The organism is Apibacter sp. ESL0404, assembly GCF_019469245.1.
GTDB lineage: Bacteria > Bacteroidota > Bacteroidia > Flavobacteriales > Weeksellaceae > Apibacter.
This window is the reverse complement of sequence record NZ_CP048267.1, coordinates 57,672-115,342: the sequence shown is the minus strand read 5'-3', so window position 1 is coordinate 115,342 and position 57,671 is coordinate 57,672. Positions and strand designations below refer to the sequence as shown.

The window sequence follows — 57,671 nt, the reverse complement described above, 5'->3', positions numbered from 1 at the left end:
TACCACATCTTTAGCATCTCTTATTCTACCGAATCCTAAAACAACTACTTCTTCAATTTCCTTTTCGTCTTTTTTCTCGATTTTTTTAGAAAATTTAAATGCTAAATCATCTTTTGCTATTACTTCTTCAGATTCTTCTTCTAAATTCGTAATTACTAAAACATCCCCAACTTTTCCTGCTGATAATTCAAAATTACCGTCATCATCGGTTCTTGTAAAAGTATTCGTTCCCTTAATTTCGACCTTTGCTCCTATGGCAGGTTCACCATCAGCCTCTTGTACATTTCCTTTAATTTGCCCAAAAGCAAATTGACCGGATAAGCACAATCCTAGCACACTTAAAATTTTAAGTTCTTTCCTCATACAATAATATATACTTAGTTAAACAACAAAATTCTAACATTTTTTTAATATATCCAAAAATAATATTAAATTATCTTAAAATAATAGCTTTTTGTTATAAATATAGTTAAATTATTATGTAAATATTAAATAATAAAAAAATTAGACGTAATTCATTGAAAGAACACTATAATATAAGATGGTTGGAAATAAAAAAAGCTGTATGAAATTTCATACAGCTTTTATATTAGTTATGTATAATTTTAAAATTTAAATCTTCAATTTTTTCTTAACTTCTACTTCTTCGTATACTTCCAATAAATCTCCTATCTGAATATCATTATAATTCTTAATATTCAATCCACATTCGTATCCTTTGCTTACTTCTTTTACATCATCTTTAAATCTTTTTAAGCTTTCAAGCTCACCGGTATATACTACTATGCCTTCTCTAATGATACGTATTTTAGAGTTTCTGTTAATAGTTCCATCTAAAACCATACATCCTGCAATAGTACCCACTTTGGAAATTTTAAAGGTTTCTCTAATTTCAACATTTCCAATAATTTGTTCTCTGATTTCAGGAGAAAGCATACCTTCCATAGCTTCTTTAACATCGTTAATTACGTCGTAGATAATGGAATAGGTTCTAATTTCGATTTCTTCTCTTTCTGCTAATTCTCTGGCACTTTGGTTTGGACGAATGTTAAATCCAATTAATATGGCATCTGAAGCTGCTGCTAATAAGATATCAGACTCTGTAATCTGTCCAACTCCTTTATGGATGATATTGATTTGTATCTGATCATTAGATAATTTTTGTAAAGAATCTGTTAGTGCTTCTACTGAACCATCTACATCTCCTTTTAGGATAATGTTTAATTCTTTAAAATCACCTAACGCAATTCTTCTTCCAATTTCATCTAAGGTGATATGTTTTTGAGTTCTTATGGATTGTTCTCTGATTAATTGCTCTCGTTTGTTAGCAATTTGTTTTGCTTCTTTCTCATCCTCAAATACCCTAAATTTATCCCCAGCAGTTGGCGCTCCATCTAAACCTAAAACCGTAACGGGAACTGATGGACCGGCTTCTTTCATCGGTTTTCCTCTTTCATCCATCATAGCTCTAACTTTACCGTGATTTTTTCCCGCCAAAATGTAGTCTCCAACTCGTAAAGTCCCATTTTGTACTAATATGGTTGATACATAACCTCTTCCTTTATCTAAGGCTGCTTCAATAACCACTCCATTAGATAAACGGTTAGGATTGGCTTTTAAATCCAATATTTCAGCTTCTAATAATACTTTTTCAAGTAGAATATCAACATTGGTTCCAAACTTAGCGGAAATTTCTTGGGATTGAATATTACCTCCCCAATCTTCTACTAATAAGTTCATTTGCGATAATTCTTCCTTGATTTTATCAGGGTTGGAATTAGGCTTATCAATTTTATTAATTGCAAATATCATAGGAACTCCCGCTGCTTGAGCGTGACTGATCGCTTCTTTGGTTTGAGGCATCACATTATCATCTGCTGCAACTACGATAATTGCTAAATCGGTTACTTGAGCACCCCTTGCACGCATGGCGGTAAAGGCTTCGTGTCCGGGTGTATCTAAAAATGTGATTTTTTGCCCATTGGAAAGCTTAACATTATAAGCCCCTATATGTTGTGTAATCCCTCCGGATTCACCGGCAATTACATTGGTATTTCTTATATAATCCAGCAAAGAAGTTTTTCCGTGGTCCACGTGTCCCATCACTGTAACGATTGGAGCTCTGGTAACCAAATCTTCTTCTTTATCTTGTTCTTCTTCAATAGCAGAATCATCTACTTCAGAATCGGTAAATTCAATTTTATAACCAAACTCATCGGCTACCAATACCATGGTATCAGCATCTAACCGTTGATTCATGGTTACCATAACACCCAAGGAAAAACATGCAGAAATAATTTCAGTTGCTGCAACATTCATTAGACTCGCCAACTCGTTAACTGTGATAAATTCAGTTACTTTTAGGGTGTTATCTTTTCTTTCTTGTTCGTGTAATTCAGCTTCTTGCTCTCTTCTTTGAATTCTTTTATCTCTTCTGAATTTTGAACTCTTAGATTTTCCTCCTTTGGATGTTAATTTTTCTAAGGTTTCTTTTATTTGATTTTTTACTTGTTCATCTGTTAATTCTGCAGGACGAACATTTCTGTTTCCTCCGCCTGAATTTGGACGTCTGTTTCCTCCGCCTTTTTTAAAGTTTTTATTTTGTCCTTGACCTGATCCGCCTTTTTTATCTCCGTTGTTGTTTATTGATTTAGCAACCGCATTTACATCAACTTTAGAGTCTTTAACAATTCTTTTTCTTTTCTTTTTCTCAGAATTTGAATTTTCTTTATTGACTTTTTTAGGTTTTTGAAATTGTGTTAAATCAATCTTTTGACCTGTAATTTTAGGTCCGTCCAACTTTTGGTATTGGGTTTCTAACTTTTCAGGTTCGTCGTCTTGTGATTTTTTTTCATTCTCCTCAACTACCGGTGAAGAAGAAACGACCTGTGGTTTTTCTGATTTTTTTTCTTCTTTGATTTCCTGTTTCGGCTGCTCTTCTGCATTTTTCTCTTTCTGTTTTTTAACCGGATGTGTAGGTTCCTTAGCTCTTTGTAGGTCTTCAGGAGATATTTTTCCAACTATTTTAATACCCGATTTTTTTTCTTCTACAGGTTTAGTTTCTTTTTGCTCAACATTTTGAGAGGAAGTTACTTTTTCTTCTTCTTTTTCTTTCTCTTTTCTAAAATCTTTTTTAGTCTTTCTATGAGCATCTAGGTCTATTTTACCTATTGTTTTAGGTGCAGCTATTTCATCGGCTTTAACCTTAAATATTTCCGGTTGCTCCACCTTCTCTTCCTTTCTTCTTTCCGGAATTTTGTTTATGACCACATCTAAAGACGCATCTTTTTTCATTTTATCTTCTGAGAATTCAGTAACTAAGAGCTGATACGCTTTTTGATCTAACTTTACGTTAGGGTTTTTCTCAATCCCGACATTTTGAGAATGTAAATATTCTACTGCTCTGTCAAGAGAGATATTAAGGTCTTTTAATACTTTACTTAATCGAATACCCGACATATTATACTTTGTTGTTATTCTATTTTTTTTACAAATATGATAATTTATTGAAAGAAATTTACATTATTCTTCAAATTCTTCTTTTAAAATACGGATCACATCTATAATGGTTTCTTCTTCTAAATCCGTAAGTTCTAATAAATCATTTACATCTTTTTCTAATACAGATCGTGCTGTATCTAATCCTACTTTTTTCAATTCTTCAATAACCCAGCTTTCTATTTCATCGGAAAATTCTGTCAATTCAATATCTTCTTCTTCCGGCTCATCTCTTCGGACATCAATCTCATATCCTGTTAACCAACTAGCCAATTTAATATTTTGTCCACCTTTACCTATCGCTTTAGACACTTCTTCCGGTCTTAAGAAAACTACTGCATGTTTGTTTTCTTCGTCTAATTCCATAGAAGATACTTTTGCGGGACTTAAAGCTCTTTGGATAAATAATTGCTGATTGTTGGTATAACTGATTACATCTATATTTTCATTTCTCAATTCTCTTACAATTGAATGAATTCTAGATCCTTTCATACCGACACATGCTCCTACCGGATCTATTCTGTCATCATAGGATTCTACTGCTACTTTGGCTTTTTCTCCCGGTATACGAACAGTTTTCTTAATGGTAATTAATCCATCATATATTTCAGGAATCTCAAATTCAAACAGTTTTTCCAAAAATTTAGGTGAAGTTCTTGAAAGGATAATTAATGGTTTTCCTCCTTTAAAGCCTACTTCTTCTACCACGGCTTTTACGGTTTCTCCTTTTCTGAAGAAATCGGATGGTATTTGATTTTCTTTGGGAAGTATCATGTCATTTTGATCTTCATCCATTAAGATAACCTGCTTATGACGAATATAATGGACTTCACCGCTTACAATTTCTCCTTCTATTGATTTGAATTTTTCATATAAATTAGAGTTATCGTATTCGGCTATTTTTGTGTTCAATACTTGTTTGAATGCAAGAATATTTCTTCTTCCTAATTCGTTTAATTCAATCTTTTGGGTATATTCTTCTCCTACTTCAAAACTTGGATCAATTTTTCTAACTTCACTGATTTCTATTTCTAACAAATCATCTTCAGACATTTCATCTTCAACGATTTTTCTATTTAAATATATCTCCAAGTCCCCTTTATCCGGGTTAACAATAACATCAAAATGATCATCTGAACCATATCTCTTTCTTAAAACGGTTTTCATTGATTCTTCAACGATTGCCATTAAAGTAATTCTATCTATATTTTTCTCGTCTTTAAAATCTGCAAATGATTCTATTAACTCTATACTATCCATCGGTCCGTTCTAATTTAAATTAAAATTTTATATTAATTGTTGCTCTTTTTATATTGCTGTAAAATATTTCTTCGTTGACTTCTATAGTTACTTTTCCTTTACCTACTTCTTTAGCCCTTCTTTCCTTCCATGTAAGAACTACTTTTTCTTCGTCTGCATCAACTATAGTTCCATTTAGCTCTCTATTTTCTATAGTAATAATCTGTAGATCCCTTCCCTTATTTTTCACATACTGTCTTGGATATAATAAAGGATTGGTTATACCGTAAGAATAGACTGACAATTCAAAATCTTCTTCTTCTCTGTCTAAGTTATTTTCAATTGCTCTACTGCAATCTAAACAATCTTGCACAGAAACTCCTTCGTCTCCGTCTATGGTAACTTCAATTTTATTAGTTTGAGAAACTTTACAAGATATTAAAAACAAATCTGCTCTAGTTTGAAGAAATTCTTCTAATAATACATTTACTTTCTCTTCCAATGCCATAATAACACCCTCTAATAAACAACTAAATCTTAACAATAATTTACTATACTATTTTTTCTAAGAATAAAGTACAAAAAAAAGCCCTTGTAGATAGGCTTTTAATAATCTTTTAAATCCCAAAAACTTTACAAATGTAATACTTATTTTCTAAATAATAAAATTATACTCTCTATGTATAAGATAATTACAGTTTTATATTTTATAAGATTATTTAATAAACTCAGCCATATCGATTTTAACTGAAAATATATTAGAATATAATGCGACTGAAGAATTTCCGATATTAGTAAGTGCATAATCTACCGTTACTCCTTTATAACGAAACCCTATACCTGCATTGGGCTGAATTGTTAATTTTCTTGAATCGTCAAAACGGGTTTCATATTGCATATTATTTAAACCCGCTCGTAAAAAAACTACATGATCATAATCTAATTCTATCCCTAAAGATGGGGACATACTCAGCGCTTCTGATGAAAGCCAATCATTATTTTTATCAAATTCAAAATTTAAATCTAACTCAGCCAACAATCCGAATTTATCATTTAAATCGAATTTTTTGGCTGCGCCTAATTTTAATTTAGGCATGGTTAACTCTATTTTATCTTTAGGCGCTTCATTAAGTGTTTCTCCGTCTAATTCTAATTTATTTAATTTTTTTTCATTTACGGACCATGCATTAAAAGTGGTTGTTATATCTCTGGCCATAATTCCAAAATAAAATTGATCTTGGGTTCGATATTGCAATCCCGCGTCTAATCCAAAACCGAATGCATTAGCAAATTTACCGATATGCCTATATACTATTTTTGCATTTGCTCCTATCGAAAGATTAGGGTCATTGAATAAATTACCGGCATAGGAGGCCATAAAAGCATAATCTGCCGTTGAAAATCGACTTATTTTATTGTAATCTATATTCCCTTGATTATCGATCAATTGAGTAGTATTCATAATATCATCAACCGCAAATCGGTAGAGTGAAAAACCAATCGTTCCTTCCGTTCCACTGTTTAAAGGAATTGCTGCCGCAGCATATTCATATTTGGCGATGGATTGAAAATATTCTGCATGCATCAAAGCTCCTTGCCAAGCATCTCTGACTTCCGTCAACCCTGCCGGATTCCAATATCCTGCATTTACATCCGATACACTAGCTATCACTGAATTACCCATCCCAAATGCACGAGCATCTGCTCCTATATTTAGAAATTCATTTGAATACTTTCTAAATGCTTGCGCATGAAGATTTATATTAAAATGAACAGCCCAAATGATGAAGCTTAAAGTAATTTTTTTTAGAATTTTCCCTTTCAACAAATAGTATTTTTTTGTATAAACAAACTATCGTATAAACGTTGAAAACCGTTTTTTATTACTTGAGCTACCCCGGATTTTTAAAAATAATTATTACTTTTATAACTTAATTTGCTTTGTATTTAACAATACATTATTCATAAATACCTGAGAAAATGAAATATCTTCCTAATACACTAACTCTTGCTAATTTACTTTGTGGTAGCATTGCGTGTATTTTAACTATAATAAAAGCTCCCATTGAATATATTTTAATCCTGCTTTTATGTTCTTTGATTTTTGATTTTTTCGATGGTTTTGCCGCCCGTCTTGCAAAGGTTTCCGGTCCTTTTGGTAAGGAACTTGATAGTTTGGCAGATATTGTTACGTTTGGCGTATTGCCCGGTTTATTTATGTTTACCATGTTGGGAGGAGATGATTTTTATTCTCGTATAAGTACGTTTTCAAACGGATTTATACATAATAAATACATCGTTTTATTTCCATTTTTTGGATTGTTGATTACTTTGTTTTCTGCTCTGCGTCTTGCTAAATTTAATTTAGATGAGGAACAAAGTTATTATTTTAAAGGATTGCCTACTCCTGCAAATACTATCTTGATATTTTCATTATACTATTTACATCAAAATCATACGTATTTATTATTGGATAATTCTTGGTTTTTGTTATTCATTACTGCCTTATCAAGCTATTTACTGGTTGCCAATATTCCCTTATTGGCTTTTAAATTTAAAAACTTAACCTGGAAAGATAATTCTCTTGTATACTCTTTCCTTATAATTTGCATAGTATTATTAATTTTCCTTAAAATATCAGCTATACCAATACTTATATTAATTTACTTAATTTTATCAATTATATTTCGAAAAAAAATTATTTCAAATGGAACTAAAACTACATAAATCAATCTGCTTTTTCGATCTTGAAACTACCGGAATAAATATCAGCAAAGACCGGATAGTTGAAATTAGTATATTTAAAGTAAACCCTGACCAATCAAAAGAGAGTAAAACTTGGAGAGTTAATCCTGAAATTCCAATTCCAAAAGAATCGTCTTTAATTCATGGAATTTATGATAAAGATATTGTCGATGCTCCTACTTTTAAAGAAATTGCTCCTCAGGTTCTCGAAATGATTAAAGATTCTGATCTTTCAGGATATAATTCCAACCGATTCGATATCCCATTACTTGCGGAAGAACTTTTGCGAAACGGGTTTGAATTTGACATAAAAAAACACCGCCCGATTGATGTTCAAGTAATCTTTCATAAAATGGAACCCAGAAATCTTTCCGCAGCTTACAAATTTTATTGCGATAAGAATTTAGAAAATGCTCATTCTGCTTCTGCAGATACTTATGCTACGTATGAAATATTAAAAGCTCAACTTGAAAAATATGAGGATATTCAAAACGATGTGAAATTCCTTCATGAGTTTACCATGCAAAATAAAAATGCTGATTTGGCAGGATTTGTTGGAATAGATAAGGATGAAGACGAGGTTTTCAATTTTGGAAAATATAAAGGTAAAAAATTGAAAAATGTGTTTTTAAGTGATTTAGGTTATTATTCCTGGTTAATGAATGCTGATTTTCCTTTATATTCGAAAAAAATTTTTACAAGAGCAAAATTAAAAAGTGTTTTATGAAATTTATCTGTGTAGGAAGAAATTATAGCAATCACGCGAAAGAATTAAACAATGAAATACCTAAAGATCCGGTTTTATTTATTAAACCGGATACCGCTTTAGCCAGACCCGGTGATGATTGGTACATTCCAGAATTCACTGAAAACCTTCAGCATGAAGTGGAGGTTCTTATAAAAATTTCTAAAGTTGGAAAATACATTCAACCGGAATTTGCCGGAAATTATTACTCTGAAATTGGACTTGGCATTGATTTTACTGCTAGAGATTTACAAGATCGATTAAAAGAAAAAGGGCTTCCCTGGGAAAAATCCAAGGCTTTCGATCGATCTGCTTTAATTGGAAATTTTGTAAGTAAAGAGAAGTTTAATTTAGATAATTTGAATTTTTCTTTAGTAAAAAACGGCAATATTCAGCAAAAAGGAAATACTTCAGAAATGATTTTTTCATTTGATTACCTCATCTCATATATTTCTCAATATTTCACTTTAAAAATGGGCGATATTATTTTTACCGGAACGCCATCGGGAGTTTCAAAGCTTAGTGAAAATGATTTTTTGGAAGGTTTTATTGAAAATGAGAAGTTTTTTGAGATTAAAATCAGGTAATAGTTTTAATCATTAACCTTCAATTTATAATCCTGACTTTTGGGTACAATAAAAAATTTATTCGGAGACCACTGTGCAATGAAAATTTTGGACACATCATCATATCCTTGTTTTCGTAATTCATTTTTTAGCCAATCTTCTGTTTTATCAATTCCTTCTAAATAGACATGGTTAATTTTGCCATCAATAACCAGTAAGACTGCGTATTTATCATAATCATCCGTAAATGCGGTAATGGAACCGTCTTGTTCCATTTGAGCAAAATATACTTTAGATATATCGTATATACCATTATTTTTTAGTACACTGGCATAAGTCATTATATCAATCTTTGCTTTTTTAAATCCTTCTATATTAAATTTTCCTTTTAATACTAAAGGTATAATAGGACCTTCTACTAACCCTCTTAAACGACTATATTTTTTTGTGAGAAATGCTATTAAATACACAATGAATGTCCAAATAAACAACACTAAGGCAAATTCCATAATAGAAATATTCGGATTATATATAATTCCACCTACCAAGCCCCCTAAGACTATATTCTGAATTAGATCAATTCCGGAAACTTGGTTTAAAATGGTTCTTCCTACTAATTTAATGTAAATTAAAACAGCGATAAATGCTACTACTAATTTTATCGATATAAATATGTTATCATATATATTGAAGCTTCCGAAAACTGCATTTTTTAAATCCATGATATTCTATATTTGTAATTTAGTGTTATATACAAAAATATAAATTAATTTAATATATTAATGTATAATTATTTAAATGTTTCTTATTTTATTTTAAAGAAATATATACATATAAAATTATAATAAAATGAAAATAAGCTGAAAGCTTAATGCTTTCAGCTTATTCTTAACACACAAAATGTATAATCAACTTTTGTTTCTTATCCTATTTTAGCTATTTAAAATTAAAATACTACTAAGATAATTATAATTTTGTTTTAATAAATCATTTTTAAGTTTTAATTTATCGAACTCTAGAATTTTTTAAATTTTCATTGAATTCTAACCTTTGGTTTAAACGACTTTTAAGACGTTACGATTATATTTAAAAACATTTGTACGTATTATACCGACCGATACAAAAAAGATCGTTTAGTATTGTTCTCGCATTTCTGTTGCTGCTCCTACCATTTCAATTAATGCTTTTTCTGTTTCTTCCCATCCTCTTGTCTTAAGTCCACAATCCGGGTTAATCCACAATTGCTCTACCGGTATACTTTTAATTGCTTTTTTCAATAAGGAAACCATTTCATTTTTGGACGGTATTCTCGGAGAGTGTATATCATAAACACCCGGACCAATATCATTAGGGTATTTAAATTCTGAAAAAATGTTTAGCAACTTCATATCTGATTTAGAGCATTCTATGGTAATTACATCCGCATCCATATCTGCTATGTTTTGTATGATATCATTAAATTCAGAGTAACACATATGGGTATGAATTTGTGTTTGATCTTTTACCCCACAGGATGCAATTCTAAAAGCTTTTATAGCCCACTCTAAATAGGTTTGCCAATCTTTTTTTCGTAACGGCAGCCCTTCTCTTATGGCCGGTTCATCTATTTGAATAATTCGTATCCCCGCTTTTTCCAAGTCTACTACTTCTTCTCTAATGGCTAAAGCAATTTGGAAACAGGTATCTTTTCTCGGTTGATCGTCTCGTACAAAACTCCATTGCAATATGGTTACCGGTCCGGTCAACATACCTTTTACATTTTTATTTGTTAACGATTGTGCATAGGAAGACCATTTCACAGTCATAGGATTAGGCCTGAATATATCGCCATAAATGATGGGTGGTTTCACACAACGGCTTCCATAACTTTGTACCCATCCGTTTTTGGAAAATGCAACTCCTTCTAATTGTTCTCCAAAATATTCCACCATGTCGTTTCGTTCAAACTCCCCGTGAACCAATACATCTATACCTATTTTTTCTTGGAATCGTATTGTTTTTTCAATTTCCTTTTTAATCAGCTCTTCATATTCTAAAGGTGTTATCAATCCTTTTTTTAGTTTAGATCTCCAACTTCTGACTTCGGATGTTTGAGGAAATGAGCCGATCGTAGTTGTTGCAAATAAAGGCAACTGCAAGGCTTCAGATTGTTTTTTCTTTCGTTCTGAAAATACGGAATTTCTTTTATCTTCTACTTTTTCAATATTCCTTATTTTTTCTTTTACTTTTTCGTTATGTATTAAAGCTGATGTTTTTCTGCTGGTTGCAGCCGCTATATTTTCCTGTAATTTTTTTTGTAAATCCGGGGAATCTTCTTTAGACGCAAGCTTTTTTAAGGTTACTACTTCATCGATTTTCTGTTTTGCAAAAGCCAACCAATTTTTAATTTCCGATGAAAGGGCTTTTGTATCTGTTTCCAATTCCAAGTCAACCGGACTATGAAGAAGTGAACAAGAAGGAGCTATTAAAATTCGGTCTTTACCAATTTTGGAAACAGCTTTTTGAATAAGTTTCAAAGATTTTTCGAAATCATTTTTCCATATATTTCTTCCATCAACGATCCCTAAAGAAAGGATAAGTTTTTCCGGAATTTTATCTAAAACTTCATCTAATTGTTCCGGACAACGTACCAAATCTATATGTAATGCTTGTACGGGTAGATTAAAAGCAAGTGATAAATTGTCTTTCAATCCGTCAAAATAGGTAGTTAGTATTTTATTTATATAAGGAAATTGTTTATGTATTTCTTTATAGGCATATTGGTAGGATTCTTTCGCTTTTTCATCTAAATCCAAAACTAAGAAAGGCTCATCAAACTGCACCCATTCAACTCCTTCTGTCTTTAATTTATTTAGGATTTCTATATAGACAGGAAGAATATTTTTTAGTAAATCCAGCTTATTGAAGTTTTCCTCTTTTTCTTTTCCCAACAACAAATAAGATACAGGGCCTATTATAACCGGCTTTGTATGGATTCCTGCATTTTTAGCTTCTAAATATTCATCAATAATTTTTGTTGAAAACAAGGAAAATTTCTGATTACTTTCAAATTCAGGGACAATGTAATGATAATTGGTATCAAACCATTTGGTCATTTCCATGGCTTTTATATCAATACCTTCTTTTTGATGTCCTCTTGCCATGGCAAAATATAAGTCTAATTCTGTATTTGATTTATCCAGTATTACCTTATTATATCTTTTAGGGATAGCCCCGACCATTAGTGACATATCAAGTACCTGATCGTAATAAGAAAAATCATTAGATGGGATCCAATCAATCCCTAATTTTTGTTGAGTTACCCAGTTTCGGTGCCGGATATCTTTACTTGTTATCATCAGTTCTTCGACTGACGCTTTACCTGCCCAATATTTTTCACAGGCTTTTTTAAGTTCTCTGTCACTACCAATACGCGGATAGCCAAGATTGTGTGTTTGCATTTTTATAACTTTTTAAACGATTATATTATAAAAAGCTCTTATTGCTAAACTTCACAATGCTCTCTTTCTTTGTTAAATAAAATCAAATTTCAAAACAATTTTTGACATACAAGTAAACTAATTATTCTAATGATCTTAAAGTTTCTCGTAGCCCAATTATATTTTTTGTGATCTTGCTTTTACTCGCGAAAGCATTGTCAATTAAGAATAGGCAGGTCTCCTGGCTTATAACATTTTATCTACCTTCTCACCGTTTAAATCGGCAATGGTTTTTATTGATAAAATTTTTTTTAGGTTACTTACAGTTGCGCGTCAGCTCATGATTCACACATGATTCCCTATTAAGTCGTTTTTACACAGCACCTTATTCTTGTTGATAAAGAAATTAAGTAAAGAACTTATATATACAAAGATAAAAAACCTTTGCTTTTATTTCTTTATTAAAATAAATAAAAATTAAAACTTGGTTTTTGTTTTTATTTTACTACTATTTTATGTTTTTATTAGTATAATTCTTTAAGTTGATTTTTAGAAAATCCTTTAAACTCAGATAAGTTTCCATTTTTAATTTTTAATGCCCATTCAGGATCTGCAAGTAGCGCTCTTCCTACTGCTATTAAATCAAATTCGTCCGCATCTAATCTTCTATTTAATTCGTTAAGAAAATTATTAGAAGCCTCAAAACTTTGTCCTTTGAATGCCCCTAAGAAATCCCCGGTAAGCCCCACAGATCCTACACTTATGGAAGGTTTGCCCGTTATTTTTTTTGCCCATCCTGCAAAATTTAAATCGGAATTTTCAAATTCGGGCTCCCAAAATCTTCGTTGCGAGCAATGAAAAATATCAACTCCGGCATCTGATAACGGTAGTAACCATTCTTCCATTTCTTCCGGTGTCTTTGCCAATTTAGCGGAATAATCTTGTTGTTTCCATTGTGATAAGCGTAATATTATAGGAAAATCTTCTCCTACCGCATTTCGAACCGCTTTTACAACTTCAATGGCAAAACGACTCCTTTCGGCCAGGGTAGCTCCTCCCCATATATCATTTCTTTTATTGAGCTTATCCCAAAAGAATTGATCGATCAAATATCCGTGCGCTCCATGCAATTCCAGAGCATCAAAACCTATTTTTTTGGTTTGGTAAGCTGCTTCTGCAAAAGCCTCAATTGTATTTTCAATATCACTTTCGCTCATTTCTTTTCCGCCTTTTGTTTCCCGATTTAAAAGTCCGGATGGTCCCTCAAAAGGCTCTGATGGTTTCCAGTTTTTATGGGCCGGTATTATTCCCATATGCCAAAGTTGCGGAGCTATTTTACCACCTTTAGCATGAACTTCTTCAACCACCTTTTTCCAACCTTCTAAGGCTTGTTCTCCATAAAATACAGGAATATTGGGATCATTGGAAGATGCCGCCCTGCGAACAACGGTTCCTTCTGTTATAATTAAGCCCACTTCGGCCTGTGCTCTTCTTTGATAATAATCAGCTATTTGTTTACCGGGTATTCCATCATAAGCAAATGATCGGGTCATAGGCGCCATGACTATTCTGTTTTTTAATGACAGTTTTTTTGATGTAAACGGTTGAAATAATTTATGTACCATTTTAATTTATATCGTAGTTATTATTTAATTTCATATTCTAAACGAATGGTAATGCTTGCTGTTTTTTTCTTGGATGATACATTAAATGCACCTCCCCAAGAGTAATCATCTTCAGATGAATTTTGAGCAGTTATTTGAAAAACCCCTTGATTGGCATTTTTTAATTTGCCTAATTTACAACCGGCGTTAATTGCTATTTCTTCTGCTCTTTTTTTTGCATCTTTGGTTGCATCTGAAATCATCTGTATTTTTAAATCAGATAATTTAGTGTAGTAATATAAAGGCGATCGGGAATAGAGCTCTACTCCGTTATTAATCAATTCTGTAATTTGACGGGAAAGATCTTCTACTTTTCTCACATTTTTAGATTCTATGGTTATGGTTTGATTTAATTCATACCCCGTAAATATATTTTGATTTATTCCTTCATTGTATCTACTATCATATTGTTTACTTATTTCTACTGAGGAAAAAACTATTTCTTTATCGGAAAATCCTTTGGAAATCAGATATTCTCTTACTTTTTTTCTATCTGCATCTAATTCGGCATAAGCTTGTTTTAAATCGAGATTTTTCTTAGAAAAATCGGCTTTCCATACTATTAAATCAGATTCAAAATCTTTTGTGCCTAATCCTTTTACTGTTATTGTATTGGATTGATTTCTTTTTTGGTAAGAATTACCTAAAAAATAAGCAGCAAGAACGATTGAAATGGACGCTAGTAATGTTGATACTATTAGATAATTTTTCATACTCTCTTTTTTCCAAATATACAAAAAAAGCACCTCAAATAAAGGTGCTTTCATTTTTTATAAATAAAATTTATATTTTTTTACTATAATGTGTTGATATTATTTAAATCTTCAAAAGCTTTTTCCAATCTTTTTGAGAAACCTTCTTCACATTTTCTCATCCAAACTCTTGGATCATAAAATTTCTTATTTGGTGCTTCATCTCCGGTTGGATTTCCTACTTGAGTTCTTAAATAATCAATATTTTTTTCTACATAATCTCTTGCACCTTCGGTATAAGCGAATTGTAAATCTGTATCAATATTCATTTTTACTACTCCGTAGCTAATAGCTTCTCTTATATCTAACAAGGAAGAACCTGATCCTCCATGAAATACAAAATTAATCGGTTTTGAAGGTCCGCCTACTTGTTTTTGAACGTATTCTTGTGAGTTGTGAAGTATTTTAGGCTCTAATTTAACATTTCCCGGTTTATACACTCCATGTACATTACCAAATGCTGCTGCAATAGTAAAATTAGGACTTATTGCGCTTAATGCTTTATACGTTTTATAAACATCCTCAGGTTGTGTATATAATTTTGAGCTTTCTATATCTGAATTGTCAACTCCGTCTTCTTCTCCACCTGTTATCCCTATTTCAACTTCTAGAGTCATTCCTAATTTTGCCATTCTTTCAAAATATTTGGAAGAGATTGCTAAATTTTCATCTAAGGGCTCTTCTGAAAGATCTAGCATGTGTGAAGAGTATAGTGTTTTTCCTTCTTTTTTATGGAATTCTTCACATGCATCTAATAACCCGTCAACCCAAGGTAATAGTTTTTTTGCACAATGATCTGTATGTAAAATTACAGTTGCCCCATAGGCTTCTGCCAACGTATGGACATGTTTTGCTCCAGCTATAGCCCCTAAAACATCTGCTCTAAGGGAAGAGTTTTTATATCCTTTACCTGCATTAAATTGAGATCCTCCGTTTGAAAATTGTATAATTAAGGGAGCATTTACTCTAACAGCTGTTTCAAGAGCTGCATTTACATTGCTAGATCCTATAACGTTACATGCCGGTAAAGCAAACTGATTTTCTTTAGCATAATCGAATATTTCTTTTACTAGCGAACCGGTTGCTACTCCTGCTGGAAATTTTCTGCTCATGATATTATAATTTTTTTTGTTATACTTTTTTAAATTGTAAATGTAAAAACTATTTATATCCCAAAGAGTTATTTTATGTTGAAATTTCTCATGTTTTTTTTTTTTAACAAAAAGTTATAATTTTATTGAAATTATCGGGTTAATTTCTCATTATACATCTAACGTTTTATAAAAACTTTAATACTTTTTTAGAATTTACTATATTTCTTTTAAAATATAAATTTTGGTTACTATTTCAATAGTTAGTACCTTTTTTTACTTTACATTGAATTTAAATAATTAGTATTCTCAATTATCATACAAATCTTTCATTTGGAGAAATTAGAAAAAAATACAAATGCCTCATATTTGAAAAATACAAGGCATTCCTTTTTTTGATAGATTTTTTTATTTTAATATAGCTGTTACTTTTTCATAATTAGGCTCATGAGTAGTTTCAGCTACTTGTTCTTCATAAATAATTTCTCCTGACTCATTAAGAACAAGTACTGATCTGCTAAGTAATCCTTTTAACGGGCCATCTGCAAATTCTAAATTATATACCTTACCAAAATCTGAACGAAAGGCAGAAAGCGGAATAACATTATCTAAACCTTCTGCGGCACAAAAACGTTTTTGAGCAAAAGGAAGGTCTTTTGAAATACATAAAACCACAGTGTTTTTCATTTCAGATACTTTTTCATTAAATTCTCTGACAGACATAGCGCATGTGTCTGTATCCACACTTGGAAATATGTTTAAAACAACTCTTTTTCCTGTATAATCCGATAATTTTTTTTCTGATAAATCCGTATCCACTAATATAAAATCTGGAGCCTTACTTCCTATTGATGGTAGGTTTCCCAATGTATGAACTTCATTTCCTTTTAATGTTATTGTTGCCATTGTATTATTTTTATTTACGGTTAATTATTACTATGAAAGATTTACAAAGACTAATGTATGAAATAATATTAATTTTGAAGATTTGTAAAATATTATATTATATAATTCTTTTATTAATAATTTCTATTTAAATGTTACTATTTATTTTGAAAAGTATTTTCTATTATTTTCATATAAAATAATTTTTGATATCTATATTTTTAAAATACTTAATTAAATTTGGGTATTAAAACTTATGTGATATGCAACCCATTTTCAAATTCTGCCCAAATTGTAAAAGTGATCATTTAGAATATCCGCATGGATCTAAAATTGTATGTTTAGATTGTAATTTTGAATACTATCACAATACAGCCGGAGCAACCGCTGTGGTTATTCAGAAAAATGATGAAATATTATTTACTATTAGAAACAAAGAACCTAAAAAAGGCTTTTTAGATCTGGCAGGAGGATTTATTGAAGCCGAAGAAACTGCTGAACATGGAAGTTTTAGGGAGTTACAAGAAGAATTAAATATATCGATTGATTTGTCTAAATTAGAATATATATGTTCCCATCCTAATACTTATTTGTACAAAAACATCTTATACAATACCATTGATTTATTCTTTCTTTATAAAGATGAGAATTTATCTATCGGAGATTATGATCCGATTGAATTAAAAGGATATGTGTGGAAAAAATTATCCGATATAGATCTTAATGAAATTGCTTTTGACAGTCACAAGAAAACGCTAACTCTTTTGAAAAATAATTTAAAGGGATCTTAAGTATACTTGTTTTCTTGTAAATTATGAAAGCGTATCGGTATTTTGATTATTAATTTTATATTAAATTTTAAACCACTATAATTAAAAAACAAGTCTATAAAAGAAATGATTCTAATTAAATTAGAATCATTTCTTTATTTTTACTTTCAAATTTAATAAAAAACAATAATTATTTATAGAAAGTAAAAATCTCAAATTCTCATTTTTTTTGATATGTTTGAAGCCTAAACTTCCTGTCCTGCTAATATAATAAATTATATTTTATATATAAAATTTAAAGCAAATAATTTAATAATAATCAATAAATTTTATTCTTTACTTGTAAAATTACTAATAGAAGAACACAAAACGTATTATCTTTTTTTCTTACTTTTCAGTACTTAAAATGTTTTAAAAAAATTTAGTTGCATCGCATTTTATTTGCTTACACTAGTTAATTATTGAAAATTATTTTTTTCATTTATTCCATGGAATCTACCAATTTTTATGAAAGGGTATATGAAATTGTACGAAAAATACCTTACGGTAAAGTAACTACTTACGGACATATTGCGGCTTATTTGGGAGTTAAAAGTTCCTCCCGAATGGTAGGTTATGCCATGAATTCTTCCCATTCAATATCAGACATTCCGGCTCACAGAGTTGTAAACCGAAACGGAATGTTAACGGGAAAATTCCATTTTCCCACCCCTACACTTATGGAAGAACTTTTAGAAAATGAAGGAATCCCAATTAAAAACGATAAGATCATTAATTTTAAAGATTATTTATGGATACCTGAAAATGATTGATATTATATTTTACAATGCAAAAATTTTATTTAAATTTGCAAATATTAGAAAAGCCTAACAATTGAGTAAGAAATCTCTTCAAGAAGTTCATGAAAGTATTAATACCGAAAATCCAAAAAGATGGAAAAGGATACTTTCTTTTTTCGGACCGGCTTACCTAGTGGCCGTTGGATATCTTGATCCTGGAAACTGGGCAACTGACATTGCCGGAGGCAGCAAATTTGGATATGCTTTAATCTGGGTTCTATTAATGAGCAATATTATGGCATTATTGCTTCAAGCATTAAGTGCTCGTTTAGGTATTGTTCGCGGATTAGATTTGGCTCAAACTAACAGGGAGTATTATCCGAAATGGATGAACTATATTTTATATGGTTTTGCTGAAATAGCGATAGCTGCAACAGATTTAGCCGAAGTTTTAGGAATGGCCATCGGTCTACAGCTTCTTTTCGGACTTGATCTTATTTGGGGTGTTTGGTTGGCTGCGTTGGACACATTGCTGTTACTTGTTTTACAACGGTTTGGTATACGAAAAATGGAAGCGTTTATCATCGCTTTGGTGGCTATTATAGGAGGTTGTTTTCTTATTGAAATGTTTTTAGCTAAGCCTGATCTTATTGAGGTTTCTAAAGGATTTAAACCTACTCTTCCCAATACTGAGGCTTTATATATTGCAATTGGAATTATTGGGGCAACTGTTATGCCGCATAATTTGTATCTTCATTCCGCTTTGGTTCAAACCAGAAAAATTAAACGAGATTATGAATCCATAAAACGAGCTATTAAATATAATTTTTTTGACAGTCTCATCGCATTAAACATGGCTTTTTTTGTAAATGCTGCCATTTTAGTTCTTGCTGCTTCAACTTTTTACAGTGCCGGATTACATGATATAGAAGGATTACATGATGCATATAAAATGCTATCCAATTTATTAGGTCCTCTATCTCCTGTTCTTTTTGCTATTGCTTTAATTGCTGCCGGTCAGAGCTCTACCGTAACCGGAACGCTTGCCGGTCAAATTGTTATGGAAGGGTACTTGCACTTTAGAATGAATCCTGCTTTACGAAGGTTATTAACACGTATTATAGCTATTATTCCGGCTGTGATTGTAATAAGCCTATTGGGGGAAAGTTCCGTTGATGAAATGCTTATTTTTAGTCAAGTGCTTTTAAGTATGCAATTAGGTTTTGCCGTAATCCCTCTTATCCATTTTGTTAGTGATAAAGAAAAAATGGGAAAATTTGCCATTAAATTACCTTTAAAAATTATATCTTGGATCGTATGTACAATCATTATCTTGTTAAATATAAAGTTAATTTACGATGAAGAAATTAATGTTTATTACAATGAGGATATAATTTTAAGTGTAAAAATTATTTTGGGAATTATATCTTTAGGCTTATTATTATTCTTGATTTGTATTGTTTTATATCCTTGGATAAAAAAGTCCCAAAAAATAAATTTTGGTATTCACCAATTACCTTCTCAAAAGAGTATAGATAAATTACATCCATTCAAAGTTATTGGTATAGCATTGGATTTTACTAAAGGCGATCAGCGGGTTCTGAATTACTTACCAATTTTCGCTGATATTAGTTCTCGAATTGTATTGTTTCATGTTACTGAAAGTGCTTCTGCAAACTATAACGGTAAATTAGCGAATGATTACGAAGTGAAATTCGATCAAAATAAATTGGATGATTATAAAAATTTTCTACTAAAAGAAGGATATATGAATGTCGAGACTAAATTAGGATTTGGTAATCCTACTATTTCACTTCCTAAATTAATTAATGATACTAAAGTTGATGTCTTACTAATGGCAAAACATGAATATAAGGGAATCCCAGACTTTACTTTTGGTATAATGGCTAATCGATTAAGCAATAAAACGAACGTTCCTATTTTAGTAGTCTAAATATAGAATTTATAATATTTTACTTCTATATTTAGCTTTATAATGATCATTTCACGCATCATACATGGTTTTACAATTATTTAAAAGTGTTTATATTTTATTTAAATCAATTGTAAAAACGAACTCTAACTTTTTATGAAACTTATCTTATAAAATTTTTACACGAGTTAATCTTTAGTAAATTTACCATTCATGAGAATATTTTTTAATTTAATACTTATTTTTTTTGTGTTTTTCAGTATTGGTACAGAAACCTATAATTACGTCTATGGAGACATTCACCCATCGATCTTAAATGAAAAATCCAAATTGAACCGATTGATTTATTATTACAGCTATTTTACTGTTCAATCTAATATTGCGGTAGGTATTAGCTCTTTACTCTTACTTTTTAAACCTGATTATTCTAAAAAATGGTTTCGCATTTTACGAATAGACGGTATTATTTGTATAGTTATTACATGCATCGTTTATAATTTAATGCTCAGGCATGATCATAATGTAAAAGGAATTATGCGATTTACCAATGAAGCTTTGCATGTATTCATACCTTTTTTGGCTGTATTGTATTGGTTATTATACGGTCCTAGAAAATTATTGGATAAAAAAACTACTTTTTTTGCGATTATTCCTCCTTTAATTTATGTCATATATATTTTTATAAGAGGTCATTTCACCAATATGTATCCTTATCCATTTTTGGATGCAGGTAAAATAGGCTTATTTCAAGCTTTATTGAATACGGGAGCTATTGTATTGCTGTTTTTATTTCTAGAATTTATCCTTATTTATATAGATAATCAATTGATAAAAAGGATCAATCTTAAATTAAAGTTTTAATTTTTAGAATTGTGGAAGATCCTTATTTAAAATAAAAAAGACTGCAATATGCAGTCTTTTTTATATATACTATTTTAAAATTATAATCGTATAAATCCGGTTATTTTAACTTCAGGATCAATTGATTTTACATAATCTTCTACTGAAGTTTTTTCACCCATAATATAATCTTGTTTTAACAAAGTATTATCTTTAAAGAACTTGTTAAGTTTTCCTTTGGCTATATTTTCAAGCATAGCTTCCGGTTTTCCTTCTTGACGTAATTGATCTTTAGCAATTTCAAGTTCTTTTTCAATTACACTTGAATCCACCTGAGTTTCATCTAATGCAATAGGATTCATAGCTGCAACTTGCATAGAAATATTTTTAGCTACTTCTGCTGCCTGATCAAAAGACTTTGATAAACCAACTGCTGAAGCTATTTTATTTCCCGCATGTATATAGGAACCTACAAATGGAGCTTCCAAAGTTTTAAATCCGGATATTTCAATTTTTTCACCGATTACACCTGTTTGTTCTATAAGCTTTTCACTTACAGGAATACCATTGAAATCGGCTGCTAATAATTCTTCTTTTGTATTGAAATTTAATGCAAGATTTGCAAAATCCTTAGCTAATTTTACAAAATCTTCGTTTTTTGCAACAAAGTCAGTTTCACAACTTAATTTTATTACAACAGCTTTTGTATTGGATTCGTTAACTGCAGCTATTACAGCTCCTTCAAGATTTTCTCTATCTGCTCTGTTTGCAGCAACTTTTTGTCCTTTTTTTCTTAATAAGTCAACCGCTTTGTCGAAATCTCCTTCAGCTTCAACTAAAGCTTTTTTTGAGTCCATCATTCCTGCTCCTGTAGCATTTCTTAGTTTTGCTACATCAGCTGCTTTTGGTGAATATGACATCTTTATTTTTATTTAAATTTAACTTTATTCTGCGTTATTTTCTTCTTGATTTTCAGAAACTTCAGAGTCATTAGTGTCTTGTACTAAAACATCTTCTTCTTCTGCAGCACCTTCTTCTTTAGCTTTCGCTTTTTCTGCTTTTCTTACACTTAACCCTTCTTTAATAGAGTTAGTAACAGTTTCTAAAATCAAATCAATTGATTTGGATGCATCATCATTTCCGGGAATTGGGAAATCAACCAATTGAGGATCTGAATTCGTATCAACGATTGCAAAAACAGGAATACCTAATTTTTTTGCTTCTGTTACAGCAATATGTTCTCTTAGTATATCTACTACGAAAAGAGCAGATGGTAAACGAGTCATATCAGCAATAGATCCTAAGTTTTTTTCAAGTTTAGCTCTTTGACGATCTACTTGTAATTTTTCTTTTTTAGATAGAGTTTCAAAAGTACCGTCTTTTTTCATTCTATCGATAGAATTCATTTTTTTAACAGCTTTTCGGATGGTAACAAAGTTTGTTAACATTCCTCCCGGCCATCTTTCTGTAATATAAGGCATATTTACAGATTCTGCATGTTTTGCAACAATGTCTTTTGCTTGTTTTTTGGTTGCAACAAACAAGATTTTTCTTCCTGATGTAGCAATTTTTCCTAAAGCGTTTGATGCCTCATCTAATTTTACAGAGGTTTTGTGCAAATCAATAATGTGGATTCCATTTTTCTCCATAAAAATGTAAGGAGCCATATGTGGATTCCATTTTCTGGTAAGGTGACCAAAATGCACTCCGGCATTTAAAAGGTCTTTTACATCTACTTTTGCCATACTTTTTTTAGTTTACGTTCCGCAGTTTTTGCAATCAACTTAAAGTTTAACTTTAAAGTTTGGATGCTAAACTAAACGGCAAGTTTAAATTATTTATAAAATTGTTATTTTTTAATATAAAATAACCACTACAAAATAGTGGTTATAAGTATCGTTATTAGTCAGATTAACGTTTAGAGAATTGGAATCTTTTACGTGCTTTTTTCTGACCGAATTTCTTTCTTTCAACCATTCTAGGATCTCTAGTTAGAAGACCTTCTGGTTTTAAAACTGTTCTGTTTTCTTCATTTAAAGAAACTAAAGCTCTAGATATTGCTAATCTGATAGCCTCAGCTTGTCCTGTTACTCCTCCTCCATATACATTTACTTTAATATCATACTGACCTAAAGTTTCAGTTAATTGGAAAGGTTGTGCAATTTTGTATTGTAATACTTCTGTAGGAAAGTAAACTTTATAGTCTTTTCCGTTTATTGTAAACTCTCCTTTTCCTTCAGAAAGATATACTCTTGCAACAGATGTTTTTCTTCTTCCTATTTTATGTGTAACTGCCATTATTTTTTAGATGAAAGCGTTAATATCAAATGTTTTAGGTTGTTGAGCTGCTTGTTCATGCTCTACTCCTTCATATAAGTATAAATTTTTAAGTACTTTTCTTCCTAATTTATTTTTAGGAAGCATACCTTTCACTGCATACTCCAACAATCTTCTAGAATCCTTTACCTTAACTTCGGCAACACTTGAAAATTTTTGTCCACCGGGATATCCTGTATGTCTTACATATTCTTTTTGATCTGTTTTATCTCCAGATAAAACAACTTTTCCTGCATTGATAACAACAATATTATCACCACAATCTGCATGTGGAGTAAAATTTGTTTTGTGTTTCCCTCGCAAAATTTTAGCTATTTTAGAAGCTAAACGACCTAATTTTTGTCCTTCTGCATCAATAAGTAACCACTCTTTATTTGCAGTCTCTTTATTTGCCGATATGGTTTTGTAACTTAGTGTATTCACTTTTCTTATTTTTCCTTTATTAAAAAATCGCCCTAAATAGGGTTGCAAATTTAAAAAATATTTTTAATTTAACAAATATCTCCTGAACATTTTATCGTTTTTATTTGTGTTATTGTATGTAGCTCTATTTCATTAGATCTTCTATATGCCCAATCATCTTATTTAACAAAGATGAGCTTGATAATTTAATTATCTTTTTTATTTAAATTTATAGCCTTTTAATATTATATTTAATTATAATTTTATTATTCTAAAACTAAATACTTTTAATGTATAAAAATAATTTTGATTTTTTACGTTTACTACTTTCAATTTCAATAATTATAAATCATTCGTATGATTTAATAAATAATAATACTTACTACTTATTGGAAGATTTTTTTAAATTTGGTTTCGGCAATTTACGTTCAAAAAGTTTTTTTATTATTAGCGGTTTTTTAATATATAGCAGTTTATTAAAGAGTGACTCTTTACTCAAATTTTACTGGAAAAGATTTTTAAGAATATATCCGGGGCTACTAGTTATGCTATGTCTTACAATTTTATTGTTACCGTTTGCTTATGATAAGAGTTTATCGAATTATCTTAGCAATAAAGATGTTTATACTTATATTCCTAACAATTTGTCTTTATTTAATTTACAATATGAAATAGCGGGAATTTTTGAAAATAATCCTTTTCCCAAGGTCATAAATGGGTCATTATGGACATTACGTTATGAATTTTTCTTTTATTTTTTAATTTCAATTTTGTTTTTCTTTAAAAAAAAAATTTCATTTATTAAAATATTTTTAATAAGTCTTTTATTTGTATACTTCGGTTTATTTTTATATTTTCAAACTCATATTCCTACCTCAATTAAACTTCATTTTACGACTCTCTCTATTTCATTTATCTCAGGTATTCTATTAACTGTTTTCAATTTCCATAAGTTGAATAATAAACATATTAAAATTACATTTTTTATCTCAACTTCATTGTTTTTAATAGTCATAAATACTCTGCATGAACCTTATTATTCATTATTTCAATATTTTTTACTTCCATTTATTATTATATCCTTTGGATTATTGTCTATATACCCATTTAACCGAATACATATTATAGGGGATCTTTCTTATGGAATTTATATTTCGGCTTTCGTAATTCAACAATTTATCATTAATTTCTTTCCTGTAATTAACCCTCTGATTTTAGCAATACTAACTATCGTTTTATCTTCTATTTATGCATATTTTTCATGGCATTTTATTGAAAAGAAATTTTTAAAATTCAAAAATTATAATCCAACTAAATTTTTTAAATAAAATAAATTCTTAATACGACATTTTTACGTTAAATCTAGTAATTTTACAAGCATTACATATAATTTCTATGAAAAAGCTTAGTTTTTTAATTTTATTAATTTTTACCGGTCTTTGCAATAGTCAAAATACCAGATGGAAAGATTATTTTTCTTATTTTAATATTAAAGCAATTCAAAAAGTTGACAATCTTATTTTCAGTGCAACTCAAAACGGTTTGTACTCTTATAATGAATCAACCGGAGAAATTAAGAAATTTTCAAAAGCTAATGGTCTTCACGAAGTTAATATTACTGCTTTCGCTTATAATTCCGATAATAAAGTTTTACTCGTTGGTTATAAATCCGGTAAATTGGACATAGTAAAGCAAGATAAGATACTGTTAGTTGTAGATATTCCTTTTGATAAAAATTATCAAGGAAATAAAAGAATTAATCATATATATACTGAAGGTGATTATGCGGTACTTTCCATGGACTTTGGAATTACTTTATTTGATTTAAAGAAGCTTGAATTTAAAGAAACTTGTTATTTTAAACAAGGTCTTAACTATTATAAAGTACAGGAAAGCGTAATTGTTAATAATAAAATATTTGCCGCTTCAACTAATGGTATTTATTCTCATCCCATCGATCATTTAATTCCAAATTTTACTGCTTGGAATCTTACCAATTCAGGAAATAATTTTAATCAAATAATTAAAAATAATACATCTTTACTTATAAGCTCCAACCAAACTATTTATAAAAGTGATGATGATGGAATTAGTTGGCAAAATAAAGGCAATTACATTGATTTAAAAGATATTATTTCTATTGATGGGGGCTATTTATTGGTTCAAAAAAATAAATTAGTTATACTAAATGAATCTTTTCAAATTTTAAAATCTATTGAATTTTCTGATGACCTTACCACCGGTCTTTACTCTAATGGAATTTTTTATGCAGGAACTCAATTAAAAGGCCTTATTAGAAACAGCACGTATCTTGTTCCGGACGGACCCTTTAATAACCATTCTTATTCATTAACTATCTATGATAATCAGTTATGGGTCGCCCCGGGAGGACGGAACATTGATAATTATTACCAATCGAATCCCAATTCCTATGGTTTTTATCATTTTAACGGTCAAAAATGGAATCATATAGATTCTAAGAGCATTAACGATGAAAATTATATTATGAAAGTTATACCTAATATTAACAATACTCATGAAGTTTTTGTTATCTCCTACAGTAATGGATTGATAAAAATGGTAAATGATCAGATGAAAATTATTTATAATCGTACCAATTCACCTATAATTGAACACGAGCGATTAGTTGGCGGAGACTTTGATTCCAATGGTAACTTAATTATGGTTCAATCATTTGCTGCAGAATCTAACAATGGTGTTAATAATGCCATTATCATAAAAACGCCTAATGATCAATTTAAATTTTTAAGTCTTTTACCTAAAAGATTTCACTTAGCCGGAGGAGCTATGAATCCATATATAGATTCCCAAGGATATATATGGGTTCCTTCTCCAAGAAATAACGGACTGGTTGTATATAAATATAACCGAACTCCGCTTATTACGTCTGATGATAAAATTTATTTAATTGATTCCAATAAAAATAGCGGAAACTTACCTTCTAATAATATATTATGCGTAGAATTAGATAAATTCGGAACTGCTTGGATAGGAACCGACAGCGGTCTTCGTATTTTTAGAAATCCTTATCAATCATTAGAATCAGGAAACTATAATACCGAAAGAATTATTATTACTCAAAACGGTTTAGGTGAAGAAGTTTTACGAGAAACTAAGGTTACGGCAATAAAAACCGATGGCGCTAACAGAAAATGGATTGGTACACATAGTTCAGGAGTTTTTTACTTATCGGAAGACGGAACAACTCTTTTAAATAGATTTACGGAAGAAAATTCTCCTTTACCTTCTAATCTTATTACGGATATACAAATCGATAAGACCGGAGAAGTTTATTTTGTTACTCCTTCAGGTATTGTTTCTTACAGAGGAGACATTATTGATTCTGGAGATGATTTTGGAGAAATTGTTGCCTATCCTAATCCGGTTAGACCCGGTTATACAGGAAATATCACGATACGCGGATTAGCCCATGATGCTTTTGTTAAAATTACTGATGTAGCGGGTAACCTGGTATATGAGACTAAAGCGCCAGGAGGTGTTGCAACCTGGAATGGAGCTAATTTTAATGGAAAACCTGTTGCTTCAGGGATCTATTTAGTTTTAATGAGCAATTCTGAAGGAAAAAAACATGCTACAACCAAAATTGCAATTATTCGTTAAGCTTAAAAGAAATGATTGAAACTACTAAAGCTATCGTATTGTCTTTTTTAAAGTATGGAGATTCTTCCCTTATTGTAAAATGCTATACCGAAAATTTTGGTTATAAGAGTTTTATTTTAAAAAATTCTTTTTCTAAAAAAAATAGAAAAAGCCATTTTATCTTTTTATTTAATGAAATTGAAGTTACTTTTTATTCTAAAAAAAACCATTCTTTAGAGTTGATTAAAGAAATTCATCAAGCTCATTTTTTCAATACCATTCATACAAATATTATCAAGTCTTCGATAATAACATTTATTGGAGAAATGGTGAACCAAACGCTAAAAAACGAGGAAGCACAGGACACATCTTTATATAATTTTATTAAAAGCAGTTTAATTGATTTAGATGCAAAAGACAGTTACTTTTCTGATTTTCATCTTTATTTTTTACTGCATTTTTCGAAATATATTGGGTTTTATCCCTTAGAAAAAGATTCAGAATTTCCTTATTTTAATATTAAAGAGGGTGTTTTTTCTTTAAAAGCTGATACTGTTTCAAGGGAAGAAAATGCTCACTTATGGAAGCAATTACTTTCTTATGATTTTAACTCTCTAAAAAATTGCTTTACTAATTCAGAGCGTAAACAGATGCTTTCAGAAATAATAACTTATTTTGAAATGCATTTGTCTAATTTTAAAAAACCTATTTCTTTAGATATTTTAAAATTAATTTTTGATTAAATATTACTAATTAAAATCAAGAGATTACTCCGCTTCCGATTAATTCATCTTCAACATACCAAGCCGCAAATTGCCCTCGGGTAATTGCTGATTGCAAATTTTCAAATTCAATGAAAATTCCTTCTTCAAATTGATACAAAACTGCCTTTTGCAAAGATTGCCTATATCTTATCCTAACTCGAACTCTCATTGTTTCTCCTATCTTCATTTGCAGATCTTCTCTAACCCAATGCACTTCTTTTTGATCTATAAATAAGGCCTTTCTAAATAATCCGGGATGATTTTTACCCTCACCTACATAGATTGTATTATTTTGCACATCGGTATCTAATACAAAGCATGGTTCGATATGCCCTCCTATTCCTAAACCTTTTCTTTGACCGATGGTATAATAATGCGCTCCTGAATGTTCACCGATCACTTTGCCATCCTCTATAGTATACTTAAAAGGAGTTGACAAATAAATCAATTCTTCTTTTTTAGTTGAAAATGATTGTTCTTCTTTTTTGTATATAGGATTATTTGAAAAAATTTCAACCAGATTACCTTTTTTAGGTTTTAATTTTTGTTGTAAAAAGTCAGGCAATCTTATTTTCCCAATAAAGCATAATCCTTGAGAATCCTTTTTATTTGCAGTAACTAAACCAATTTCACTTGCAATTTGCCTTACTTCCGGCTTGGTTAAATTTCCTATAGGAAATAAGGTTTTGGAAAGCTGGTATTGATTAAGTTGACATAAAAAATAGGATTGGTCTTTGTTGGAATCTATACCTGCTAAAAGCTGATAAATTGTTTGGCCTTCGTTATTCAATGAATGAACACGTGCATAATGACCGGTTGCCACTTTATCTGCCCCTAAAGATAAAGCCGTTTTAAGAAATATATCAAACTTGATTTCTCTGTTGCATAATACATCCGGATTAGGGGTACGTCCTGATTCGTATTCATGAAACATGTAATCAACAATTCTTTCTTTATATATTTCAGAAAGGTCTATGACTTGATAGGGAATATTAAGTTTTTGAGCTATTAGCAGTGCATCATTGCTATCTTCTACCCATGGACATTCATCTTCCAGTGTAAATTCAGAATCGTTCCAATTCTTCATGAATAGACCTATAACTTCATGACCTTGTTGTTGCAATAAATATGCTGCAACACTTGAATCTACTCCTCCCGATAAACCTACTACTACTTTCATTTTATATAATTAAAAAGCATATTCTATGGTATATAGAATATGCTTTATGATTTATTTATAATCGTTTACTTCTTTGCAGGTGCATTTTCCGGATATCTTGCTATAGACAATTCTCTGGAAATTGCTGATTTTTCGATTTTTATTTTTCCCGCCATAGTTTCAATAATAAGTCCATCATCCATTATTTCCGCAACTTTTCCATGAATACCGGAAGTGGTAACTATTCTTGTTCCTTTAGCTATATTATCTTGAAAATTCTTTTCTTGTTTTTGTCTTTTTGTTTGCGGCCTAATAAAAAAGAAGTAAAACACCACAAATAGAAGGACTAGGGGAAGGAATGCTCCTGCTTGTTCCATAAAACCTCCTTTTGCTTGTAAAATTATTGTTAACATTTTTATTTAAATTTATTTTTAATTAACTTTTGCTTGAAATTTAATTACTTTAGTTTCAAAATTTCCTGAAACAGCTATTGTTTTAAGTACTTCTCCTTCAAAATTTGAAGAATCAAAAGTAACTGTAATTTCTCCTTTCTTGCCCGGATATACAGGTTCTTTAGTATATTTTGGAGTGGTACACCCACAGGAAGGACGTACTTCTGAAATTAATAAAGGACGTTTTCCAACATTGGTAAATTTAAAAACATGGGAAACTTCTTGTCCTCTTTTTATATCCTTAAAATCATACGTATCTTCATTAAATTTTATAATAGATTCTTCGGTTATTTTGGGTACACCATGAGTATTTTTAGTATTCGTATTATCCTGTATAGTACTTTTGATTTGCTTTTGAGAAGAATTTTCTTTTTTGCAACCGATGGTAAATAACATACCTATTAATAAAAATATTACTGCTGACTTTTTCATTTTTCAGGATGTTTAAACTTTATTCATATCTCTAGCATATCTGTCTAAAATACCATTAATAAATACATTACTTTTAGCACTAGAATAAACTTTTGCTAATTCAATACATTCATTAATAACAACTTTAGCCGGAACTTGAGGAAAATAATTGAGTTCTGTAAATCCCATTGCCAATATGATTTTATCTATTTCCGCAATTCTATCCAACTCCCAGTTATTTGATCTTTTTTCAATTAATTTTAAGCTTTCCGGATAGTGTTTAACCGTGGTCCTGAATAGATTTTTTGCAAATAAAATACCCTCATCCGATTTTAAAACTTGAATTAATGTATCAAAGGGTGCTCCTTCCTCAATAGACTTAATAGTCTTCAGGGTCATATTATTGGCAATATGAACATCATCTGCCCAAGAAAGTTTTAATTCCTCAAACCATTCATACATGATGTCATTATCTGCTATATGTTTTAAAAACAGTTTAAGCAATACCTTTTTCTCCGACTCAAAATCTGTTGCTTTACTTTGCATATACTCTAAATAACTTCGCGAAGTTTGAAATTTTTTAAAGATAATTGCCGGATAATTATTATTTAAATGCCACGATAATTCTAAATGTTTGTCCGAATACTCTTTTCTTGCTTTGTTTTTTTCTAACAGGTCAAATATCTTATTATTAACAAACTTAAGATTAGGATTTTTTTCCTCATCTGTGGCAAAACGTTTTTGCTTTTTCCTTTCTATTACTTCAAGAGCATAATCTCTCACAGCCAATAGAAGATTTAATTGATATATATATAAATCATATATCTCATCTATAGACTGAAACATTCTATTTTCAACATATTCTAACTCATTCCCACTTATATTATACGCATACAGAACCTGTAGAATTTTTTCTCTAATTTGCCTTCTTCCTAACACAACAATAAATTTTTAAGAACTTTGTTAATACTATATTTTTAGTGTTAATTATTACAAGTATATTTTACTTAACGTTAGTTTTAGGCAAAGCCTGTTCTTGTTGAGGGGTTGAAGACTGTTTTGAGTTTTGGGTTGGAGTTGATGTATATATAGTTGGCTTTGCAATCAATACCGATGCAAAAATTGACAATACTACTATTACTCCTCCTAAGGTCCAAGTTGCCTTCTCCATAAAATCATTTGTTTTCTGAACACCGAACATTTGTGTTCCACTACCTCCGAAAGTTGAACTTAAACCTCCTCCTTTTGGATTTTGCGACAAAACAACTAATATTAGCAAAACGCATGCGATAATGATAAATATCATTAGTATTCCATATACTGCTGTCATATTATTTTGAATTTTTTATCTTTTTTATTCTTCTTATTTCCGAGGCAAAATAACTACTTTTTTCTGGATATTTCAAACTTAATATCTTAAAAGCTGTTAATGCTGTATCATATTTACCTTGCTCTACATATAATTGAGCTAAGGTAATAGTCATTAAATTTGCAATATCCTGAATTTCTTCTTTTTTAAATTCTACGTCTTTACTATATTTCGTGTCTTTTGCAACCGGTTTTATCTTGGGATTATTTTCAATAAAATTTGAAATAATGCTATTTTGTTTTTCTTGTTGTGGAATTACTTTTTCAGATTTTAAAGCTTTTTTTTGCTTGGAAAGTGAGATCCATTGATTAAAAGTTAATTTGTCCGATTCCAAAGTAATTTCCTCTTGCTTGTTTTCAATACTTGGTTCGCTTAACTGAATTTCATTGATTTCATTTCCAACCAAATCTTCCTTTACTTCTTCTTCTTCAATTTCCGAATGTTCAATTTCAGTACTTTCTTCCCTATTCTCGAAATTTTCTTCATTTTCTTTTTCTAAGCTTGAAGTAAATAAATGTGATATTCCTAACTTTTCTATATTGGTATAGGTGACATCACTGTTTAAAAAGATTTTCTTATTATCCTTAGCATCTTCATTAGTTAAAAGTAATTGAATTTTAGAATGATCTTCTATAGGTTCAATTTCTATATTGTTGTTATTTACTAATTCTTCGGATATTTTTTGTTCATTTATAATTTCAGAATTTGAATCTATTGCTTTCAATTGGGTTAAACTGCTATCCTCTTCCATAAATTCATTACTAACAATATTTTCAAGAACTATAGTTTCTTCAAATTTATTATCATCTGCTTGTAAAATTTCATCTTCTTTTTTATCGATTAATTCCTCTGTTGTAATTGGTTCTACTAACTTCTTGTTAGTATCAATGGATTTTTTTATTAATTCTCGATAGTTCGTATAAATTGAAACCTTTTTAATATCTTCATTAGTTAACGGTTCTGATACATATCTATTTTTCCAATTTAAATAAATTAAATGAAACGATTGAGAAAATGGATAGTGAGTTATTAAATCTTCCAAATAATTCTTATCGGAAAATTTAAGTTTTTCAGGGTTTTCTATTAACTGTATAATTCTACTATTATCCATAATTTACCAATCGGCTACTATCGCTAAAAATATTTGATCAATAATTCTTTGATTGATTTTCTGGGCAAGATCATCTTGAACGTTAATCAATAATTCTTTGCTGGAATAATCTTCATAATCGGAAAAAGTTTTTTCGAAACTCTTTTCAGGCTGCTTTTTATTTTCGTATCTAACAGAAACGCTTATCGTCAATCTGTTTTGCGTTGCTTCGTCGGAATTACTTTGTATATTTACCGGACTGGTTGAAAAGTTTGTTATTTCTCCTTCTAAAATGATATCCGGATCTATATTAGTCTCTACAAGCTTCGTTCTTTGATTAAATCTACTTTGTAAGGCGGTAGTAAAATCTACACTTAAATTCGGGCTTTGATAAGCTGAATAATTAGGAAATGATTTTATTTCTATAGTTTTTATATCGGGATCCAAAGAAGCCCCTGTGAATGAATAACATCCGGACAAAGATATAAAAAAAATTCCTATTATGAGTAATATGATTTTATTCTTCAATATCATATTGTTTTATTTTTCTATATAATGTTCTTTCCGAAATTCCCAACTCTTTTGCTGCTAATTTACGTTTTCCATTATACTTTTCTAAAGCTTTTTTAATAAGTTCCTCTTCCTTTCTTTGTAAAGATAAAGATTCTGAATTGTTGGACACATCTTCATATTCGTAGTCATCCAAAATTTCGTGATACTCATTAACTGATGAAGGAACTGTCGGTATAACGGGTTTTTCATCGTAGTAAACAAGAGAATCTCCCGATTTAGGAATATCATAATCTTTATATACTCGTTGGAAAAGATCCTGATCATTTGAGTTTAGCATCAAATCGCCTTTATTTTTAATGAGTTCTAAAGTCAACGCTTTCAAATCGTTGAGATCTTTTTTCATATCAAATAAAAACTTATATAATATTTCCCTTTCACTGGAAAAATCGGAATGATTTTCATTTTGCTTGGAAAAGTTTACTATAGACGTGGTTTGTGGAATATCTTTTAAATATTCTTTTACCTTATCTATAGACAAATTCCTGTTGGTTTCCACCACCGTAATTTGTTCGGTAAAATTTCTTAATTGACGGATATTTCCCGGCCAATAATAATTTTGAATATAGGACATGGCTTCTTCTGATAAACTCACTGAAGGCATTCTATATTTTTCTGAAAAGTCAACTGCAAATTTTCTGAAAAGTAAAGGAATATCATCCTTCCTTTCCCTTAAAGCAGGTATATCAATCTGTACTGTATTTAACCTGTAATATAAATCTTCTCTGAATCTGCCTTTTTTAATTGCTTCCAATAAATTAACATTAGTCGCAGCTACAATTCTTATATTTGTTTTTTGAATAGTAGATGATCCGACTTTCATAAATTCACCACTTTCCAATACTCTTAATAAACGAACTTGCGTTTGCAAAGGCAATTCTCCTACTTCATCTAAAAAAATGGTTCCTCCATCTGCTACTTCAAAATATCCTTTACGAACTTTATCTGCTCCCGTAAAAGCTCCTTTTTCGTGACCAAAAAGTTCTGAATCTATGGTCCCTTCAGGAATTGCTCCACAATTAACAGCAATATATTGTTTATGTTTTCTTGGTGAAAGATTATGAATTATTTTAGGAATAAACTCTTTTCCTACCCCGCTTTCTCCAATTACCAAAACAGAAATATCTGTAGATGCTACTTGCATAGCTTTTTCTAAAGCCCTGTTAAGTGCAAGGTTATTTCCAATTATTCCGAATCTTTGTTTTATTGCCTGTAATGAATCCATAATATTTATTTATGCGATTTCTCCTATCAAGGTAGCTGAAGTGCAATCATTTACCAATACATTAACAAAATCTCCAACTTTTGTTTGATCTGTTTTAGTAAAAACCACCACTGCATTTTGAGAAATCCTTCCGTACCATTGATCTTTACTTTTTTTACTGGTTCCCTCTATCAAAACTTCGTGTACTTTGTTAGTATACGTTTTCATTCTTTCTAATGAAAGTTCTTGTTGAAGATTTATAATTTCTTTAAGTCTTCTTGACTTTATTTCCGTAGGCACATCGTCTTTCATTTTTTTATGAGCTAACGTACCGGGACGTTCAGAATAAGCAAACATGTATCCGAAATCGTATTTTGCATATTTCATTAGAGATAAGGTTTCTAGATGCTCTTCTTCCGTTTCTCCACAAAAACCTGCTATGATATCATGTGAAATCGCGCAGTCAGGTACGATTTCCCTTATTTTATCCACCAAATTAATATATTCTTCGCGTGTGTGTTGACGATTCATTCGCTGCAAAACTGTAGTGCTCCCACTTTGAACAGGTAAATGGATGTATTTGCAAATGTTATCATGTTTAGCCATTACGTGCAATACTTCTTCATGCATGTCTTGCGGATTAGACGTTGAAAATCGTATTCTAATTTCAGGACAAGCTTCAGCTACCATGTTCAATAATTGTGCAAAATTTATCGCTGTTGCCCTTTGCAATTCACTAGCTTTTGAGAAATCTTTTTTAGGACCTCCTCCATACCATAAGTAACTATCTATATTTTGTCCTAAAAGTGTAATTTCTTTATATCCGTTTTCTCTCAACTCTTTACATTCTTTAAGAATTGAATGTGGATCTCTACTGCGTTCTCTTCCTCTTGTAAAAGGAACCACACAGAATGTACACATATTATCACATCCTCGGGTTATGGACACAAAAGCTGTAACTCCATTTCCGCCTAAGCGTATCGGACTTATATCTGCATAAGTCTCTTCTTTTGATAAAAGTACATTAATGGCATTTCTTCCATCATCCGTATTTTTCAATAAGTTCGGAAGATCTCTGTATGCATCGGGACCTACCACTAGATCAACTAAATGCTCTTCTTCCAAAAACTTTGTTTTTAATCTTTCTGCCATGCAGCCGAGAACGCCTATAACCAGATCCGGCTTTTTTCTTTTTATTGCATTAAATTGAGAAAGTCTTTTTCTAACCGTTTGCTCCGCTTTTTCACGAATAGAGCAAGTGTTGAGAAGAACTAAATCTGCATCTTCCAGTTGAGAGGTAGTATTATATCCTTCGTTACTAAGTATTGAAGCTACTATTTCACTATCAGAAAAATTCATTTGACAACCATAGCTTTCTAAAAACATTTTTTTGGTGTTTTTAAAAGAACTTTCTTGTATTAAGATTTCTCCTTGTCTTCCTTCTATAATTTCTTTTTCCATATTTAAACATTCCCTACGAAAAAAAGTACCGGGATATTACTAAATCAAAATAAAAATAGTCTGCAAAGATAAAACTTTATATGCCAAGTTGACAGATTATTGTTTTAAATATTTCTTAAAATATATGTTAAGTAAATATAATTTTATTTATCTGCTTGTTAAGACCATCTCAAAATACCCTGTAAAATTTTGCAAAAATAATACCCAGGTCATGATTACTATAGTTCCTACTATTGCTGCATAAAAACCTCCAAAATAAAAGTCTGATTGTTTAAGCATCCCTGTACTGTATACTATTGCATTGGGAGGCGTTGACACGGGCAGGAATAATCCGCACGAAGCACAAAGACCAATTACTAAACCAATCGGCAGTATTTGTTCCGGAGGAAGTACTACCGCAGCAATATTTATGACGATGGTTGCTGTTGCCGTACTACTCATTATGTTAGAAAAAATCACAGTCACTATAGCAAAAATCATCATCATTAAATATTCATTAAACGATGCATCTCCCAATAATTCGGAATAATAGGGCGCCAGCAATTCCTTTATTGCAATCCCTAGTGATAATCCACCGGCGACCAACATTAAGGTATCCCACGGAAGCTTTCTTATATCTTCAGCCGTTATAATCCCTAACATAGGAAGGAAAACAATAGGAATTCCTGAAGTGGCTGCACTTGGGATTTTCAATTTTGAACCCATCATCCAAAAGAAAACGGTTATAAATAAAATTAGTATTACAAAAAACCTCTGCAATCTAATCTTTTTGGGAATCGGGGCTAATTCTTCTAAGAAATTTAAATTAATTTTTTCAACTTTAGAAGTATATTTTTGCTTTAGCAGAATCCAAAAGAACAACAACAAAACTATTGCTACTGGCAAACCCAAGATCATCCAATCAAAAAAAGAAACCTCAATACCTTTGGATTTTAAAACATCTACTACAATCAAATTGGGAGGAGAAGATATTAAGCTGCCCATTCCTGCAAAAGTTGCCGAGGCCGGTATACTTATTAATATTGCTTTTGTCATGGGCGAATCTTTCCCTTCTCTGTCTAAAAAGGGCATAACTGCTGCCAAAATCATAGCTGACGTTGCCGTATTGGATATAATTAATGATAAACAGGAAGTGGTTAGCATAATTCCTAACAACATATGCGACGGCTTACTACCAAAAATAGATATAGTACCCCTAAATAAAGAAATATCTATTCCTGTTTTTCTCATACTTTCACTAAGAAAAAAACCTCCCAAGAAAATCCATATAACACTATCAGACCATGTATTAGAAATAGTTTTCGGATCAATTGTTGATCCTTCTATATTCCCCATAGTATATATGAGAAAACCTGTGATCAGAATCCCTACGGCAAAGGGGGGGATTGCTTCGGTAACCCATAGAAGTATTGAAAACATCAGAATAAACAGAGTGTATTCTTGAGCTTTAGTAAATTCTTGCGGTGAAAGAAAATAGGTACCTAATAATGCAATACCTAATGAAAAAAAGAATAAACCAACTTTAGTTTTTATATTCCAAACATCTAAAGATTTTTCTATAAGAAGATCACTATAGACTCTAATATTCGTATTAATCTTTTTAAAATCTTTATTAATTCTATGAAAATCAAAATCCATATATATAGCCCTTAATTAAATTTTATCTACTCTTGAAAACTTTGCTTACCTTAATGACACATTGCAAATCTCTTTATAAATTTACTATTTATTTCTAATAGTTTACTCTTAATTGAGAAATTAATTTTTAAATTTGTATCCTAATTCTCACATTAATAATACAGGTAAAGTTTACCTAAAACATAAATTATGAATAATTTTTCTAAGCTCTGGGTTTTTCAATCTAGAAGATTTCTTACCCTTGAAGAAATTCAAGATATCAACAAAATTCTTTCTGACTTTTTGAAAACATGGGCGGCACATGGTGCTGATTTAAAATCTGAGCTTACGATTATTAAAAATAAATTCATAATTATAGCGGTTGATGAAAATCAAGCGAAAGCCACCGGATGTTCTATCGATAAATTGAATCAATGCATTAGACAAATTGATCAAAAATATCAATTAGATCTTTTAAACCGATTATGGATAAGCTATGAAGATGATAAAGGGGAAATAACTACTGTTCCTATGAATTCTTTCAAGGAAAAAATCAAATCCGCTCAAATTTCTCCTGAAACCTATATTTATAACCTTGCTATAAGTACTTCTAAAGAATTCGATGAAAAATTTAGACTTCCTCTTAAAGAAAGCTGGGCAAGAATATTTATGTAATTTTTATTTATAAAAGGTTTTCATTTTATTAAAACGCGATATTAGTTGCTTCTCAATAAATAATTTCTCTTTTTAAAATAATTTTAGATACTATATACCTTATTTTTAATAAATAAACTAATTTTATCTTATAAAATTAAACACTTCCCCATTTATTGACTTTATTAAATTTTTCACCTCGATAATTTTGTTTTATACTATACTATAAATCTAAAATATTATTTCAATTTTTCTCTTTATAAAAACTATTGATAGGAAAATTATAATTCATATTTTATAGTTAATAATCATAAATAATTAATGATATTATTGCTTATTAATTTATAATGTATATTTTTGCTATTATTATAACATACAAAATAGAGATATATGAAAAATTTTTTATTAACTATTAGTATTTTTCTGCTTAGCATATCTCTTTCAGCACAAAATTATTGGAAGAGAACAAGCTTAACAGGAAAAAAGATTAGAAGTGAAAATATCAATTTACGCATTGAAGAACTATATACCGTTGATTTTTATTCTTTAAAAAAACAATTAAAATCTTCCGTATTAAGAGAAACTAACCAAGCTCCTACCATAGTATACGTTCCCACATCGGAAGGAAAAATAGAAAGATTTTCGGTTTATCATGCCCCTGTAATGGATGAAGAAATTGAAAATAAATACGAAATGTATTCATATGCAGGAATCGGTTTAGACGATACGAACAAATATATTCGATTCAGTATTTCCCCCAATCAATTCAATTCAATGATTATGGATAATACGGGCACCATTCAGCTCATTGATCCTTATACAACCGATGGAGAAGTTTATTCAGTTCGTATTAGAGAGAAAAATAGCTTTAATGATTTCAATTGTAATACAGTTGATGAAATTATTTCGGAAGAATCAAATTCTTATAAAATTATATCGAGTGATCGAAAATTTCGCACGTATAGATTAGCTCTATCAGTAACCGGTGAATATACTCAGCATTTTGGCGGGGTGACCGGAGCTTTACAGCAGATAAATATCACCATGACCCGGGTGAATGGTATTTTGGAAAGAGATCTGTCTGTAAATCTTAAAATGATTAATAATATTTCTCTTATATATGAAGATCCAAATACAGATCCTTATTCTGATGCTTCTTTTATAAATAACTGGAATATGGAACTTCAAAAAACATTAACAGTAGTAGTTGGAGAAGATAACTATGATATTGGTCATCTTTTTGGCGGCAATGGTGGAGGGGGAAATGCCGGTTGCATAGGTTGTATATGTATTAGTCCTAAAATGGATCCAAACGGAATTCCTACTTCTGCAGGAAAAGGCAGTGGGATAACTTCTCCTTCAAATAATAATCCTTCCGGTGATCATTTTGATATTGATTACGTAGCTCATGAAATGGGACATCAGCTGGGAGCTAATCATACTTTTTCCTGTTGGCTTGAAAATACAGGAGTTAATATTGAACCGGGAAGCGGAAGTACGATAATGGGATACGCAGGTATCACTTCAGCCAATGTGCAATTAAATTCAGATGCTTATTTTCACTCAGCCAGTATTCAGCAAATTTATAAAAATCTACAGCCTAAAACCTGTGGAACAATCAATCAAATTCCTAATCATCCGCCCGTAGTAAATGTAGGCCCCTCTAGTGTGACCATTCCTATAGGTACACGGTTTTATTTGGATGCAGAAGGTACAACAGATCCTGATGGGGATGAGCTGACTTTTTGTTGGGAACAAATTGATAATGCTCGTAAGGATGTTATTCGTGTCGATTCTTCACAAACATACGGTCCTATATTCAGATCTTTTCTACCGACAACTTCTACAAGGAGATATTTTCCCGCTTTAACTACCGGTATTTACTCTCCAAATACATGGGAGACTGTTTCCAACGTCAAAAGAGCCCTGAATTTTACTGTAACCGTGCGAGATAATAATCCTAATAAACCTCAAACTAAGATTGAAACTAAAGAAGTTATGGTTTCTGATAGTGGGGGACCATTTATCGCAACATTTCCTACAGCTGATTATATAGCTAAGAAAGGAAGTTCAATCAACGTATTATGGAATGTTGCTAATACAACAGCACAGCCATTTAATACACAGTATGTGAATATTTCATTAGTTACAGATGAGGGGCAAACTATAACTCCTTTGGCTGATCAAATTCCGAATTCAGGAAATGCAACCGTGAATTTACCTGCTGATCTTATCGCTAAAAAAGCAAAAATAATGATTGAGGCAAGTAATAATATCTATTTTGCCTTAACCGAATATTTTTCAATAGGATATGAATCAGAAGTAATCTGTAAAAAATATAATTCAACCTTTAATCCGATTGCTATACCTGACGGGAATGGTGATCATTCAAATTCGAAGTATGCTGTTATGGCAGTTACTGTTCCTGATAATGAGAATTATGATAAACTGATTAAACTACAAGCTACTGTTGATGTAGATCATCCAAATATTGAAGATTTATTTATTGTATTACAAACTCCAGGTCAAAATGATTATAAATCTGCGGTTTTGTGGAATCATTCGTGCCCAAATAATTCAGGTTTAAATGCAACCTTTGATGATGTTGGAATTACAATGAATTGTTCCTCTCCAACTATAGGTACAATAAAACCTTATAATCCACTTCATTCTTTATTTAAGAAAAATTATAGCGGGCAATGGCTATTAGGGGTAGCAGATCATTATCCTAAAAATACGGGTACTTTAAAATCTTTTTCTTTAAATGTATGCAGTTTAAATTACAAGCAACTCCAAACCGATGAAATTTTTTCAGAAACCCCAACATTTAAAGTTTACCCTAATCCTTCTGAAGGAGTTTTTACTATCGATTTAGGTGCTATTCAATTTAGAGGAAATACAAGCCACGTTAAAGTTTATAATTTGGCTGGTAGCTTATTATTTTCAAAAGTTGAAAAAAATCAGCTTTTTTCTATAGATCTTACTAATTATCCTGCGGGTATATATACCATAAATATTACGGGGAATGGTAATTCTATATCCAAAAATGTAATTAAGAAGTAATCCTTTAAGCTAAAATAAAATAAAGCACTCTTTTATATATTTATGAGAGTGCTTTAAATTTTTCTTTATTCTTAAAATTTAAATTCTTTTTCAGGAATGATCTTGTTAATTTCAAGCGATTTAAATACAAGAATAAATTCTGAGTCATCCTCCTTGTTTTTGACTACTAAACGATAAGGAAAGATTAGTCTGGAGACTAATTTAAAATCTGAATATAATTTACTTTCGTTTGAAGTATCTTCTCTAACTAATTGATAGCTGATTTTATCAAAGTAATAAATTTCTGATTCTCTGTTATTAGTTAGTTTAATTTTATAACAATTCTTGTTATCAATACGTTCTTCTCCAAGAAATACCGGAAGAAACCCTTTTGCAGAATAATCAATTAAATCCGATTCAAATGCTTCAGGAACGTAATTATTTTTTTTTTCAAGGGAATTCGTTTGAAAGTTATATTGTATAGCTTTCTTTCCGTTGTAAGCATTTAAAATAATTTTTTTTCCCTGTATTTCTATACAAGTTTTATTAAGATTCGGTCTCTGCTGATAAATTTCTATAGGATATGACTCATTTAATCCTAAAATTATATCTCCTCTAATTATTATCGAATTCAATTCTTTCCAATGATGTGTTCCTCCGGTAACTTCTAAATGTTTGTTTATTATTTGTTCTACCGTCTGAGAATAACATATGTTCAAAAGGAATATCAGCAAAGCGAAAAAAAGCTTCTTCATATATGATTTAAAAAAGGGTTGACTGTAAAAAAATTCCAGGCAACTTTAAAGTTATCCTGGAATTATCATTTTTCTTCAATTTATATCTTTGCATTAATTGAACTATTATTTTTCGAATAATAGTATTTACATTTCTTCGTAAAGTACTCTTAATTTTTCTTTAGTCATTATTTTCTGCCAATCTTTACCTAAAGCATTTTCCCAAAGCGGTGCCATTCCATAAGAAACATTAATCATAGTATTGAATTGTTCATCAGACAATCCTTTGCATACACCTTGCGGGATTTCAATCTGATTTTTTTCAACCATATATTTAAATTCCTTAACTCCTTCCGGATAATACTCTTCTAATCGGTCAAAAACAATGCAATTACCTACTCCGTGATGAGTTCCTAGTAAATAAGAAAGTCCGTAACTCACCGCATGAGCAATTCCTACTTGTGAATAAGCGATGCTCATTCCTCCATGCCAAGATGCCATCATTAAATCTTCATCAGACTCATCATCCCATTCAGATTTATGAACATATACTTTTTGGCAAAGCTCTAATGCTTTTTCTCCGTAACTTTTACTGAAAGCATTAAGATAAGTTCCTGTTAAAGACTCAATGCAATGAATATAACAATCCATACCGGTAAAAAATGCCTGATTTTTTTCTACTCCTTTTACTAAAGATGGATCCAAAATAACTTGATCAAAAGGGGTAAAATCTGAATTAATACCTAATTTTCTTTCCGGCCCGGTTAATATACAAGTTCTGGAAACTTCTGCTCCTGTACCACTAATAGTTGGTATACCTACATGATAAACAGCCGGATTCTTCACTAAATCCCACCCTTGATATTGCGAAGAAGATCCTTCACTATTCATCATGATTGCAACAGCTTTTGCCGAATCCATTACACTTCCTCCTCCTATTCCAATAACTCCGGAAACGGTTCCATATTCCTCTTTTAATGAATCTCTGATCGCATCAATTCCTTTGGTTTTGGGTTCATCAGTAGTATCTATAAATATAATTTTATCTTTTCCTTTTAAGGGAATTCTTTTTTCTAATTCTTTTCCTTCAAACACTTTATCTACTAAAAAAATAAATGGATAATCTTTATTTCTTTTTTCTTCAATAATTTCTGAAGTTTGATCAAAGCTTCCACGTCCATAAATTACACGGGGAACCATTGGGAAATTTCTGAATTTCATATTTTTATTTTTTCTCGTTTATCTGTTTTTTTAATATTTCATTTGCTTTTTCTAAATCCTCCGGAGTGTCTATTTCAACTCCTACAAAATCAGTCTCTATTACTTTAATTTTCATGCCATATTCTAAATATCGTATGCACTCAACCTTTTCTGCTTGTTCGTTTTGTAACATCGGTAATTTTGCAAAATCTAGTAAGGCTTGTTTACGGAAAGCATATACACCTACATGCTCATAGTAATCCGCTTGAAATGATTTTTCACGAGGATAAGGTATAACTGAACGTGAAAAATATAGTGCAAAGTCATTTTGGTCTTTAACTACTTTTACATAATTTGAATCTTCAATTAAATTCCAATCGTCCATTTTACGAATCAAAGTAGCAACATCAATTTTATTATCTTGATCTTTCTTAAATACTTCAATTAGCCTTGCTAACGGTTCGGTTTTTACAAAAGGTTCATCTCCTTGTATGTTTATGATGATATCGCATTCTAAATTATCAACAGCTTCTGCAATTCGATCACTTCCTGTCTCATGTTCCTTTTTACTCATAATGGCTTTACCTCCGTTTCTGGTAATTTCATTATGAATTATTTCGGAATCAGTTACCACAAATACATCTGAAAATAGCCGGGTTTTGATTGCATTTTCATAGGTTGACCGTATGACTGTTTTTTCTCCTAACATTCCCATAAGCTTTGCAGGGAAACGAGAGGCTGCATATCTTGCAGGAATAACTGCTATTATTTTCACGTTATTTATAATTTAATTACAAAGTTAACTAAAATAGCTTTTGTTAATCGGTATTATCCCTATTAAAAAAACATTTTAAATATGCTTATTTTTTATCTTTAAAATTTCTTTAACAGCTATTATTTTTTTTATAAATCATTATTTAATAATTGTACTATTTTATTATGCTTTTATAAATAATGAATAAAAAAAGTCATCCAAAATTTGGATGACTTTTTTATTAGAAAAGTTTGTTTAGTAAATTATCTTCTTCTGTGACTAGGAGTTTTTACTTTAACTTCTTCTGTGATTGATACTTTTGAACCGGTTTGATCTAAGATCACAACTCTTCTGTTTTCTCTATCACAAGTTTCTTGATCCGGATAAAGAATATTTCCTTTATCGTCTTTCTTAGCATTGATATCTTGTTGTTTACATAACAATTCTGATTTACCGAATCCTCTTGCTATCAATCTATCTTTGCTTACTCCGTTTTTAACTAATTCGTTAACTACAGATTGTGCTCTTTGTTTTGAAATTCTATTATTTACGGCTACAGATCCTACTCTGTCTGTATGTCCGTCTACAAAGAATTTTTTACCATCAAAACTTCCGTCATTTAACATTTTTGCTGCATCATTAACTAATGGTAAAGATTCTGCTGTTAATTTAGAGCTGTTAAATTCAAAGTTGATATTTTTTAATTTAAATGTAACGTCTTTAGTTTCCCAAGGACAACCATTGTTATCAATTGGTCCTTTTACTGTTGGACAAGCATCATCTATATCAGGAATACCGTCACCATCTGTATCAGGACATCCTTGGAATTGTGCAGGTCCTGCTGCATTCGGACATCTGTCTTGATCGTCCGGAATACCGTCTCCGTCTGTATCAGGACATCCTTGGAATTGTGGTAATCCCGGTGTATCCGGACATCTGTCTTGATCATCTGGAATACCGTCGCCATCTCTATCGCTCGGTGCTACCGGAGGTGGTGGTAATGGTTGTTCTTTTTTAGCTCCAAATTTAAATATTAAGGATGCTGAGTGTTGAAAGAAGTCAGAATAATCTTTTGATTGATTAGTTACCCAGTTATATTGAGATTCTATGTTTAAACCAAAGTTTCTGGTAAACCAAAAGTTAATACCTACACCCCCGTTTACTACGAACATATCATTTTTTCCTGTAAATTTACCTCCTAACTTATAATTTTTATCTGAGTTATAATCATCATCATAAGCATCTAAGTGAGTAGAAGGATCATCCTCAACAATTTTAATTCCTTTATAAGAATATTTGTGATAGTTTGCACCTACTCTCACATATGGGTCCAGCCATCTTAATGATTTTGACTCACTAAGTGGTGTAAATCTAAGACCTAAACCTGCTAAAACAAAAAATTCGTCTTTTATTTTTAATCTTTTGTTATCCATATCACTTATTGAAGCTTGTAAATCAACTGCAAAGTTTTTACCAATACTTCTTGCTACAGTTAATTTTGATAATGGAAAAGAAAAACTATAATCATCGGTATCAAAATATCCGTCAAAGATACCACGCACTGACGTATGGTCAGTTGCATGCATCCCTATCCCCACATACCACTTTTCTGTAGTATTTTGAGCTTTAGTTACAATGGCCATTATAACAGCTCCTATTGTAATCAATAATTTAAATTTTTTCATATTAATTTCTTACTACTATGATTTATTTTATTCTACTAAACAAATTCTATTCCAATATATAAAAAAACCATCCTAATAAGGATGGTTTTTTTATTTGTAGATCAATTATTTCTTAACTTTCACTTCTTTTGTTACGGAAACTTTATCTCCTGCCTGATCTAAAACTACCACTCTTCTGTTAGATCTATCACAAGATTCTTGGTCAGGATATAGTATATTTCCTTCTTCGTCTTTTTTAGTATTGATATCTGCTTGTTTACATAATAATTCTGTTTTTCCAAAGCCTCTAGCTATCAATCTATCTTTTTCTACACCTTCATTAACTAATTCGTTAACTACAGATTGTGCTCTTTGTTTTGATATTCTATTGTTTACGGCTACAGATCCTACTCTGTCGGTATGTCCGTCTACAAAGAATTTTTTACCATCAAAACTTTCATCTTTTAATAATTTAGCTGCATCTTTTACTAATGGTAAGGATTCTGCTGTTAATTTAGAGCTGTTAAATTCAAAGTTGATATTTTTTAACCTGAAAGTAACGTCTTTAGTTTCCCAAGGACAACCTTTGTTTTCAATTGGCCCTTTTACGGTTGGACAAGCATCATCAACATCAGGAATACCGTCTCCATCTGTATCAGGACATCCTTGGAATTGTGCAGGTCCTGCTGCATTCGGACATCTGTCTTGGTCGTCCGGAATACCGTCTCCGTCTGTATCAGGACATCCTTGGAATTGTGGTAATCCCGGTGTATCCGGACATCTGTCTTGATCGTCTGGAATACCGTCCCCATCTCTATCACTTGGTTCTTCTACCGGTGGAGGTGGCGGAAGTGGTTCTTCTTTCTTAGCTCCGAATTTAAATATAATCGATGCTGAATGTTGGAAGAAATTTATGTAATCTTTAGAATATGCTGTTGCCCAGTTATATTGAGATTCTAGATTTATACCAAAGTTTTTTGTAAACCAGAAGTTAATACCTACTCCACCATTTAATATGAAATTATTATCATGACCGGTAAATTTACCTCCTAGTTTATAATTTTTCTTAGGATTATAATCATCATCGTAAGCGTCTAAGTGAGTGGTTGGATCGTTTTCAACGATTTTAATTCCTTTATAAGAATATTTGTGGTAATTTGCCCCTACTCTTACATATGGATCTAACCATTTTAAAGATTTGGATTCACTTAATGGGGTATATCTAATACCTAAGCCAGCTAAAACAAAGAATTCATCTTTAATTTTTAATCTTTTATTGTCTATTTCTCCAATTGAAGCTTGCAAGTCAACTGCAAAGTTTTTAGCTATGCTTCTAGCTACTGTTAATTTAGACAACGGTGGTACAATACTATAATCATCGGTATCAAAATATCCGTCAAAGATACCACGAACAGAAGTATAGTCTACCGCATGAGCTCCAATCCCGATATACCACTTATCCGAAATGTTTTGAGCAAATACAGTAGTTGCTAACGTTGTAGCCAATCCTGTAAGTAACAAATTGAACTTTTTCATATATAAAAATCTAATTTTTAGGTTGCAAAGTAACATTTTTATTATCTAACTCCCAAGAAAAAATTAATATTTCTTTACCATTCTGTTAATATTTCGTTTGGATTCTCTTTCTTTTATCGCTTCTCTTTTGTCATATAATTTTTTCCCTTTCGCAAGATATACTTGGATCTTCGCAATTCCTTTTTCATTGATATACAATTTTGTAGGAACAATCGTTAATCCTGTTTCTTTAGTTTTTCTTAACAGTTTGTTAATTTCCTTTTTATGTAATAACAGTTTTCTTTCCCTTTTTATTGTATGATTATAACGAGTTCCATAATAATATTCGTCAATGGTCATATTTATTACATATAATTCGCCATTAATAATCTGACAAAAACTCTCTGCTATACTTGCTTTCCCTAATCTAATAGATTTTATCTCAGTACCATGTAAAACTATACCTGCATCATATTTATCTAATAATTCATAGTTAAATCTAGCTTTTCTATTCAGTATATTTACTTTATTTTCAAATTTCATAATCAAAGTTTTTCTTACTACTTTTGTACAAATTTATTAAAGTATATGCTTACAGTATCAAATTTATCTTTACAATTTGGAAAAAGAGTACTCTTTGATGAGGTTAATGTAAAATTTACGAAAGGAAACTGTTATGGAATTATTGGAGCTAATGGAGCAGGAAAATCTACATTTTTGAAAATTCTATCCGGCGATGTTGAACCAACTACAGGAAGTGTAAGCCTTGAAACAGATAAAAGAATGTCTGTATTGGAACAAAATCACTTTGCTTATGATGCATATCCTGTACTGGAAACGGTTATTAAAGGGAATCAGAAACTTTTCCACATAAAGGAGGAAATGGATGCTTTATATGCCAAACCTGATTTTTCTGATGAAGATGGAGTTAAAGCGGGAGAATTAGGTATTATTTATGAAGAAATGGGAGGTTGGAATGCTGAGTCTGATGCAGGAACTTTATTATCTAATCTTGGAATAAAAGACGATGCACATTATAAAATGATGTCTGAATTGGAAAATGCTGACAAAGTAAGAGTATTACTTGCTCAAGCTTTATTCGGAAATCCTGATGTTCTTATTCTTGATGAGCCTACGAATGATTTAGACATTGAAACCATATCTTGGTTAGAAGATTTCTTGGCGGGATACGAAAATACTGTAATTGTTGTTTCGCACGACCGTCACTTTTTGGATGCAGTTTGTACTCATACCTGCGATTTGGATTTCGGAAAATTAAATTTATATACCGGTAACTATTCATTTTGGTATGAGGCCAGTCAATTAGCTGCCCGTCAAAGAGCTCAACAAAACAAAAAGGCTGAGGAAAAAAAGAAAGAACTTCAAGAGTTTATTTCCAGGTTTAGTTCTAATGTTGCTAAAGCAAAACAAGCCACGGCTCGTAAAAAAATGATCGAAAAATTAAATATTGAAGATATCAAGCCGTCTTCTAGAAGATATCCGGCAATTATTTTTGAACAAGAACGTGAAGCCGGGGATCAAATATTGGACGTTAAAGGATTGGAAAAAACTAAAGATGGTGAATTGTTATTCAGCAATATTGACTTGAACCTAAAAAAGGGAGATAAAGTTGCCGTTCTATCCAGAAATTCTTTGGCTATTACAGAATTTTTTCAAATATTATCCGGAGAGTCAGAACCTGATAAAGGGAGTTATTCTTGGGGTATAACTACTAAGCAAAGTTACCTTCCTTTAGATAATACAAAATATTTTCAATCGGACGATAACCTTGTAGATTGGCTTCGTCAGTATGTGAATACAGATGAGGAAAGGCATGAAGAATATATTCGAGGATTTTTAGGTAAAATGCTATTTAGTGGTGATGAAGCTTTAAAATCTTGCAAAGTTCTTTCGGGAGGTGAAAAAATGCGTTGTATGTTTTCAAGAATGATGTTATTTAAAGCTAATGTTTTACTTCTTGATGAGCCTACCAACCATTTAGACTTGGAAAGTATTACGGCTCTTAACAACTCGTTAACCAATTTTAAGGGTACTATTTTACTTTCTTCTCATGACCATGAATTATTATCTACTGTTTGTAACAGAATCATTGAATTAACCCCTAAAGGTATCATTGACCGCTATATGAGCTATGATGAGTACTTATCTGACGCAAAAGTTAAAGAACTTAAAGCGCAATATTATAGCTAAGAAATTATTGGGCGAAATTTAAATCGTAAAGATTTTTATTTCACCAAAATGATAATACTATAAAACCTTTTAATCTTTAAGATGATTAAAAGGTTTTTTTATATAATAAACTTCGAATTATCCGGCTGGCAAGCGTGTTATTCTAAACAATATTTTACTTTAACTTAAAGAATCCTTTGTGCTTTTTTAAATTTATTTTTCCAATAAGTTTCTTCGAGAGAACTAATTATAACCCCTTTAGATGTTGAGGCATGTATGAATGTAATTTCGCCTGAACCGGATATATTATAGACTATACCTACATGATTTATTGAGCTCCCCCCTGTATTAAAAAATAATAAATCGCCTTCTTTTATTCGAGAGATACTTACATCTTTTCCTGCATTAGACATATCTATGGAACGTCTTGGTAATTTTACATCTATTCTTTGGTAAGCATTGCAAACTAAACCGGAACAATCTATGCCACTGAATGTATTTCCTCCATATTTATAAGGAGTCCCTTTATATTTCTCTGCTTCTTTCAAAACCAAAATAACATCCGTAGATTTTATATTTTTATTAACTCCGTATTTTTTTGATTCTAAATTCGAATCTTTCTTTATCGGTTTGGAAATATGGGGTGATTTATGCGATGGTTTTGATTTTGAAATATGTTTATTTGTTTTATTGGAATTATAAGTATATCTTTTCGAATGAGGATGTTTTGATTTTTTATATGAAGAAGTTGCCTCGTAAGATACACAAGATGTTATAAATGATAAAAACATCAATCCGAACACATAGATTACAATTTTACTTTTCATATATCTTATTTTTTAATAATCCTTGAGCTAATTTATAAAATTATGAACATTTTTTTTAACATGTTATTTACTAATTTATTAACAAATTATTTTTCTAACGGTTTAGACTATTTAATTAAAAAATATTTTTATTGTCTGATATAAGATTTTCATACCCTATATCAATGGACAGATTTTCTCCTTTAGCTGCAGCAGTTGCCAATTGATCCGCCTTTTCATTATAAAAATGCCCATGATGACCCTTTACCCAGTGAAAGGTTACTTTATGTTTTTTGTAAATTCTAATAAATCGAATCCATAGATCCGGATTTTTAACTTTTTCAAATCTTTTTTTCTCCCAACCATAAATCCATTTATTATTAACGGCATCGACTACATATTTTGAATCAGAATATATTTCAACTTCTTGATCGGGTTTATTAATTTTTTCCAAAGCAATAATTACGGCCAATAATTCCATTCTATTGTTGGTAGTTAAGCGAAATCCTTCTGAAAAGTTTTTTTCATATGAAGTTCCTTTCAGCTTCATTATAATGCCATACCCTCCTTTTCCCGGATTTCCAGAAGAAGCTCCGTCTGTATAAACCTCAATCATAATATCTATTTAATCTATTTAAAAGATATTTTTTAATTCTAACAAATTTTTAATTATCGGAATTTCTGCATTTTTATAATGATCTTCTTTTTTGTAATTAAAATAGATCGGATACATCCCTATTCTTTGAGAACCTAGTACATCTGCCTCCCAATCATCCCCGATAAACGCGGATTCATTCACTAATGCATGGGCTTTTTTAAGACCTAATTCAAATACTTCTTTGGCCGGCTTTCTTTTATTTATTTCTTCTCCGCTGGTTAGAGTGGTTATATAATCTTTAATACAAGTTTCTTGAACTTTTTGTTCGGTTTGTAGTATAAAGCCATTGGAAACAACATGTAATTGATAACCTTTTGTTTTTAGATATTTTAAAATTTCCTCTGCATACTCGATTAGATTATTGTTTTCCATGATCTGAGTTAAAAAATTGGCATTAAAATAATCCCAAATTGCAGGGTCATTTATATGAAATTCCAAAAACGTATCCCTGAATCTTTTTTCCAATATATCTGCTTTGCTTACCTTATCTTGCCTATATAAGGACCATAGATTTTCATTCCTGTTGTAATAACTTATATAAAAATCTGAAAATTGTAATTGATACTTTTCTTCAATTTTTAAATTTTCATAAATATTTTTAAGAGTTAACTTTGAATTTTTATCCGTATCCCAAAGTGTATTATCAAGATCAAAGAATATGTGTTTTATATTATTTTTCATGTATAGTTTTTTTAAAGGCTTAATCCCATTCCAAAGAAAACGGAAAAACATAAGGCTAACAATGCTGTAGGTTTTAAGTATAAATCTAAATCTTTGGGGTTTTGGGTGTAAAGAATTTTTCTGCGTACTATAGTATTCGGAATAAATAGTATAAAAAATAAAAATGGTTTTAATGATGACCAACTATCTAATTTTATAACAAATTCTTTCTGATGTATTAACAGGAAAATGAGACAAAGTATAAAAGGAAGATTCATTAGCACCATTTGATAATATTTAGCATTTTGAAATCCTAATCGTAATGCCAGCGTTTTTTTATGACTGATTCTATCCGATTCAATGTCTCTCATATTATTTAGATTCAAAACGGCTACACTAAATAAGCCAATTGCAGAGGCGGGAAGCAAATTATCCCAAGTAAAAGACTTTGTATAAAGAAATTCACTTCCTAAAACAGAAACCCATCCAAAAAAAATGAAAACAAAAAAATCCCCTAATCCCATATATCCGTAGGGCTTTTTTCCCATAGTATAAAATATAGCTGCCAATACACAAGCAATTCCCAAACCAATGAATATAAAAAATTCACTTTTATAATTGGGGATAAAAGCATACCAAAGAAGAACTACCGAAGAAAGTAGGGACAGAAATACAGTAATTAAAATTGCACGAAACATGGATTGTTGCGTAATAGCTCCCGATTGAATAGCACGAACCGGACCAACTCGTAACTCATTATCGGTTCCTTTGGTTCCATCTCCATAATCATTGGCAAAATTGGACAAGATTTGAAATAATATGGTTGTAAGACAAGACAGTCCAAAAATAATTCCATCAAAATTTCCTTTCCATTTGGCAAGTAATCCTCCTAAAATAATTCCACTTAATGAAAGCGGTAACGTTCTTAATCTAGCGGCCTCAATCCAATTTTTCATCTGTTTTTCTTCTATTTTTTAACTTTTTACAAAAATACACTAATTATATGATAGATTTAACGCATCCTGAATTGGATAATAATTGTGTCAAAATATATAGAATTATACATTTCTCTAAGATTACCGACTTATCAATATATTAGGGTAAGAAATTCATCTAGTGTGATTTTCCCAAAATATGTTGATAGATCAATATCTTTTAATGAATCGGCAACGGAAGATTTTGTGTATTTTTTTCCTATTAATCTGTTCTCTATATCTTCAAGGTCTCCCACTCCGAAAAAATCTCCGTATATTTTAATTGCAGTAATGTTTCCTTCTTCGACATTTAATTTTAAATCAATGGAACCTATTGGAAACCGTTGACTTCTTTCCATATAAAATTTGGGAGAACGTCCGTAATTCCAATCCCAATTTGAATACCTTTGATGTGAAATTTTATTTATTTGTTCCCAATCTTTTTCCGTCAATTCATATTTATTAACATCTTCTGTTTTATCTACATTAAAAATTGAAAGTAGTAATTTATCTCTAAATTCTTCTATGGTTAAATCTGTTGTGACAAAATCAGATATATTGGCTACTCTGCTTCTGATTGATTTAATTCCCTTCGATTCAATTTTATCTTTTCTTACCTTTAAAGAGTTAACAACTTCATCCATGTTGCTATTGAATAATAGTGTTCCATGGGTAAACATTCTTTTGTTAGTGGCAAATTGAGCATTTCCGCTTATTTTCTTTCCTTCCACTACTATATCATTCCTTCCCTTAATTTCTGCATTGACTCCCATTTGCTGCAACGCTTCTAGTACCGGATGTAAATATTTTTGATAATTTGAAAAACTATTACCATCATTTTTGGTAATAAAACTAAAATTTAAATTACCTCTATCGTGATACACAGCTCCTCCTCCCGATAACCTCCTAACTACTTTAATGTTTTTTTCTTCTACATATTCTGTATTGATTTCTTCTATAGTGTTTTGATGTTTACCTATGATTATGGAAGGATCATTTATATAGAAAAGAAGATATGAATTTTCCTCAATTGGCAAGTTCATTACAAGATACTCTTCAATAGCTAAATTAATTTCGGGATTGTAATTGTTTTTATTATCTACAAATAACATTCTCATTTTTTTTGGATCAAAAATACAATAAATAGTTTTTACGCCTTCTTTTCTGAATATACAGCGGCTCATGGGTATTCATTATAAGTAAACCAATGTGATATTAAATATTATAATATATATTTAATTTGTTTAGTTAAAACCGTAAAAAAAGTATAATTTATGCTTATAAATGGAACATATTCATCGAAAAATTATAAATTTGCCTGTTGAAAAATCTAACATATGAATTCTTTTATTGAAGAGTTAACTTGGAGGGGATTAATTCATAATATAATCCCGGAAACAGAAGAACAATTAAATAAGGAAATGACGCTGGGTTATATTGGTTTTGATCCGACTGCAGATTCTCTTCATGTAGGAAGCCTGGTGCCTATCTTACTTTTAGTTCATTTTCAAAGACATGGTCATAAGCCTGTTGCTTTAGTGGGTGGTTCCACAGGTATGATCGGCGATCCATCCGGAAAAAGCGCAGAGCGTAATTTACTGGATAGTGAAACTTTACAAAAGCACATTTTAGGAATAAAATCTCAATTAGAACGATTTTTAGACTTTGATAGTAACAAGTCAAATTCTGCCATACTGGTTAATAATTATGACTGGATGAAAGATGTTACTTTTTTAGACTTTGCCCGTGATATTGGAAAGCACATAACCGTTAATTATATGATGGCTAAAGATTCCGTTAAAAAAAGATTAAACGGTGAATATCAAGAGGGTATGTCTTTTACAGAATTTACATATCAACTTTTACAAGGTTTTGATTTTTATCATTTATACAAAGAAAAAGGAGTTAAACTTCAAATGGGTGGTTCCGATCAATGGGGAAATTTGACTACAGGAACTGAGCTCATTAGAAAAAAAACCGGTGAAGAAGCTTTTGCTTTAACTTGTCCACTAACTACAAAGGCTAATGGTACTAAATTCGGTAAAAGTGAGGGAGGTGAAAATGTTTGGTTAGATGTAAATAGAACTTCCGTTTTTAAATTTTATCAATTCTGGTTAAATATAACAGATATTGATGCTGAAAAATATATAAAAATATATACATTCCTCTCCAAGGAAGAAATTGAATCATTAATTAGAAATCATAATGAAAACCCATCCCTTAGGATTTTACAAAAAAAATTAGCTGAAGAAGTTACCCGTTGGGTTCATGGTAAGGAAGAAACGGATAAGGCCATAAAAGCTTCCTCTATTTTGTTTGGAAAATCAACTAAGGAAGATTTCCTATCTTTAGATAAAACTACTTTTTTATCTTTATTTGAAGGGGTTCCGCAAAAAGAAGTTTCTTTAAATATTCTTAAAAACGGAATTTCAATTCTTGATGCATTATCAGAAATAAGCGGTTTTTTATCTTCAAAAAATGAAGCTAAAAGAGCTCTTAAGGAAAAATCAATTTCTGTTAATCAAGAAAAAGTTAACGATGATTTTATTATTAATGAATCAAATTTAATTCAAGGAAAATACGTTTTACTTCAAAGAGGAAAAAAATCATATTTTATCCTTAAAGGAATTGAATAAAATAGTTTTTATTTTAAGTAAATAAATTTTATAAAATAACACAATATATATTTTTGCAACACGTTATATAACAAATAGATGAAAGGGCTTATTAAGTTTTATCATCCTGATGAAACCTTAGTGTATCACATCAGGAAATGTTTTTGTAAGGTTGTTTTTCTTAACAAGAAAAATACATTAGTAGTTGAAATAGAATCAGATGATGATTTAGATCACGTAGAAGAAGACTCATATCAAAATGAATACCCGCAAGTGTCTTTTTCCATTGAAGATTTCGAAATTCCAGTAAAAACTATACAGCAACTTTGTGGAAAATCTTTTCAAATACCTTCGTATGAAGAAAAAGAAAATGAAAATGGCGAAGCAGAAGAATTATATTATACAAATCTGAATTTAAATGATGAAGAGGATTTGGAAACTGACAATAATGAATTGAAATTCGGTAAAGATGAACAGGGTAATTTAAAACTTATATGGCAAGGCTATTGTGAAGATTTTATTACTCAAGAAGAACCCTTACGATTTAAAGTATCTTGCTCATTTATCAACGATATCTTAGAAATAGATGAATAACCTGAACCATATATAATGAAAAAATTAATAGTACTTTTTTATTTTTTAGGGCTGATTTCCTTTACCCATGCTCAGAGTTTTAGAGGTATTGGAGACCAAAAAGTACAGTTAGGAATTAATGCTTTCGGATATGGAACCGGAATTACTGCTACTTATGATTACGGAATTATGGATTGGCTTTCCATTGGTGGGGGTACCGATTTTTATTGGAGCGCAGATGATGATAATTTTTTTATTTATGGACGGGCTAATTTTCATTTAAATGATCTCTTAGATCTTCCCCATACTATGGACTTATATCCCGGAATAAATATAGGAGGAAGAAATGACGGTTTTGGTATAGGTGCACATATTGGGTATCGGTATTTCTTCGATGATAAATTTGGTGCATTTGCAGAGCTAGGCAGCCATGGTTCTATTGGAGTTGTTATAAACTTATAAAAATATACAGAATATCAGATTAAATCAGGAATTTTACTAGTAGATTTTTTCTTCTGAACTTTCTACATTTTTATTCAAAATGACGATAAAAAGGATCTGTCGCAAGTTCTAACATATTTTTATCTCCTTTACTATCTCCAAATGCGTATATTTTGGAATAATGGGCTAATTGTATTTCACTAATTATTCTAACTACTTTCTGCTTATAATTACAATTGGGTGTAGCAAATTTACCGGTAAAAACTCCATCAATATATTCTGCTTCTGTTGAAATCAAACGTAATCCTAAATATTTTGCAAAAGGTTTAACCCATAGATCTAAGGAAGCAGTGACGATATATTTATTGGGTTCTCTTGATAACGCTCGTATGTATTCCAATGCCTTGGGCCTGATAATAGTATTTTTCCTACTTTCAAAATAATATTGAGCTAATTCTTCTAATTCTAAACGTGTTTTACCTTTTAAAAATTGAGAGATAAATTTTTGCTTAATTTTTCCTGCATTTAATATTTTAAATCTTACCAATATAAATAAAGGAATAAATTTAATAAAGACTTTTTTGTATTTATGAGGAAAAGAAAATTGTAAAAAATCAAATAAAGTATCTTTGTTTGTTAACGTTCCATCAAAGTCAAATATATATAAACAATTATTCTCCATCTTTTTTAATATAATAATATTTTTGAAATAAATAATAATTCTTTTTATCTTTTTCGAAATCTTTTATCGAAACAACTTGGGCGTTTACCCCATATTCTTTAAAATAGAATTCTTCACTATCATAATCGACTTTTATTTTAATAGTTTTATCGCCAAAACACTTTTTTAACATAGACAGACATTTTCTTTTTTCATAACTATTATATATTGTTTTACTATAGTTGTATCCTCCTATAATGAATATCATAATGGCAACCAAAGTTAAACTAATTTGACTCACAACTTTTAATATTGTATTGCCGAAATAATAAGTTATAAAAAAAATAAAGATCGGAAAAATCCATAATTGTGGTATAAAACGAGCCCACCATGCCCCTTGTATATAGGGTAGGATGCTAATAAAAATAAACATCACAAAGAATAACATTAAATTTCTTTGATCTTTTTTTAGATAAAAGCATAGTGCTATAAACAAAACAATTGCTAGTACAAAAATTCCACTAAACCAGAAACCGAATCCTGAAATTCTAGCACATGCTATTGATGAATATTTAATCTCATAAAATTTAAAGGTAAATGGTATTTTAAATTCTTCGATATTTTCATTTATAGTACCATTTGACCAAGAATGTGGAGCATGATTTACTCTATAAAATAGAGATTTAAAAGCAGCAATAATTGATAAATCATCTTTTAATGATGGCGGTCTTTGATGTTCAATAATATCAATTTTATTTTTTCCAACAATAGGATATATGGGATTCCCCTTTTTAAGTAAATTTTGCCCAAAAGGATACCAGGAAACAATTCCTATTATTATTCCTGAAAGTGTTAATAATTTTAAATTAGATATAATTTCTTTAATCCTTTTTTTATTTAATAAGTAAATAAAGTAAAAAAAGAACAGGAAAAATACTAATACAAAGGATGTCAACTTAATATTAACAAATAAAACAACGATCATTAATAATAATAAGTTTAAATAAGGACATTTCTCATTAAAGGATTTTAAGAGTAATAATGACAAACTTATTAATAATGATAAATAAATTATTCCATCTACGTAAAAGGTAAATAGTTGATTAATTACAATAGGATTAGCATTTAAAAACAAAGTAAATACTAC

General features: G+C 30.5%; 54 protein-coding genes and 1 riboswitch (2 of these 55 cut by a window edge). Of the genes, 16 read left to right on the top strand and 38 right to left on the bottom strand.

The window, feature by feature from the left end; genetic code table 11:
* The 5 genes from GYM72_RS00505 to GYM72_RS00485 form a co-directional block, all read right to left on the bottom strand.
* Window positions 1-363: the beginning of a SusC/RagA family TonB-linked outer membrane protein gene (locus GYM72_RS00505; RefSeq protein WP_220264333.1), read on the bottom strand. It extends 2,709 nt beyond the left edge of the window; only the first 363 of its 3,072 coding nucleotides appear in the window; its start codon is at window positions 361-363; its stop codon lies beyond the left edge, outside the window.
* A gap of 249 nt (window positions 364-612) precedes the next feature.
* A complete protein-coding gene (gene infB / locus GYM72_RS00500; RefSeq protein ID WP_105296344.1) occupies window positions 613-3,459 on the bottom strand; it encodes a translation initiation factor IF-2 in 2,847 nt (948 codons plus the stop codon).
* A gap of 63 nt (window positions 3,460-3,522) precedes the next feature.
* Window positions 3,523-4,758: a transcription termination factor NusA gene (gene nusA / locus GYM72_RS00495; RefSeq protein ID WP_105296345.1), complete on the bottom strand. Its 1,236-nt coding sequence runs from the start codon at window positions 4,756-4,758 to the stop codon at window positions 3,523-3,525.
* A gap of 19 nt (window positions 4,759-4,777) precedes the next feature.
* Window positions 4,778-5,245 (bottom strand): ribosome assembly cofactor RimP, encoded by a 468-nt coding sequence (gene rimP, locus GYM72_RS00490; RefSeq protein WP_220264332.1) that lies wholly within the window; start codon window positions 5,243-5,245, stop codon window positions 4,778-4,780.
* Window positions 5,246-5,452: 207 nt separating this feature from the next.
* Complete coding sequence (locus GYM72_RS00485) at window positions 5,453-6,562, bottom strand: PorV/PorQ family protein (protein WP_220264331.1); 1,110 nt, start codon at window positions 6,560-6,562, stop codon at window positions 5,453-5,455.
* 155 nt (window positions 6,563-6,717) lie between these two features.
* On the opposite strand from GYM72_RS00485, the gene GYM72_RS00480 reads away from it, so the two are divergent.
* The 3 genes from GYM72_RS00480 to GYM72_RS00470 are packed head-to-tail and all read left to right on the top strand — an operon-like array spanning window position 6,718 to window position 8,814.
* Window positions 6,718-7,464: a phosphatidylcholine/phosphatidylserine synthase gene (locus tag GYM72_RS00480; RefSeq protein WP_160542515.1), complete on the top strand. Its 747-nt coding sequence runs from the start codon at window positions 6,718-6,720 to the stop codon at window positions 7,462-7,464.
* The gene (locus GYM72_RS00475; RefSeq protein WP_160542516.1) at window positions 7,445-8,209 is read left to right on the top strand and encodes a 3'-5' exonuclease; all 765 of its coding nucleotides are present in this window, start codon (window positions 7,445-7,447) and stop codon (window positions 8,207-8,209) included. Before GYM72_RS00480 ends, GYM72_RS00475 begins: the two co-directional genes overlap by 20 nt.
* Entirely contained in the window at window positions 8,206-8,814 is a 609-nt protein-coding gene (locus GYM72_RS00470; protein ID WP_160568587.1) for a fumarylacetoacetate hydrolase family protein, read from the top strand. Before GYM72_RS00475 ends, GYM72_RS00470 begins: the two co-directional genes overlap by 4 nt.
* A gap of 5 nt (window positions 8,815-8,819) precedes the next feature.
* Here the strand turns inward: GYM72_RS00470 and GYM72_RS00465 are convergent, their stop codons facing one another.
* From GYM72_RS00465 to tpx, 6 genes are all read right to left on the bottom strand, one after another.
* Complete coding sequence (locus GYM72_RS00465; protein WP_160542518.1) at window positions 8,820-9,515, bottom strand: DUF421 domain-containing protein; 696 nt, start codon at window positions 9,513-9,515, stop codon at window positions 8,820-8,822.
* Window positions 9,516-9,926: 411 nt separating this feature from the next.
* Entirely contained in the window at window positions 9,927-12,233 is a 2,307-nt protein-coding gene (gene metE, locus GYM72_RS00460; RefSeq protein ID WP_220264330.1) for a 5-methyltetrahydropteroyltriglutamate--homocysteine S-methyltransferase, read from the bottom strand.
* A 192-nt stretch (window positions 12,234-12,425) separates the two neighbouring features.
* Window positions 12,426-12,615: riboswitch (cobalamin riboswitch) on the bottom strand.
* Between the two features lie 121 nt (window positions 12,616-12,736).
* Window positions 12,737-13,837 (bottom strand): NADH:flavin oxidoreductase, encoded by a 1,101-nt coding sequence (locus GYM72_RS00455; protein ID WP_220264329.1) that lies wholly within the window; start codon window positions 13,835-13,837, stop codon window positions 12,737-12,739.
* Between the two features lie 20 nt (window positions 13,838-13,857).
* Window positions 13,858-14,589: an SIMPL domain-containing protein gene (locus tag GYM72_RS00450; RefSeq protein WP_160557603.1), complete on the bottom strand. Its 732-nt coding sequence runs from the start codon at window positions 14,587-14,589 to the stop codon at window positions 13,858-13,860.
* Window positions 14,590-14,672: 83 nt separating this feature from the next.
* Window positions 14,673-15,740, bottom strand: a complete 1,068-nt coding sequence (gene fbaA, locus GYM72_RS00445; RefSeq protein WP_105296353.1) for a class II fructose-bisphosphate aldolase — start codon at window positions 15,738-15,740, stop codon at window positions 14,673-14,675.
* 387 nt (window positions 15,741-16,127) lie between these two features.
* On the bottom strand, window positions 16,128-16,625 hold the full coding sequence (tpx, locus tag GYM72_RS00440; protein WP_160542522.1) for a thiol peroxidase: 498 nt from the start codon (window positions 16,623-16,625) through the stop codon (window positions 16,128-16,130).
* 242 nt (window positions 16,626-16,867) lie between these two features.
* Here tpx and GYM72_RS00435 point away from each other — a divergent pair, with 242 nt between their 5' ends.
* From GYM72_RS00435 to GYM72_RS00420, 4 genes are all read left to right on the top strand, one after another.
* Entirely contained in the window at window positions 16,868-17,395 is a 528-nt protein-coding gene (locus GYM72_RS00435; protein ID WP_105296355.1) for an NUDIX domain-containing protein, read from the top strand.
* A gap of 467 nt (window positions 17,396-17,862) precedes the next feature.
* A complete protein-coding gene (locus GYM72_RS00430) occupies window positions 17,863-18,186 on the top strand; it encodes an MGMT family protein (RefSeq protein ID WP_105296595.1) in 324 nt (107 codons plus the stop codon).
* A gap of 61 nt (window positions 18,187-18,247) precedes the next feature.
* Window positions 18,248-20,107 (top strand): Nramp family divalent metal transporter, encoded by a 1,860-nt coding sequence (locus tag GYM72_RS00425; RefSeq protein WP_220233786.1) that lies wholly within the window; start codon window positions 18,248-18,250, stop codon window positions 20,105-20,107.
* A gap of 192 nt (window positions 20,108-20,299) precedes the next feature.
* Entirely contained in the window at window positions 20,300-20,947 is a 648-nt protein-coding gene (locus tag GYM72_RS00420) for a Pr6Pr family membrane protein (RefSeq protein ID WP_220264328.1), read from the top strand.
* Between the two features lie 80 nt (window positions 20,948-21,027).
* On the opposite strand, the gene tsf is transcribed toward GYM72_RS00420, so the two are convergent.
* The 4 genes from tsf to rplM all read right to left on the bottom strand — a co-directional run bounded on the left by tsf (window position 21,028) and on the right by rplM (window position 23,686).
* Entirely contained in the window at window positions 21,028-21,846 is an 819-nt protein-coding gene (gene tsf / locus GYM72_RS00415; protein ID WP_105296358.1) for a translation elongation factor Ts, read from the bottom strand.
* Window positions 21,847-21,870: 24 nt separating this feature from the next.
* Window positions 21,871-22,671 carry a 30S ribosomal protein S2 gene (gene rpsB, locus GYM72_RS00410; RefSeq protein WP_160542526.1) on the bottom strand — a complete coding sequence of 267 codons (801 nt, stop codon included), beginning with the start codon at window positions 22,669-22,671 and terminating at the stop codon, window positions 21,871-21,873.
* A 166-nt stretch (window positions 22,672-22,837) separates the two neighbouring features.
* Window positions 22,838-23,224 (bottom strand): 30S ribosomal protein S9, encoded by a 387-nt coding sequence (gene rpsI, locus GYM72_RS00405; RefSeq protein ID WP_105296360.1) that lies wholly within the window; start codon window positions 23,222-23,224, stop codon window positions 22,838-22,840.
* 6 nt (window positions 23,225-23,230) lie between these two features.
* Window positions 23,231-23,686: a 50S ribosomal protein L13 gene (gene rplM / locus GYM72_RS00400; protein WP_160542527.1), complete on the bottom strand. Its 456-nt coding sequence runs from the start codon at window positions 23,684-23,686 to the stop codon at window positions 23,231-23,233.
* Between the two features lie 269 nt (window positions 23,687-23,955).
* On the opposite strand from rplM, the gene GYM72_RS09960 reads away from it, so the two are divergent.
* From GYM72_RS09960 to GYM72_RS00385, 3 genes are all read left to right on the top strand, one after another.
* Complete coding sequence (locus GYM72_RS09960) at window positions 23,956-24,993, top strand: acyltransferase (RefSeq protein ID WP_220264327.1); 1,038 nt, start codon at window positions 23,956-23,958, stop codon at window positions 24,991-24,993.
* Between the two features lie 67 nt (window positions 24,994-25,060).
* Window positions 25,061-27,307, top strand: a complete 2,247-nt coding sequence (locus tag GYM72_RS00390) for a two-component regulator propeller domain-containing protein (protein ID WP_220264326.1) — start codon at window positions 25,061-25,063, stop codon at window positions 27,305-27,307.
* Window positions 27,308-27,318: 11 nt separating this feature from the next.
* Entirely contained in the window at window positions 27,319-28,029 is a 711-nt protein-coding gene (locus tag GYM72_RS00385; protein WP_220264325.1) for a DNA repair protein RecO, read from the top strand.
* A 16-nt stretch (window positions 28,030-28,045) separates the two neighbouring features.
* Here the strand turns inward: GYM72_RS00385 and mnmA are convergent, their stop codons facing one another.
* The 10 genes from mnmA to GYM72_RS00335 all read right to left on the bottom strand — a co-directional run bounded on the left by mnmA (window position 28,046) and on the right by GYM72_RS00335 (window position 37,404).
* Window positions 28,046-29,230 (bottom strand): tRNA 2-thiouridine(34) synthase MnmA, encoded by a 1,185-nt coding sequence (gene mnmA, locus GYM72_RS00380; protein ID WP_220264324.1) that lies wholly within the window; start codon window positions 29,228-29,230, stop codon window positions 28,046-28,048.
* A 65-nt stretch (window positions 29,231-29,295) separates the two neighbouring features.
* Window positions 29,296-29,622, bottom strand: coding sequence for a preprotein translocase subunit YajC (gene yajC / locus GYM72_RS00375; RefSeq protein ID WP_105296364.1), 327 nt, complete (start codon window positions 29,620-29,622; stop codon window positions 29,296-29,298).
* A gap of 18 nt (window positions 29,623-29,640) precedes the next feature.
* Window positions 29,641-30,093 (bottom strand): DUF1573 domain-containing protein, encoded by a 453-nt coding sequence (locus GYM72_RS00370; protein WP_220264323.1) that lies wholly within the window; start codon window positions 30,091-30,093, stop codon window positions 29,641-29,643.
* Between the two features lie 12 nt (window positions 30,094-30,105).
* Complete coding sequence (nusB, locus tag GYM72_RS00365; protein ID WP_220264322.1) at window positions 30,106-31,011, bottom strand: transcription antitermination factor NusB; 906 nt, start codon at window positions 31,009-31,011, stop codon at window positions 30,106-30,108.
* Between the two features lie 64 nt (window positions 31,012-31,075).
* On the bottom strand, window positions 31,076-31,402 hold the full coding sequence (gene secG / locus GYM72_RS00360; protein WP_105296367.1) for a preprotein translocase subunit SecG: 327 nt from the start codon (window positions 31,400-31,402) through the stop codon (window positions 31,076-31,078).
* A 1-nt stretch (window position 31,403) separates the two neighbouring features.
* On the bottom strand, window positions 31,404-32,552 hold the full coding sequence (locus GYM72_RS00355) for a hypothetical protein (protein ID WP_220264321.1): 1,149 nt from the start codon (window positions 32,550-32,552) through the stop codon (window positions 31,404-31,406).
* A gap of 3 nt (window positions 32,553-32,555) precedes the next feature.
* Window positions 32,556-33,065: an LptE family protein gene (locus GYM72_RS00350; protein ID WP_105296369.1), complete on the bottom strand. Its 510-nt coding sequence runs from the start codon at window positions 33,063-33,065 to the stop codon at window positions 32,556-32,558.
* A complete protein-coding gene (locus tag GYM72_RS00345) occupies window positions 33,049-34,326 on the bottom strand; it encodes a sigma-54-dependent Fis family transcriptional regulator (protein ID WP_220264320.1) in 1,278 nt (425 codons plus the stop codon). Before GYM72_RS00345 ends, GYM72_RS00350 begins: the two co-directional genes overlap by 17 nt.
* Window positions 34,327-34,335: 9 nt before the next feature.
* Complete coding sequence (gene miaB / locus GYM72_RS00340) at window positions 34,336-35,766, bottom strand: tRNA (N6-isopentenyl adenosine(37)-C2)-methylthiotransferase MiaB (protein ID WP_220264319.1); 1,431 nt, start codon at window positions 35,764-35,766, stop codon at window positions 34,336-34,338.
* Between the two features lie 147 nt (window positions 35,767-35,913).
* Window positions 35,914-37,404 (bottom strand): DASS family sodium-coupled anion symporter, encoded by a 1,491-nt coding sequence (locus tag GYM72_RS00335; protein WP_220264318.1) that lies wholly within the window; start codon window positions 37,402-37,404, stop codon window positions 35,914-35,916.
* A 189-nt stretch (window positions 37,405-37,593) separates the two neighbouring features.
* On the opposite strand from GYM72_RS00335, the gene GYM72_RS00330 reads away from it, so the two are divergent.
* Window positions 37,594-38,058, top strand: a complete 465-nt coding sequence (locus GYM72_RS00330) for a hypothetical protein (RefSeq protein ID WP_220264317.1) — start codon at window positions 37,594-37,596, stop codon at window positions 38,056-38,058.
* Between the two features lie 369 nt (window positions 38,059-38,427).
* The gene (locus GYM72_RS00325; RefSeq protein ID WP_220264316.1) at window positions 38,428-41,100 is read left to right on the top strand and encodes a reprolysin-like metallopeptidase; all 2,673 of its coding nucleotides are present in this window, start codon (window positions 38,428-38,430) and stop codon (window positions 41,098-41,100) included.
* A gap of 71 nt (window positions 41,101-41,171) precedes the next feature.
* Here the strand turns inward: GYM72_RS00325 and GYM72_RS00320 are convergent, their stop codons facing one another.
* The 6 genes from GYM72_RS00320 to smpB all read right to left on the bottom strand — a co-directional run bounded on the left by GYM72_RS00320 (window position 41,172) and on the right by smpB (window position 47,489).
* A complete protein-coding gene (locus GYM72_RS00320) occupies window positions 41,172-41,834 on the bottom strand; it encodes a histidine kinase (RefSeq protein WP_220264315.1) in 663 nt (220 codons plus the stop codon).
* A gap of 126 nt (window positions 41,835-41,960) precedes the next feature.
* Window positions 41,961-43,034 carry an iron-containing alcohol dehydrogenase family protein gene (locus GYM72_RS00315; RefSeq protein WP_220264314.1) on the bottom strand — a complete coding sequence of 358 codons (1,074 nt, stop codon included), beginning with the start codon at window positions 43,032-43,034 and terminating at the stop codon, window positions 41,961-41,963.
* A gap of 4 nt (window positions 43,035-43,038) precedes the next feature.
* The gene (kdsB, locus tag GYM72_RS00310; protein WP_220264313.1) at window positions 43,039-43,788 is read right to left on the bottom strand and encodes a 3-deoxy-manno-octulosonate cytidylyltransferase; all 750 of its coding nucleotides are present in this window, start codon (window positions 43,786-43,788) and stop codon (window positions 43,039-43,041) included.
* 242 nt (window positions 43,789-44,030) lie between these two features.
* Window positions 44,031-45,452 (bottom strand): OmpA family protein, encoded by a 1,422-nt coding sequence (locus GYM72_RS00305; RefSeq protein ID WP_220264312.1) that lies wholly within the window; start codon window positions 45,450-45,452, stop codon window positions 44,031-44,033.
* A gap of 105 nt (window positions 45,453-45,557) precedes the next feature.
* On the bottom strand, window positions 45,558-46,967 hold the full coding sequence (locus GYM72_RS00300) for an OmpA family protein (RefSeq protein ID WP_220264311.1): 1,410 nt from the start codon (window positions 46,965-46,967) through the stop codon (window positions 45,558-45,560).
* A gap of 63 nt (window positions 46,968-47,030) precedes the next feature.
* Window positions 47,031-47,489 (bottom strand): SsrA-binding protein SmpB, encoded by a 459-nt coding sequence (gene smpB / locus GYM72_RS00295; protein WP_220264310.1) that lies wholly within the window; start codon window positions 47,487-47,489, stop codon window positions 47,031-47,033.
* Between the two features lie 45 nt (window positions 47,490-47,534).
* Here smpB and GYM72_RS00290 point away from each other — a divergent pair, with 45 nt between their 5' ends.
* A complete protein-coding gene (locus GYM72_RS00290; RefSeq protein WP_160542542.1) occupies window positions 47,535-49,157 on the top strand; it encodes an ABC-F family ATP-binding cassette domain-containing protein in 1,623 nt (540 codons plus the stop codon).
* A 164-nt stretch (window positions 49,158-49,321) separates the two neighbouring features.
* Here GYM72_RS00290 and GYM72_RS00285 read toward each other — a convergent pair whose 3' ends face one another.
* From GYM72_RS00285 to GYM72_RS00265, 5 genes are all read right to left on the bottom strand, one after another.
* Entirely contained in the window at window positions 49,322-49,963 is a 642-nt protein-coding gene (locus GYM72_RS00285; RefSeq protein ID WP_255571510.1) for a C40 family peptidase, read from the bottom strand.
* A 115-nt stretch (window positions 49,964-50,078) separates the two neighbouring features.
* Entirely contained in the window at window positions 50,079-50,561 is a 483-nt protein-coding gene (gene rnhA / locus GYM72_RS00280) for a ribonuclease HI (protein ID WP_220264917.1), read from the bottom strand.
* A gap of 15 nt (window positions 50,562-50,576) precedes the next feature.
* On the bottom strand, window positions 50,577-51,281 hold the full coding sequence (locus GYM72_RS00275) for an HAD family hydrolase (RefSeq protein ID WP_220264309.1): 705 nt from the start codon (window positions 51,279-51,281) through the stop codon (window positions 50,577-50,579).
* An 11-nt stretch (window positions 51,282-51,292) separates the two neighbouring features.
* Window positions 51,293-52,216 carry a 1,4-dihydroxy-2-naphthoate octaprenyltransferase gene (menA, locus tag GYM72_RS00270; RefSeq protein ID WP_160557621.1) on the bottom strand — a complete coding sequence of 308 codons (924 nt, stop codon included), beginning with the start codon at window positions 52,214-52,216 and terminating at the stop codon, window positions 51,293-51,295.
* Between the two features lie 131 nt (window positions 52,217-52,347).
* Window positions 52,348-53,418 carry a lipoate--protein ligase gene (locus GYM72_RS00265; RefSeq protein ID WP_303839269.1) on the bottom strand — a complete coding sequence of 357 codons (1,071 nt, stop codon included), beginning with the start codon at window positions 53,416-53,418 and terminating at the stop codon, window positions 52,348-52,350.
* A 153-nt stretch (window positions 53,419-53,571) separates the two neighbouring features.
* On the opposite strand from GYM72_RS00265, the gene tyrS reads away from it, so the two are divergent.
* The 3 genes from tyrS (at window position 53,572) to GYM72_RS00250 (ending at window position 55,884) form a co-directional block, all read left to right on the top strand.
* A complete protein-coding gene (gene tyrS / locus GYM72_RS00260; protein WP_220264308.1) occupies window positions 53,572-54,870 on the top strand; it encodes a tyrosine--tRNA ligase in 1,299 nt (432 codons plus the stop codon).
* Window positions 54,871-54,948: 78 nt separating this feature from the next.
* On the top strand, window positions 54,949-55,443 hold the full coding sequence (locus GYM72_RS00255; RefSeq protein ID WP_160568630.1) for a hypothetical protein: 495 nt from the start codon (window positions 54,949-54,951) through the stop codon (window positions 55,441-55,443).
* A gap of 15 nt (window positions 55,444-55,458) precedes the next feature.
* A complete protein-coding gene (locus GYM72_RS00250) occupies window positions 55,459-55,884 on the top strand; it encodes a DUF6646 family protein (RefSeq protein WP_220264307.1) in 426 nt (141 codons plus the stop codon).
* A gap of 70 nt (window positions 55,885-55,954) precedes the next feature.
* Here the strand turns inward: GYM72_RS00250 and GYM72_RS00245 are convergent, their stop codons facing one another.
* Both GYM72_RS00245 and GYM72_RS00240 read right to left on the bottom strand, forming a co-directional pair.
* Window positions 55,955-56,545: an HAD-IB family hydrolase gene (locus GYM72_RS00245; RefSeq protein ID WP_220264306.1), complete on the bottom strand. Its 591-nt coding sequence runs from the start codon at window positions 56,543-56,545 to the stop codon at window positions 55,955-55,957.
* Window positions 56,535-57,671: the 3' portion of a hypothetical protein gene (locus GYM72_RS00240; RefSeq protein ID WP_220264305.1), read on the bottom strand. The gene runs 543 nt beyond the window's last position; 1,137 of the gene's 1,680 nt are visible here — the last part of the coding sequence; its start codon lies off the right edge, out of view — the gene reads right to left on this strand; its stop codon occupies window positions 56,535-56,537. Before GYM72_RS00240 ends, GYM72_RS00245 begins: the two co-directional genes overlap by 11 nt.

Coding starts and splice junctions, on each gene's coding strand:
- infB (WP_105296344.1), bottom strand. CDS start 3,459: ATGTCGGGTATTCGATTAAGTAAAGTATTAAAAGACCTTAATATCTCT.
- nusA (WP_105296345.1), bottom strand. CDS start 4,758: ATGGATAGTATAGAGTTAATAGAATCATTTGCAGATTTTAAAGACGAG.
- rimP (WP_220264332.1), bottom strand. CDS start 5,245: ATGGCATTGGAAGAGAAAGTAAATGTATTATTAGAAGAATTTCTTCAA.
- GYM72_RS00480 (WP_160542515.1), top strand. CDS start 6,718: ATGAAATATCTTCCTAATACACTAACTCTTGCTAATTTACTTTGTGGT.
- GYM72_RS00475 (WP_160542516.1), top strand. CDS start 7,445: ATGGAACTAAAACTACATAAATCAATCTGCTTTTTCGATCTTGAAACT.
- GYM72_RS00470 (WP_160568587.1), top strand. CDS start 8,206: ATGAAATTTATCTGTGTAGGAAGAAATTATAGCAATCACGCGAAAGAA.
- GYM72_RS00465 (WP_160542518.1), bottom strand. CDS start 9,515: ATGGATTTAAAAAATGCAGTTTTCGGAAGCTTCAATATATATGATAAC.
- metE (WP_220264330.1), bottom strand. CDS start 12,233: ATGCAAACACACAATCTTGGCTATCCGCGTATTGGTAGTGACAGAGAA.
- GYM72_RS00455 (WP_220264329.1), bottom strand. CDS start 13,837: ATGGTACATAAATTATTTCAACCGTTTACATCAAAAAAACTGTCATTA.
- GYM72_RS00450 (WP_160557603.1), bottom strand. CDS start 14,589: ATGAAAAATTATCTAATAGTATCAACATTACTAGCGTCCATTTCAATC.
- fbaA (WP_105296353.1), bottom strand. CDS start 15,740: ATGAGCAGAAAATTTCCAGCAGGAGTAGCAACCGGTTCGCTAGTAAAA.
- tpx (WP_160542522.1), bottom strand. CDS start 16,625: ATGGCAACAATAACATTAAAAGGAAATGAAGTTCATACATTGGGAAAC.
- GYM72_RS00435 (WP_105296355.1), top strand. CDS start 16,868: ATGCAACCCATTTTCAAATTCTGCCCAAATTGTAAAAGTGATCATTTA.
- GYM72_RS00430 (WP_105296595.1), top strand. CDS start 17,863: ATGGAATCTACCAATTTTTATGAAAGGGTATATGAAATTGTACGAAAA.
- GYM72_RS00420 (WP_220264328.1), top strand. CDS start 20,300: ATGAGAATATTTTTTAATTTAATACTTATTTTTTTTGTGTTTTTCAGT.
- tsf (WP_105296358.1), bottom strand. CDS start 21,846: ATGTCATATTCACCAAAAGCAGCTGATGTAGCAAAACTAAGAAATGCT.
- rpsB (WP_160542526.1), bottom strand. CDS start 22,671: ATGGCAAAAGTAGATGTAAAAGACCTTTTAAATGCCGGAGTGCATTTT.
- rpsI (WP_105296360.1), bottom strand. CDS start 23,224: ATGGCAGTTACACATAAAATAGGAAGAAGAAAAACATCTGTTGCAAGA.
- GYM72_RS09960 (WP_220264327.1), top strand. CDS start 23,956: ATGTATAAAAATAATTTTGATTTTTTACGTTTACTACTTTCAATTTCA.
- GYM72_RS00390 (WP_220264326.1), top strand. CDS start 25,061: ATGAAAAAGCTTAGTTTTTTAATTTTATTAATTTTTACCGGTCTTTGC.
- GYM72_RS00385 (WP_220264325.1), top strand. CDS start 27,319: ATGATTGAAACTACTAAAGCTATCGTATTGTCTTTTTTAAAGTATGGA.
- mnmA (WP_220264324.1), bottom strand. CDS start 29,230: ATGAAAGTAGTAGTAGGTTTATCGGGAGGAGTAGATTCAAGTGTTGCA.
- yajC (WP_105296364.1), bottom strand. CDS start 29,622: ATGTTAACAATAATTTTACAAGCAAAAGGAGGTTTTATGGAACAAGCA.
- GYM72_RS00370 (WP_220264323.1), bottom strand. CDS start 30,093: ATGAAAAAGTCAGCAGTAATATTTTTATTAATAGGTATGTTATTTACC.
- secG (WP_105296367.1), bottom strand. CDS start 31,402: ATGACAGCAGTATATGGAATACTAATGATATTTATCATTATCGCATGC.
- GYM72_RS00355 (WP_220264321.1), bottom strand. CDS start 32,552: ATGGATAATAGTAGAATTATACAGTTAATAGAAAACCCTGAAAAACTT.
- GYM72_RS00350 (WP_105296369.1), bottom strand. CDS start 33,065: ATGATATTGAAGAATAAAATCATATTACTCATAATAGGAATTTTTTTT.
- GYM72_RS00345 (WP_220264320.1), bottom strand. CDS start 34,326: ATGGATTCATTACAGGCAATAAAACAAAGATTCGGAATAATTGGAAAT.
- miaB (WP_220264319.1), bottom strand. CDS start 35,766: ATGGAAAAAGAAATTATAGAAGGAAGACAAGGAGAAATCTTAATACAA.
- GYM72_RS00335 (WP_220264318.1), bottom strand. CDS start 37,404: ATGGATTTTGATTTTCATAGAATTAATAAAGATTTTAAAAAGATTAAT.
- GYM72_RS00330 (WP_220264317.1), top strand. CDS start 37,594: ATGAATAATTTTTCTAAGCTCTGGGTTTTTCAATCTAGAAGATTTCTT.
- GYM72_RS00325 (WP_220264316.1), top strand. CDS start 38,428: ATGAAAAATTTTTTATTAACTATTAGTATTTTTCTGCTTAGCATATCT.
- GYM72_RS00320 (WP_220264315.1), bottom strand. CDS start 41,834: ATGAAGAAGCTTTTTTTCGCTTTGCTGATATTCCTTTTGAACATATGT.
- GYM72_RS00315 (WP_220264314.1), bottom strand. CDS start 43,034: ATGAAATTCAGAAATTTCCCAATGGTTCCCCGTGTAATTTATGGACGT.
- GYM72_RS00305 (WP_220264312.1), bottom strand. CDS start 45,452: ATGAAAAAATTTAAATTATTGATTACAATAGGAGCTGTTATAATGGCC.
- GYM72_RS00300 (WP_220264311.1), bottom strand. CDS start 46,967: ATGAAAAAGTTCAATTTGTTACTTACAGGATTGGCTACAACGTTAGCA.
- smpB (WP_220264310.1), bottom strand. CDS start 47,489: ATGAAATTTGAAAATAAAGTAAATATACTGAATAGAAAAGCTAGATTT.
- GYM72_RS00290 (WP_160542542.1), top strand. CDS start 47,535: ATGCTTACAGTATCAAATTTATCTTTACAATTTGGAAAAAGAGTACTC.
- GYM72_RS00285 (WP_255571510.1), bottom strand. CDS start 49,963: ATGAAAAGTAAAATTGTAATCTATGTGTTCGGATTGATGTTTTTATCA.
- GYM72_RS00275 (WP_220264309.1), bottom strand. CDS start 51,281: ATGAAAAATAATATAAAACACATATTCTTTGATCTTGATAATACACTT.
- menA (WP_160557621.1), bottom strand. CDS start 52,216: ATGAAAAATTGGATTGAGGCCGCTAGATTAAGAACGTTACCGCTTTCA.
- GYM72_RS00265 (WP_303839269.1), bottom strand. CDS start 53,418: ATGAGCCGCTGTATATTCAGAAAAGAAGGCGTAAAAACTATTTATTGT.
- tyrS (WP_220264308.1), top strand. CDS start 53,572: ATGAATTCTTTTATTGAAGAGTTAACTTGGAGGGGATTAATTCATAAT.
- GYM72_RS00255 (WP_160568630.1), top strand. CDS start 54,949: ATGAAAGGGCTTATTAAGTTTTATCATCCTGATGAAACCTTAGTGTAT.
- GYM72_RS00250 (WP_220264307.1), top strand. CDS start 55,459: ATGAAAAAATTAATAGTACTTTTTTATTTTTTAGGGCTGATTTCCTTT.
- GYM72_RS00245 (WP_220264306.1), bottom strand. CDS start 56,545: ATGGAGAATAATTGTTTATATATATTTGACTTTGATGGAACGTTAACA.